The sequence below is a fragment of the Mesorhizobium sp. M1163 genome, from assembly GCF_040318415.1.
GTDB lineage: Bacteria > Pseudomonadota > Alphaproteobacteria > Rhizobiales > Rhizobiaceae > Mesorhizobium.
Genome location: NZ_JAMYMF010000002.1, coordinates 109,912 through 167,582, shown reverse-complemented (window position 1 = coordinate 167,582; position 57,671 = coordinate 109,912). Strand labels below are relative to the sequence as shown.

General features: G+C 61.6%; 46 protein-coding genes (2 of these 46 only partly in view). 28 read left to right on the top strand and 18 right to left on the bottom strand.

Features of this window, described 5'->3' with window-relative positions:
• Nucleotides 1-524, bottom strand: partial view of a GumC family protein gene (locus NKH43_RS02850; RefSeq protein ID WP_023720701.1) — the start only. 1,027 nt of this gene lie to the left of the window's left edge; 524 of the gene's 1,551 nt are visible here — the first part of the coding sequence; its start codon is at nucleotides 522-524; its stop codon lies beyond the left edge, outside the window.
• Nucleotides 525-849: 325 nt separating this feature from the next.
• Between NKH43_RS02850 and NKH43_RS02845 the strand changes: the two genes are divergently transcribed.
• Together NKH43_RS02845 and NKH43_RS02840 are read left to right on the top strand one after the other, a co-directional pair.
• A complete protein-coding gene (locus NKH43_RS02845; protein WP_023720700.1) occupies nucleotides 850-1,917 on the top strand; it encodes an acyltransferase family protein in 1,068 nt (355 codons plus the stop codon).
• Between the two features lie 218 nt (nucleotides 1,918-2,135).
• Nucleotides 2,136-3,383, top strand: coding sequence for a VpsF family polysaccharide biosynthesis protein (locus tag NKH43_RS02840; RefSeq protein WP_245278650.1), 1,248 nt, complete (start codon nucleotides 2,136-2,138; stop codon nucleotides 3,381-3,383).
• A gap of 19 nt (nucleotides 3,384-3,402) precedes the next feature.
• Here the strand turns inward: NKH43_RS02840 and NKH43_RS02835 are convergent, their stop codons facing one another.
• Entirely contained in the window at nucleotides 3,403-4,710 is a 1,308-nt protein-coding gene (locus NKH43_RS02835; protein WP_352484051.1) for a glucosamine inositolphosphorylceramide transferase family protein, read from the bottom strand.
• Between the two features lie 336 nt (nucleotides 4,711-5,046).
• On the opposite strand from NKH43_RS02835, the gene wecB reads away from it, so the two are divergent.
• From wecB to NKH43_RS02820, 3 genes are read left to right on the top strand one after another with little or no spacing between them, the layout of a single operon-like run.
• The gene (wecB, locus tag NKH43_RS02830) at nucleotides 5,047-6,201 is read left to right on the top strand and encodes a non-hydrolyzing UDP-N-acetylglucosamine 2-epimerase (protein WP_352484050.1); all 1,155 of its coding nucleotides are present in this window, start codon (nucleotides 5,047-5,049) and stop codon (nucleotides 6,199-6,201) included.
• Nucleotides 6,194-7,525: a UDP-N-acetyl-D-mannosamine dehydrogenase gene (wecC, locus tag NKH43_RS02825; protein WP_352856484.1), complete on the top strand. Its 1,332-nt coding sequence runs from the start codon at nucleotides 6,194-6,196 to the stop codon at nucleotides 7,523-7,525. Before wecB ends, wecC begins: the two co-directional genes overlap by 8 nt.
• On the top strand, nucleotides 7,522-8,325 hold the full coding sequence (locus NKH43_RS02820) for a WecB/TagA/CpsF family glycosyltransferase (RefSeq protein WP_023720694.1): 804 nt from the start codon (nucleotides 7,522-7,524) through the stop codon (nucleotides 8,323-8,325). Before wecC ends, NKH43_RS02820 begins: the two co-directional genes overlap by 4 nt.
• Before the next feature lie 191 nt (nucleotides 8,326-8,516).
• Here NKH43_RS02820 and NKH43_RS02815 read toward each other — a convergent pair whose 3' ends face one another.
• Entirely contained in the window at nucleotides 8,517-9,317 is an 801-nt protein-coding gene (locus NKH43_RS02815) for an isocitrate lyase/PEP mutase family protein (protein WP_352856482.1), read from the bottom strand.
• Between the two features lie 265 nt (nucleotides 9,318-9,582).
• Nucleotides 9,583-11,022: a lipopolysaccharide biosynthesis protein gene (locus tag NKH43_RS02810; protein ID WP_352856480.1), complete on the bottom strand. Its 1,440-nt coding sequence runs from the start codon at nucleotides 11,020-11,022 to the stop codon at nucleotides 9,583-9,585.
• A gap of 169 nt (nucleotides 11,023-11,191) precedes the next feature.
• Here NKH43_RS02810 and NKH43_RS02805 point away from each other — a divergent pair, with 169 nt between their 5' ends.
• Complete coding sequence (locus NKH43_RS02805; protein ID WP_352856478.1) at nucleotides 11,192-12,310, top strand: glycosyltransferase family 4 protein; 1,119 nt, start codon at nucleotides 11,192-11,194, stop codon at nucleotides 12,308-12,310.
• Here the strand turns inward: NKH43_RS02805 and asnB are convergent.
• Nucleotides 12,284-14,209 carry an asparagine synthase (glutamine-hydrolyzing) gene (gene asnB, locus NKH43_RS02800; protein ID WP_352856476.1) on the bottom strand — a complete coding sequence of 642 codons (1,926 nt, stop codon included), beginning with the start codon at nucleotides 14,207-14,209 and terminating at the stop codon, nucleotides 12,284-12,286. The genes NKH43_RS02805 and asnB overlap by 27 nt on opposite strands.
• Nucleotides 14,210-14,382: 173 nt before the next feature.
• Nucleotides 14,383-15,624: a glycoside hydrolase family 5 protein gene (locus NKH43_RS02795; protein WP_352856474.1), complete on the bottom strand. Its 1,242-nt coding sequence runs from the start codon at nucleotides 15,622-15,624 to the stop codon at nucleotides 14,383-14,385.
• Between the two features lie 116 nt (nucleotides 15,625-15,740).
• Between NKH43_RS02795 and NKH43_RS02790 the strand changes: the two genes are divergently transcribed.
• From NKH43_RS02790 to NKH43_RS02780, 3 genes are all read left to right on the top strand, one after another.
• The gene (locus NKH43_RS02790; RefSeq protein ID WP_352856472.1) at nucleotides 15,741-17,669 is read left to right on the top strand and encodes a heparinase II/III family protein; all 1,929 of its coding nucleotides are present in this window, start codon (nucleotides 15,741-15,743) and stop codon (nucleotides 17,667-17,669) included.
• Between the two features lie 199 nt (nucleotides 17,670-17,868).
• Entirely contained in the window at nucleotides 17,869-18,864 is a 996-nt protein-coding gene (locus NKH43_RS02785) for a sterol desaturase family protein (RefSeq protein ID WP_023720687.1), read from the top strand.
• Nucleotides 18,861-20,030 (top strand): GNAT family N-acetyltransferase, encoded by a 1,170-nt coding sequence (locus tag NKH43_RS02780; RefSeq protein WP_352856470.1) that lies wholly within the window; start codon nucleotides 18,861-18,863, stop codon nucleotides 20,028-20,030. Before NKH43_RS02785 ends, NKH43_RS02780 begins: the two co-directional genes overlap by 4 nt.
• A gap of 20 nt (nucleotides 20,031-20,050) precedes the next feature.
• Here the strand turns inward: NKH43_RS02780 and NKH43_RS02775 are convergent, their stop codons facing one another.
• The 5 genes from NKH43_RS02775 to NKH43_RS02755 all read right to left on the bottom strand — a co-directional run bounded on the left by NKH43_RS02775 (nucleotide 20,051) and on the right by NKH43_RS02755 (nucleotide 25,140).
• A complete protein-coding gene (locus tag NKH43_RS02775; RefSeq protein ID WP_352484042.1) occupies nucleotides 20,051-20,362 on the bottom strand; it encodes a UBP-type zinc finger domain-containing protein in 312 nt (103 codons plus the stop codon).
• Nucleotides 20,359-22,047 (bottom strand): FAD-dependent oxidoreductase, encoded by a 1,689-nt coding sequence (locus NKH43_RS02770; RefSeq protein WP_352484041.1) that lies wholly within the window; start codon nucleotides 22,045-22,047, stop codon nucleotides 20,359-20,361. The genes NKH43_RS02775 and NKH43_RS02770 overlap by 4 nt, the downstream gene beginning before the upstream one ends.
• Before the next feature lie 318 nt (nucleotides 22,048-22,365).
• Nucleotides 22,366-23,292: an NADP-dependent oxidoreductase gene (locus NKH43_RS02765; RefSeq protein WP_245278648.1), complete on the bottom strand. Its 927-nt coding sequence runs from the start codon at nucleotides 23,290-23,292 to the stop codon at nucleotides 22,366-22,368.
• 113 nt (nucleotides 23,293-23,405) lie between these two features.
• Nucleotides 23,406-23,843: a CBS domain-containing protein gene (locus NKH43_RS02760; RefSeq protein ID WP_023720681.1), complete on the bottom strand. Its 438-nt coding sequence runs from the start codon at nucleotides 23,841-23,843 to the stop codon at nucleotides 23,406-23,408.
• A gap of 499 nt (nucleotides 23,844-24,342) precedes the next feature.
• The gene (locus NKH43_RS02755) at nucleotides 24,343-25,140 is read right to left on the bottom strand and encodes an AraC family transcriptional regulator (protein WP_352856637.1); all 798 of its coding nucleotides are present in this window, start codon (nucleotides 25,138-25,140) and stop codon (nucleotides 24,343-24,345) included.
• Nucleotides 25,141-25,417: 277 nt separating this feature from the next.
• On the opposite strand from NKH43_RS02755, the gene NKH43_RS02750 reads away from it, so the two are divergent.
• The 6 genes from NKH43_RS02750 to NKH43_RS02725 all read left to right on the top strand — a co-directional run bounded on the left by NKH43_RS02750 (nucleotide 25,418) and on the right by NKH43_RS02725 (nucleotide 34,405).
• The gene (locus NKH43_RS02750; RefSeq protein ID WP_352856467.1) at nucleotides 25,418-26,884 is read left to right on the top strand and encodes an alpha-glucosidase/alpha-galactosidase; all 1,467 of its coding nucleotides are present in this window, start codon (nucleotides 25,418-25,420) and stop codon (nucleotides 26,882-26,884) included.
• A gap of 121 nt (nucleotides 26,885-27,005) precedes the next feature.
• A complete protein-coding gene (locus NKH43_RS02745) occupies nucleotides 27,006-29,090 on the top strand; it encodes an ABC transporter substrate-binding protein (protein ID WP_352856465.1) in 2,085 nt (694 codons plus the stop codon).
• 104 nt (nucleotides 29,091-29,194) lie between these two features.
• Nucleotides 29,195-30,202 (top strand): ABC transporter permease, encoded by a 1,008-nt coding sequence (locus NKH43_RS02740; RefSeq protein WP_031194486.1) that lies wholly within the window; start codon nucleotides 29,195-29,197, stop codon nucleotides 30,200-30,202.
• 1 nt (nucleotide 30,203) lies between these two features.
• Nucleotides 30,204-31,337, top strand: a complete 1,134-nt coding sequence (locus NKH43_RS02735) for an ABC transporter permease (RefSeq protein ID WP_352856463.1) — start codon at nucleotides 30,204-30,206, stop codon at nucleotides 31,335-31,337.
• A gap of 9 nt (nucleotides 31,338-31,346) precedes the next feature.
• On the top strand, nucleotides 31,347-33,014 hold the full coding sequence (locus NKH43_RS02730; RefSeq protein WP_352484066.1) for an ABC transporter ATP-binding protein: 1,668 nt from the start codon (nucleotides 31,347-31,349) through the stop codon (nucleotides 33,012-33,014).
• A 20-nt stretch (nucleotides 33,015-33,034) separates the two neighbouring features.
• Nucleotides 33,035-34,405, top strand: a complete 1,371-nt coding sequence (locus NKH43_RS02725) for an alpha-glucosidase/alpha-galactosidase (protein ID WP_352484038.1) — start codon at nucleotides 33,035-33,037, stop codon at nucleotides 34,403-34,405.
• A 26-nt stretch (nucleotides 34,406-34,431) separates the two neighbouring features.
• Here the strand turns inward: NKH43_RS02725 and NKH43_RS02720 are convergent, their stop codons facing one another.
• Nucleotides 34,432-35,634, bottom strand: coding sequence for an ROK family transcriptional regulator (locus tag NKH43_RS02720; protein ID WP_023720673.1), 1,203 nt, complete (start codon nucleotides 35,632-35,634; stop codon nucleotides 34,432-34,434).
• Nucleotides 35,635-35,892: 258 nt separating this feature from the next.
• Here NKH43_RS02720 and NKH43_RS02715 point away from each other — a divergent pair, with 258 nt between their 5' ends.
• The 7 genes from NKH43_RS02715 to NKH43_RS02685 all read left to right on the top strand — a co-directional run bounded on the left by NKH43_RS02715 (nucleotide 35,893) and on the right by NKH43_RS02685 (nucleotide 44,821).
• Complete coding sequence (locus tag NKH43_RS02715) at nucleotides 35,893-37,164, top strand: ABC transporter substrate-binding protein (RefSeq protein ID WP_352856460.1); 1,272 nt, start codon at nucleotides 35,893-35,895, stop codon at nucleotides 37,162-37,164.
• Nucleotides 37,165-37,234: 70 nt separating this feature from the next.
• Nucleotides 37,235-38,119: a carbohydrate ABC transporter permease gene (locus NKH43_RS02710; RefSeq protein ID WP_352856458.1), complete on the top strand. Its 885-nt coding sequence runs from the start codon at nucleotides 37,235-37,237 to the stop codon at nucleotides 38,117-38,119.
• Nucleotides 38,119-38,970: a carbohydrate ABC transporter permease gene (locus tag NKH43_RS02705; protein WP_352484037.1), complete on the top strand. Its 852-nt coding sequence runs from the start codon at nucleotides 38,119-38,121 to the stop codon at nucleotides 38,968-38,970. Before NKH43_RS02710 ends, NKH43_RS02705 begins: the two co-directional genes overlap by 1 nt.
• 61 nt (nucleotides 38,971-39,031) lie before the next feature.
• On the top strand, nucleotides 39,032-40,171 hold the full coding sequence (locus NKH43_RS02700) for an ABC transporter ATP-binding protein (protein ID WP_023720669.1): 1,140 nt from the start codon (nucleotides 39,032-39,034) through the stop codon (nucleotides 40,169-40,171).
• An 18-nt stretch (nucleotides 40,172-40,189) separates the two neighbouring features.
• Nucleotides 40,190-42,331, top strand: coding sequence for a beta-galactosidase (locus NKH43_RS02695; protein WP_352856456.1), 2,142 nt, complete (start codon nucleotides 40,190-40,192; stop codon nucleotides 42,329-42,331).
• Between the two features lie 224 nt (nucleotides 42,332-42,555).
• Complete coding sequence (locus NKH43_RS02690) at nucleotides 42,556-43,797, top strand: acyl-CoA dehydrogenase family protein (protein WP_352856635.1); 1,242 nt, start codon at nucleotides 42,556-42,558, stop codon at nucleotides 43,795-43,797.
• Nucleotides 43,769-44,821, top strand: a complete 1,053-nt coding sequence (locus NKH43_RS02685; protein WP_352856454.1) for a phosphotransferase family protein — start codon at nucleotides 43,769-43,771, stop codon at nucleotides 44,819-44,821. The genes NKH43_RS02690 and NKH43_RS02685 overlap by 29 nt, the downstream gene beginning before the upstream one ends.
• Before the next feature lie 44 nt (nucleotides 44,822-44,865).
• Here NKH43_RS02685 and ftsZ read toward each other — a convergent pair whose 3' ends face one another.
• Together ftsZ and NKH43_RS02675 are read right to left on the bottom strand one after the other, a co-directional pair.
• Entirely contained in the window at nucleotides 44,866-45,873 is a 1,008-nt protein-coding gene (gene ftsZ, locus NKH43_RS02680) for a cell division protein FtsZ (protein WP_023720665.1), read from the bottom strand.
• A gap of 210 nt (nucleotides 45,874-46,083) precedes the next feature.
• Nucleotides 46,084-47,202, bottom strand: coding sequence for an NAD(P)/FAD-dependent oxidoreductase (locus NKH43_RS02675; RefSeq protein WP_352856453.1), 1,119 nt, complete (start codon nucleotides 47,200-47,202; stop codon nucleotides 46,084-46,086).
• Between the two features lie 142 nt (nucleotides 47,203-47,344).
• Here NKH43_RS02675 and NKH43_RS02670 point away from each other — a divergent pair, with 142 nt between their 5' ends.
• Nucleotides 47,345-48,721 carry an aspartate aminotransferase family protein gene (locus NKH43_RS02670; protein WP_352856451.1) on the top strand — a complete coding sequence of 459 codons (1,377 nt, stop codon included), beginning with the start codon at nucleotides 47,345-47,347 and terminating at the stop codon, nucleotides 48,719-48,721.
• A 5-nt stretch (nucleotides 48,722-48,726) separates the two neighbouring features.
• Here NKH43_RS02670 and NKH43_RS02665 read toward each other — a convergent pair whose 3' ends face one another.
• The 4 genes from NKH43_RS02665 to NKH43_RS02650 all read right to left on the bottom strand — a co-directional run bounded on the left by NKH43_RS02665 (nucleotide 48,727) and on the right by NKH43_RS02650 (nucleotide 53,387).
• Nucleotides 48,727-49,827 (bottom strand): alcohol dehydrogenase family protein, encoded by a 1,101-nt coding sequence (locus tag NKH43_RS02665; protein WP_352856449.1) that lies wholly within the window; start codon nucleotides 49,825-49,827, stop codon nucleotides 48,727-48,729.
• 32 nt (nucleotides 49,828-49,859) lie between these two features.
• Nucleotides 49,860-51,239 carry an aspartate aminotransferase family protein gene (locus NKH43_RS02660; protein ID WP_352494465.1) on the bottom strand — a complete coding sequence of 460 codons (1,380 nt, stop codon included), beginning with the start codon at nucleotides 51,237-51,239 and terminating at the stop codon, nucleotides 49,860-49,862.
• Between the two features lie 35 nt (nucleotides 51,240-51,274).
• A complete protein-coding gene (locus NKH43_RS02655; RefSeq protein ID WP_352856447.1) occupies nucleotides 51,275-52,768 on the bottom strand; it encodes an NAD-dependent succinate-semialdehyde dehydrogenase in 1,494 nt (497 codons plus the stop codon).
• Nucleotides 52,769-52,895: 127 nt separating this feature from the next.
• Nucleotides 52,896-53,387, bottom strand: a complete 492-nt coding sequence (locus NKH43_RS02650; protein WP_352856445.1) for an Lrp/AsnC family transcriptional regulator — start codon at nucleotides 53,385-53,387, stop codon at nucleotides 52,896-52,898.
• A gap of 82 nt (nucleotides 53,388-53,469) precedes the next feature.
• Between NKH43_RS02650 and ehuR the strand changes: the two genes are divergently transcribed.
• The 5 genes from ehuR to ehuD all read left to right on the top strand — a co-directional run.
• Complete coding sequence (gene ehuR / locus NKH43_RS02645; RefSeq protein WP_352856443.1) at nucleotides 53,470-54,855, top strand: MocR-like ectoine utilization transcription factor EhuR; 1,386 nt, start codon at nucleotides 53,470-53,472, stop codon at nucleotides 54,853-54,855.
• Between the two features lie 122 nt (nucleotides 54,856-54,977).
• On the top strand, nucleotides 54,978-55,763 hold the full coding sequence (gene ehuA, locus NKH43_RS02640) for an ectoine/hydroxyectoine ABC transporter ATP-binding protein EhuA (RefSeq protein WP_352856441.1): 786 nt from the start codon (nucleotides 54,978-54,980) through the stop codon (nucleotides 55,761-55,763).
• Nucleotides 55,764-55,828: 65 nt separating this feature from the next.
• Entirely contained in the window at nucleotides 55,829-56,680 is an 852-nt protein-coding gene (gene ehuB / locus NKH43_RS02635; protein WP_023720655.1) for an ectoine/hydroxyectoine ABC transporter substrate-binding protein EhuB, read from the top strand.
• A gap of 186 nt (nucleotides 56,681-56,866) precedes the next feature.
• Nucleotides 56,867-57,526, top strand: coding sequence for an ectoine/hydroxyectoine ABC transporter permease subunit EhuC (gene ehuC / locus NKH43_RS02630; RefSeq protein ID WP_352856439.1), 660 nt, complete (start codon nucleotides 56,867-56,869; stop codon nucleotides 57,524-57,526).
• Nucleotides 57,527-57,542: 16 nt separating this feature from the next.
• Nucleotides 57,543-57,671 carry the beginning of an ectoine/hydroxyectoine ABC transporter permease subunit EhuD gene (gene ehuD, locus NKH43_RS02625; protein ID WP_352856437.1) on the top strand. Its footprint extends 531 nt past the window's final position, so the window shows 129 of its 660 coding nt (coding positions 1-129); it begins with the start codon at nucleotides 57,543-57,545; its stop codon lies beyond the right edge, outside the window.

Sequence of the window (57,671 nt, the reverse complement as noted above, 5' to 3'; positions counted from 1 at the left end):
GTGCTCCGGTCTGGATCGAAAAACTCTGGATCGTGAGTCAGATTCAGTTCGTCCACCACACGGGAAAGCACGTTGCCCGAGGTCAAGATGCGCTGCTTGCTGCGCGTGCTGAGCAACTGGCTATCGACCTGGCCCGGTTGCGAATAGAGGTCGTTTTCCACAACCTGCAAATTGGAGGGGTTGATGAGTACCTCTGTCGTGACGGTGTAACGCTGCTTGCTCAGCAATGCATAGGCGCCGCCGACAATGCCGCCGATTACCGCCAGCATGAACGCCAGGGCGAGACCGGCCCGCAGCCAGACGAACAGGCGTCGAAAATCGAGTTCGAGGAAATCGCCGATCTTGTCCAGGGTCACCGTCGCGACAGGCTCGGATGGTTGCGGCGTCACCGGTGCGGAGCTGCGCGCCGCGACTGGGTCGTGCTGTTGCAGCATCGCCCTGCGCCGCGCATTGGCGATACGCTCGAACGCACTGTTATTGGAAGCCGTCGCGGAGATGGGGGGTGTGCCGGAACCGGCAGACATGGTGACAACCCTTGTTAAATCGTTACGCTTGGCCTGCTCTACAGAAACATCGTTAATATCTTATTTTCCAAGCTGGCCCATTTTGCCGTTCATCCCCCCTTCCGTCCGGCGGACGTTGAAGGGATTCGTTGCCCAGAATTTGGCGCGCATTCTTGCCGTCGCCCGATTTGCGTCCGCAACCGGTGAGTGATTTTCATGAAATCGGTAACGCGCACTTAACGGCGCGGTTGTATTGAAAAGATGGCAATGCCTTTTGAATGACATCTGAAGCACTGACCGCGACCTGCAGGATGGCGTCAGTCGCCTGCAATTGCAGGAGAGGAACGTGACGAAATTCTATTCGGTCCAGTATCTTCGCGCCTGCGCCGCTTTGTTGGTTCTGTTCGCGCACGCTTTTTCCTACCAGATCGGCATAGATAATCCGATTATCGTGACTGCGGGCCGCCTTGGTGTCATTCTGTTCTTCGTCATTAGCGGATTCATAATGGTCTATATTACGGGGAGCGGTCCCTTCTCTGCTCCAACCTTCCTGAAACGCCGAGCGATCCGGATCATCCCCCTCTACTGGCTTTTCACAAGCGTCGCCGCACTTCTGGCAGCTCTTGCACCAAGTCTCTTCCAGAAGACCGTCTTTACGTGGCCCCATTATCTCCAGTCGCTGTTCTTCGTTGTCCACCAAGCGCCGGAACGAGATGGCGTCAGCCCAATTTTGTCACTCGGCTGGACGCTCAATTATGAGGCCTATTTCTATATCGCATTCGCGGTGCTCGCATTCCTATCGGTGACCGCGCGCGCATTTGTGTTGACGGTCTTTTTCATTGCGATGTGGCTGGCCGGGCTGTTGATAGCTCCCACCAACCCTGTTCTCCAGTTCTATCTGAACGCTTCGCCGGTGGCCTTCGTCGTCGGCATGTGGATAGGCCGGCGCTATCTGGACGGCGGCTTTGCTTCCGACACACGCCATGTCTGGCTACTCGGCCCTATGGCCGCTGCAGGCGTGTTGCTTGCATTCGTCGATGACGGCACGCCGCTGATGAGCCAGATCAGCTTCGCGGGGCAGGTAATGTGGGCCGCCAGCCTGCTTCACCTTGGCCTCATTCTGGAACCGAAACTGAAGCACTGGAGCCTGCTCGAAGAGCTCGGCAACGCCTCCTACGCGCTTTACCTGTCGCATATCTTCGTGATCGGCGCCGTAGCCTACCTGGCCAGGCGCACCATCGGCTACGACCATCCGGCAACAGTGTTGCTGGTCTCGGTGGTCAGCATCGTGACTGCCTGCATAGCCAGCCTGGTGATCCACCAGATGATCGAGAAGCCGATTCTTCTCATTCTGAACGGCAGAAGGAAGGTTAGAGCCACATCGCTTCCTTACGCTGCCACGGGGAACAAATAAGGAGACCGTGCAAACGTCCGGGCATCGAACTTAACGGTTGTGGCAAACGCATGGCCCGGCATATTTTGACAACACACACGCCGCATCCGTTCGGCAGTCTCTTGAATGGATCTCGTGGCCGGAATGCCGTTTGAATACCTTCACTTGGATGGGCCATGAGCTATCCTGCTGCCGCATCGGAACGATTGTTGTCCAGCCAGGCGCGCCGTCAAAACGCGTTGTCGCTGCTGTTTTTCCTATGCGCCGCATTCGCGTTCCTGCTGCGCTTTACGGTGTCGCCGCAGGTGATGAACATGGTCGTCGACTATACGGCCCAGGGAGGCTCGTTCTACGAGAAGCTGCATTTCGGCACTTACGCGATCTTCCTGCTGCTTGCTGTCGTTCTTTTCAGCCGACCGTTTCTGCTGCAGGGCGACGAAATTGGAATATTCAAGGCGTTGATGCGCTATTCGGTGCTGATGTTCGCGCTGGTGCCTTATCTGTTCATTACCGGCCGTGCGGGCTCCTCCGGGTTCATCATCGATACCTATCTGGTGGCCGGCGCCACAGGCCTGTTGATGCTGGCATTAAACGCGGAGTCGCGGCGGGCGCTGGGCGACGTAGTGCTTGGAATGGCCATCCTGAGCGCCGTGATCGGCACTATCGAAGCGGTGACTCAACATCGATTCCTGCCTTACGGCATCAACGAACTGCAGTTCAGGCCGATCGGCCTAGCGGCCCATCCGCTGTCACTAGGCGCGCTCTGCGCCACAGTCATCGGATTCGTACCGCTGACGCGCTGGCGCATATGGGTGCGGGTGGTGGCGATTTTCGTATTGGTCGTCGGTTGTGCTGCATCGGGCGCTCGCGCCGCGCTTCTGCTCGCTGCCGGAGAAATCCTCATTCTGCTGCTGTTCGTGCCTTGGCCGGGCCTGTCGCTCAAGTATGAGCGGCAGGCCAAATTTGTCGTGCTGATGTTCACTATGACAGGCGGCGCGGTGCTTGTTGCGATGCTGTTTGCTGGCGGTCTGCTGAACCGGTTCAGCAACACCATTTTCGACCAAAATTTTATGGCGCGGGTGACGATCTACCAGGTGTTCGGACTTGTCAGCTGGAAAGACATCCTGTTTGGCATGAACGGCGACGAACTCCTGGCGATCGTCAACGAGAAGCTGCATCTGCCGTTCATCGAGAGCGCGCCGGTGGTCATCGTCATGCTCTTCGGCCTGCCCATAGCCGTGCTCTTTACGGTGCTGATATTCTGGTTCGTTTTTCGGCTGCTGCGCGGGGCGCCGCTGCCCGCATGGATAGGCATCATCACCTTCCTGCTTGCTGCGCTGTCGAACAACGCGCTCTCATCAAAATCGCCTGAAATCGCGATTATTGTGGTGTTGCTGCTTGCCTATAGGAAGCAGCCCGATAGAGGCCAGCTCGAGAGCATGCCTTCGGCCGCTGCATCCCACCCAAACCCGGCCGGGTCTCGTTAAGCACGGACCTCGGATCCGGTCAGCCGGCGCTATCCACGACCTCGACATCGCCGGCGCGATTGAGCGTGTGGATACCCGCCCGCGCCCATGCCGGCCCCGGATCGATTGGGCGGGGCAGTTCAAAACGGACGTCGAAATCATTAAGCCGATCCAGCCGCATCAACCCCAGGCCACCGCCATAGGCTCTCGAGCCGTTTTGCACCGGCAGCAGCAAGGCGTCGCCCTGACGGATGAAAGCGCCGCCCGGCCGAGTGGCCGAGTGATCGACGGCGACGGGATTGAGCGCATGCGCTACCCAAGGCCCACGCAGCGCCGTGGCGGAATAGACGGTCATCGTGTCCGACGCGCTGCCGTGACCGAACCTCTCCGTCCCCAGCAACCAGAAGCGGCCGTCGGATTCTAGCAGCGTGGCGTCGTTGAAATCCCTGTCCGCGATCAGCACCGTATCGCGTACCCAGCGATCCGGAAACTGCACGGCACGGTAGAGCACCAGTTCGCGTGCCGTAGCGCTTTCAGGAATCATGAAAATTTCGCCGGAGTGGGCGAACACCTGCGGATATGACAGGTGATGCGCTTCCTCCAGCACCAACCTCGGCACGCCGAAAACGCCGTCGTCGCCAAGTTCAGCGACGGAAATCACGCCGCGGCCGGTGGCGTAGGGGAACTCCTCGACAAAAAGATAGTGGCGGCCGTCGCGTTCGAGAACGAACGGATCGGCGTAGAATCGCTGCCCGTCATCGGCAAGCACGGTGAACGGCTTGCCATCCAGCTGTCCGGTTTCGGCGACGCCTGGACCGTCGATCAGCCGGTAAGCAACCTGCCAATAGAAGGGGCGCCGGCCACGTCGCAGTTTTTGCACGGCACGGTCGACCAATCCCCTGCCGAAAAAGGGCAGATAGTGCCGGATAAATCCGCCTTTCTGCAGGGGTGGCGCCGGGCTCTCGGCAATCGGCGCAAGTTTGCCCGTGGAAAAGCGGGCGACACATTGGGCAATCAGGGAGATGGCGCCGGCGAGCAGGTCGTTGCTGCTGCGGGACAGCCAGAGCCGATCGCTGATCATCGGCCGCGCCCTGGCGATGGCAACGCCGTCGAAGCGGGCGGTGAGTTCGGGTAGCCGCCCGCTCGCCAGTATCTCGGTCATGCCCGCGGCAAAGCTGCTGCGGCCACAAAATTCGAGCGTCAGGACAGGCGTGCCCCGTCGTGCGGCGGTAGCGGTGAGATCGACTATAAGGTCGGCGGGGCCGGTATCGCCGGACGGCAACGGCTCGGAACGGCTTGCCAGTGAGGGGCCGAAGCGTCGGCCCTCGAGCGCCAGCACATTATCCATCCCGCGCGCGTTGGCTTCAGGCGTCGGCGCGCGGCAACTCGAGACAACGTGTCCAGCCGCGCTCAACCGCACCAGAAGCTCATTTTCCCAGCGCCGGGATGCGTCGGCGTGGCCGATGATTAAAATATTAGTCAATCCAATATATTCTTTTTCAAGACTACTACCATAGACTATTTGTCAGCCCGACCTTTCACAAGAGTTAACCCGGGAGAACGCGGCCTTGGTTGTTAATCATATATTAAGAATTGAGATCACGAAGGCGTTTTCCGGCGCTATTATGGCTGTTGCGGACAATAGTCGGCATGTTTCGAGTGCTGCAGGCGGCCAGGATCAGCAATGAACGTCCTTTCACGTCCAAAACTGCCGTCCAGGCGGAAACTGCTGATCGTGTTCGGCACGAGGCCGGAGGCGCTCAAATGCTTTCCGGTGGCGCGCGCCGCCCTTGCTCATCCAGGCTTCATCACCGAAATATGCATCACCGCCCAGCATCGCGAGATGGTCGACCAGGTTGTCGAACTGACCGGCCTGCCGGTGCATCACGATCTCAACATCATGCAACCCGGCCAGTCGCTGTTCGACGTGACCTCGCGCGTGCTCTTGGGCATGGCCGAGGTGCTGGACAAGGCGAAGCCCGATATCGTCATGGTACAGGGCGACACCACCACGGCGATGGCCGCGGCTCTGGCTGCCTTCTACAAGCGCATCCCGGTCGCTCATGTCGAAGCAGGATTGCGCAGCCACAACATCAACTCGCCGTTTCCTGAAGAACTGAATCGCAAGATTGCCGGCGACATCGCCACCTGGCATTTTGCGCCGACCGTTCAGGCGCGCGACAACCTCATCGCCGAAGGAAAAGCCGAAAGCACTATCTTCGTGACCGGTAACACCGTGATCGACACGCTGTTGCATTTTTCAAGCGCGATCGATGCCGACAGGTTGATGAACGCGAAGCTCGCCGCCCGTTTCCCCTTCCTCGACCCTACGAAGAAAATGATCCTCGTCACCGGCCATCGCCGCGAGAATTTCGACGGCGGCATCCAGCGCATCTGTACGGCGTTGAAAGGATTGGCGGCGCGCGGAGACGTGCAGATCGTCTACCCTGTCCATCCAAACCCCAATGTGCGCTCGGTGGTCAACGCAGAGCTGGAAGGCGTGCCGAACATCCATCTGGTCGAGCCGCAGGACTATCTGCCGTTCCTGTATCTGCAGAAGCAGAGCTATCTGGTGCTTACCGATAGCGGCGGCGTGCAGGAAGAAGCGCCTTCGCTCGGCAAGCCGGTGCTGGTGATGCGCGAGAATACCGAGCGACCCGAGGGGATCGTGGCCGGCACCGCCCGCCTCGTCGGCACCGATGTCGAGAAAATCCTGTTCAACGCCAATCGCCTGCTCGACGATCAGGCTGCCTATCGCGGCATGGCGGAACGACACAACCCATATGGCGATGGCCGGGCCAGTAACCGGATTGTTGAGGAACTGCTGCATCATGGCTGAAATCAAAACCGTTTCCGTAATCGGCATGGGCTATATCGGCCTGCCGACCTGCGCCATTTTCGCCAGCCGAGGGCTCGACGTCATTGGCGTCGATGTGAACGGAGCGGTCGTCGAGAAAGTCAATCGCGGCGAAATCCACATCGTCGAGCCGGACCTTGACGGCCTGATCCAGAAGGTCGTGGCGAACGGCAAGCTCAAGGCCTACAGCACGCCGCAGCCGGCGGATGCGTATATCATCGCCGTGCCGACCCCGATGACCCACGACCATAGGCCGGACGTGACCTACGTACTGGCGGCGGCACGAAGCATCGCCCCGGTGCTGAAGCGGGGAGACCTTGTGGTGTTGGAATCGACATCGCCGGTCGGCACGACACGCATCATGAACGGGCTGCTTGCCGAGTTGCGGCCTGACCTCAAATTTCCTGTCCTGCATGACGAAGACGCCGATGTGCTGGTCGCCTATTCGCCCGAGCGCGTGCTGCCGGGAAAGGTGCTGACCGAGCTGATCAATAACGATCGCTCGATCGGCGGATTGTCCCGCAAATCGTCGGAACGGACCGCGGCACTCTATTCAACCTTCGTCACCGGCGACCTGTTCATGACGACGGCCGAAAGCGCTGAGCTGGTGAAACTTACCGAGAACGCGTTCCGCGACGTCAACATCGCCTTCGCCAATGAGCTTGCCGCAGTGTGTCAGGACCTGTCGCTCAATGTCTGGGAAGTGATCGATCTCGCCAATCGGCACCCTCGCGTGAACATCCTCCAGCCGAGCCCGGGCGTTGGCGGTCACTGCATTGCGGTCGATCCATATTTTATCATCGACGCCGCACCCAACAGCACGCGGCTGATGGCTTCCGCACGCCGGATCAATTCCGAGCGGCCCATGTCGGTGGTCAGGGATATCGAGGCTTTGCTCGACCCCTCCCGCAAGCAAACGATCGCCTGTCTTGGCCTCAGCTTCAAAGCCAATATCGACGATTTGCGCGAGAGCCCGGCCGTCGAGGTGGTGAAGCTTCTGTCCGATAACCCCAATGTGAAGATCATTGCGGCTGAACCCAACACAAATGCGCTGCCGCATGAACTCGAGGGCAGGGGCATCGTGTTCACCGACGCACTTTCGGCCATCGACAAGTCCGATATCGTCGTCCTCCTGGTCGACCATCGGCAGTTCAATCTGGTCGACCCCGAAGCGCTCAAGGACAAGAAGCTCGTCGATACAAGGGGCCTATGGACCTGGCGCAAGGCACGCAAGCCCGACGCCCGTATCGAAGGCAAGAAACCAGAAGTCGCACAAGTGACGCTCGCAAGGGAGCAGGCTGCATGAACGCGCACGACCCGGCTTGGGCGCAGCATTCCCTGTTGGCATCACGGCGCCGGGAGTTTCTTGGCGCACCGATCCATGCGCTGACCATGGCCGAGACGCTGGCCATCGCCGACGAGGCGATGACCGTGCGGCGGCCGCTGCATCATGTGGTCGTGAATGTCGCCAAGCTGGTGACCATGCGCCAGAATGCCGAACTGCGCGAGGATGTTGCAGGGGCGGACGTGGTCAATGTCGACGGGATCGGCGTGCTTTGGGGCGCACGTCTGTGTGGCGTCGCGCTGCCCGAGCGGGTGGCGGGCGTCGACATCATGATCAATCTGCTGAGCCTCTGCGCGAAGCGTGGGTTCAGGCCCTATCTGCTGGGGGCCGAACAGCACGTTCTCGACGCGGTTGTAGCGAGACTTGCCAAGGACCATCCGAGCCTGGTCATAGCGGGGATGCGCAACGGCTATTTCAAGCCGGAGGATGAGGCCGGGATCGTCGCGGCGATCAACGCGTCGGGCGCCGACTGCCTGCTGGTGGCCATGCCGACACCGCGTAAGGAGCGCTTTCTCAAGCGCTACCGCGACGAACTCGCCGCAAGCTTCGTGATGGGCGTGGGCGGCAGTTTCGATGTCTATGGCGGCAAGGTTGCCCGTGCGCCGAGGCTGATACAAGCTGCCGGCCTGGAGTGGCTGTTCCGCGTGGTCCAGGAGCCGCGACGCTTGTGGCGCCGCTACTACGATACCAACACTGCCTATGCCGGGCTGCTGTGCCGGGAGTTCTGGGAGCGTCGCTGGCGCCGAAACGCCGGTTTATAGGTTCGCGTTCACCCATAAAACAGGCGTTGGCCGTGGGAGCGACGTTCGAACTCCCGAGACTAAGGCCGTGACTTGCAAAAAAACAGCGCTCACCGTCGGGTTATCTGAGTGTCACGATCGGAGATGCCCGGTCTCGGATTCATCGCCTCCGCCTTGCGGCATGTTGCAGGCGGGGGTTACCCCTTTCGGACTTATATCACAGACTTAGGATCGCGAAGGCTGTTCCAGGCCGGAGCGCTTTCCAACGCCGTATAGTTCCCCGTTGCGATCTCCTGGCCTATTTTCATCAGTGCTCCGCTAGCCGCGCGCGCAAGTGAGCCGCCCACGCTTATCCGCCGTACACCCACCTCGGCAATCTGCTCAAACGTGAGGCCGGAAACACCTTGGCCAAGGAGATGATTCACTGGTGCACTGACAGAGCTGCAAATCTGCTCGAGAGACGCCAGGTCCGGGACACCCGGCGCATACAGCACCTCAGCGCCAAGAGCTTCGAAGGCCTTTAGGCGGCGAATTGCCTCATCGAGACCATAGACGCCTTTACCCATCCCGTCGGCGCGGGCGGTGAGCACGATGTCGTATTTTCGGGCAGCTTCAACCGCCGCCGCTACACGTGCCACCGCCGTATTAAAATCGCGTATTGGCTGGCCGGGCTTTGGTTGTCGATCTTCGATCGAAAGTCCAGCCAATCCCGCTTCGGCGGCAAGCCGAACGGTTTCAGCCACGCCTTCAGGTGTGTCCTCATAGCAATCTTCCAAATCGGCAGTGACCGGCACGGTCGTCGAGGCTGCGATCTCGGCGGCGTATGCCAAGCTTTCGTCGCGGCCGACTTCCTTTTCTCCGTCCTTCTTCCCCTTCGAGAAGGCGTAGCCGGAAGATGTTGTCGCCAGCGCCCTAAAACCCAGACCAGCTACGTCCCATGGGTTTGGGATCACGAAGCAGCCGGATTCATGAAGAGCGCGAAATTGTTCGACCTTCGTGGATCGGGAAATCACACTGCCTCCTCAGACTTGGACGAAAAGCCGGGTTTAACTAAATGCCGATGATTGCGGCTTTTCAATCGTCCGCTTCTCGCCCTGACTGCGACGCTGCGGATTCGTGGGCATCTTTCCGCGGGCGCGACAGGCAGACCACTATGGCGCCTCGCTCTTGTGATCCGAACACCCGGAGACCGAATGTCCAATATGCAACGAGCCCGTCTCCGCAAGGTGCACCATGTTGCAACCCTCGGAAAGACCCGCTTACAGATCGCTTGCGAAATTACGCGATCCGCAACCGCGCCCGCAGCTGGGCGACGAATTGCGTCGCTGCCACAGGGTGGAATAGCGAGGTCAACCCGAAGAAAACCGCAGCTCCGGCGGTGCCGCCGGCGATAAGCGAAAAGATTACCGGCACGTCGCCGGCCACCATGCTGGCAAGCTTGGCGGCCACCCCTGTGCTGAGCGAGATGATTGCCGAAACGCCAATGTCGCGCCACGGCACCGGCACCGGCGTGAGCCGCTCGCTGATGATGATGCAGGTTATGGAGCCAACCACCGAGCCGCCCGCCAGCGCCAAAGCGGCGCCGATCTCCGCCATCGGAGGGATCAACAGCAGAGACAATGCGATTGTTGCCGCCGAGCCGAAGAGATTTGCGATGATCAGCAGCCACGGCCGCTTGTGCGCGTGCACCACGACGCCATAGACGAAGCTCGTGAGGTTGGCACACAGCACGCTGAAGGCGATGATCGGAAACAGCAGGCCGAAGCGGCCGTGATATTGCGAGGGCAGCATGAGCTCAGTGATATCGCTGCTGAGCGCGACCAGCATAGCTGCAATCGGCAGGCAAAGCCGCATCATCAAGGCCATCAACTGCGATAGCAACCGACCCGATGCGGCGGGCCCGTCCTCGTCGAACCGGCTGACCACCTCGGGAAAGGCGCCCATGTTGATGGCGTTGGCGACCATGTCGATCGGTTGACGGGCCAGCGCATAGGCTGCGGCGAAGATCGCCACAGCGCTGGCATCGTAATAGAACTTGAGGAACAGACGCTCCGCGCTGTTGAGCCCGAAGCCAACCAGCGCCATGATGATCAGCGGCACACCGAGCGCAAAGAAGTCTCTGTGGGTGAAGCGCGGCGGACCGGTCACGACGCGTCGGGATGCCATGATGCCCGCCACGATGCCGGCAATCAAGGCGCCGAGGCTCGAGCCGAGCGATACCGTCAGAAAGCTATCCTGGAAGATAAGGATGGCGCCGATCGGCAGCGCGAGTTGCAGCAGGGCACGCAGGGCTTCGAGCATCGAATAGACCGAGTGGCGCTGCTGCATCTGCAGCACCGTCAACGCGAAGCGGCTGATGGATCCGGCGACGAGATAGCCGCAGACCGCGATCGCGAACTCGACCCAGCGTTCCGGCACGACCACCGCCGACGCGCCTACCGATATGACCAGCGCCAGTGCCGTGGTGGCAAGCAACACCTGCCCGGCCAGCATCAGGCTGCCGCGGCTGACTTCGCCCTTGCCGCCAAGCCTAAGCAACGCGATGCGCAGCCAGTTGGTGACGGCAATGTCGGTCATTTCGCCGACGGTCACCACCAGAGTGAGCAGGCCATACTCGGTCTGGTCGATCAAACGCGTCACGACGACCAGCAGGAGCAACGCCGAGATTCGCGTCAGCAGGATCGCCGGAGCATAAATGAGCGTGGAACGGAGCAGCAAAGGCGTGTCCCTGGAAAATTCACCTTCGACTAGCCGCCGATTGGCGGAAAATCCAGCGCGATGACGGCGAAGGGTGAACAGATTCAGTTTGAACTAAAAGATTTGCCGTAAATCTTATCGGGAACGTTTGCTTTGCAGTTACCCGGTCTGTGTTATTTAGAGTACCATCATGTTGCAGCGCCTCATATCCGATCGAAAAATACATGTCCTGGTCGCGACGCCGTCGGGCGTTTCGGGCCAGGGCGGCATCGACCGCATCATGGGGGCGCTGAAGCAGGAGTTCGAACGGCAAGAAGTCACCGACATCGATGTGCGCTTCCTTGCCAGTCGTGGCTCGGGGCATGTCGGACTTTCGATCTACTATATGCTCGGCTTTTGCTTGCGGATGCTTAAAGCGCGTCTGGCTGGACGCGCCGATGTCGTTCATATCAACATCTCAGTCTCCGGCAGCACCTATCGCAAGATGGTGATCGCCGCCTGCGCACGGCTGCTGTCGATACGCTATGTCCTGCATTTGCACGGGGCGCAGTATCAGACATTCTGGAAAGACGATCACGGGTTCATAAGCCGCCGTATCAAAGCTCTGTTCGAGCATGCCGATCGGGTGATCGTTTTGGGCAGGCTTTGGCGCGATTTCGTCGCCAGCCGGGCGCCAGGCGCTGCCGGCAATATCGTGATCGTGCCCAATGCGACCGAAGTCCCGTCGCTGGCGCACGTCGGTGGCGGCGGCCACGTGCATATCCTGTTCCTGGGTCGTATCGGCGACCGCAAGGGCGTACCGCAATTGTTGGACGCGCTGCACCGCATGAACCCCGTCAAGAACTGGCGCGCCACGATTGCCGGCGATGGCGAAATCGATGCGGCACGGGCAAAATCGGCCGGGCTAGGGATCGCAGACCGGATCGCCTTTCCGGGTTGGGTGGGACCCGACGATGTCGCGTCGCTGATCTCTTTCGCGGATATTCTGGTTCTTCCCTCCTTCGCCGAAAACCTGCCTATGTCGGTGATCGAAGGCATGGCAGCCGGTTTGGCGGTGGTGGCAACCCCGGTTGGCGCGGTCGAAGACATAATTACCGACGGGCAATCCGGGCTGCTGGTGCCGCCAGGCGATGTTACTGCGTTGACCGACGCGCTGGGCCGCCTCGTGGAGAGCCCAGCACTGAGGGCGAGGCTTGGTGCCGGTGCCATGGCCGTGCATCGGGAACGGCTTGAACTCGCCCCGTTTGTCGGCGCAATCTGCGATGTCTGGCGGTCGGCGGCGTCAAGCCGTCAACCGGTCAAGCGCTGAGGCTGATGATCGCGGCGGCGCCTCAAGCCTGAATTCGCGGTGGAATAGCTCCAAATTCAACAGCGCCCATATCAGCTTTTCGTGGTCTGCGGCACCCGTGGTGTGTTCCGAGACGATTTGATCAAGCTGTTTCGGGCTCAAATAGCTGCGAATGACGGAGTTAGGCGAGCAAAGGTGATCGTGCACGTAGTTCCTCATCGACCCCCGAAACCATTCGGCGACGGGCACCTTGAATCCGATCTTGCGGCGGTTGAGAATTTCCTCCGGAAGTATGTTGGCCATGCTGCTGCGCAAGATCAGCTTGCCCTTCCGCCAACCCACCTTGTAGCGATCGGGCAATTTGCTGACGAACGCAACCAGATCGCGATCGAGGAACGGCATTCTTCCTTCGATTGAACCGGCCATCATCATCCGGTCGCCTCGTTCCAGGAGATTGTCGGGCAACCACGATGTCTGATCGAAAAATAGCGCGCGGCGAAGATGGGATGCTGTCGCGCTTGAGGAAAACGGTAAGTTGTTGCGTCCATTGCGGCAATTGGCCGGCGCACCGATGAGGCGACTGTGTTCCTGCTCTGTCATGGCTCCAAACCAGGAGATCATCCGGGTGGCAAAGTCCCTTTCACCCGCGCTTCGGGCAAATGTATCGAACTTGGCCGATGCGCCAGGCATGGCACGTATCAAAGGGGCGAGGAGGTTGTTGTGGAGCAAGGCTGGAACGAGCGACCGGTAGATTCCAGCCAGTGACTCTGCGCGATGTTTGGGATACCCGCCGAGAACCTCGTCTGCCCCTTCACCTGTGAGCACCATCTTGACGTCCTGTGAGGCTCGCTCCGACATCAGGTAAATCGGAATGTCCGAACTTTGTGAAACGGGCGCCCCCAGATGGCGAATCAACTTCGGCAGGTGGTCAATCAGGTCGTCCGCTTCTATGACCAGTTCGCAATGATCGGTCTTGAAATGATCGGCGACGCGTCGGGCGAATGGAAGTTCACTATAGGCCGGTTCGCTGAAACCGACCGAAAATGTGCGAATGGGCTTGTCGCTGTGCTGGGTCATCAGGGCCACGATTGCTGACGAGTCGAGGCCTCCGGAGAGAAAGGCGCCGAAAGGTGCATCGCTGCGCATTCTGATCTCGACGGAATGGTCGAGCAGTTCCAGAAATCGTCGCTTGGCGGTTTCGTGGTCGATGTCCTCGGTCAGGTCCGTTTGATCTGGAGGCGTATAATAGCGCGTTTCCGTCACAGTCCCTTGCGACCAAACGGCATAGCTTCCGGGGTTGAGCTTGCGGATTTGTTTAAAAAGCGTGCGCGGTCCAGGCACGTAACGCCAGCGCAGGTACTCGTGCACAGCGTCCAAATCGAGTTGCTGCGCATTTGGCTGCGATGACAACAACGCGTTGATCTCTGAGGCAAAGGACAGCAGTTTTTCGCTCTGCATGAGGTAAAGGGGCTTTTTGCCGAACGGATCACGGGCGAGGATCAATTCGTGCCTCTGAGCATCCCAGAGCGCAAAAGCGAACATGCCGCTCAACCGTTCGAACATGGACACGTGCCACTGATCATAAGCTCTGAGCAGCACCTCGGTATCGGAGCGCGTTCGAAAATGATGACCGAGGCCGATCAGTTCCTGGCGCAGCTCGATATAGTTGTATATTTCGCCGTTGAAAATTATTCTGAGATGGCCGTCCTCGATATGCATCGGCTGATTTGACTCTGGCGCTAAGTCAATAATCGCCAGGCGGCGATGGACCAATGCCAATTGTTCCTCGCCAGTATTCAAGTCCAAGAACTCGATGCCTTCGGCATCGGGACCGCGATGCCGCAATGCATTTGACATTCTGGCGGCCCGCTCTTGTGGATTCTCGGCCCTTCGGCCGATCCACCCGGCAATTCCACACATTGTTCCCCCTAGGCGCGCGTATTCCTCACTCCAGTACAACAAATGTATTAAACACTTCGTGGCTAACAGATCGAGCCGCGAGGGAAAAACTGCCACAGGCCGTTCTCGATCCAACCTGGCGTTGAGAGGATCGAAGTTGACGGCTGCTCATCCGCGACGAGAACTGACGGCAATTAGGGCAGGCCCAGTGCCTGCAGCATCTCCGGGTCGGGCACCGGGGGGCCATCGGGCCGGATGAGGCTCATCCCATAGCGATTGGAGAACTCCCAGACAGACCATGGGATCGCGAAGCGTTCGGCCTCTCGGCGCACCGCCTTGAGATAGCGCGAACGGTCGGCCTCGAAGGCGCCCATGCGGCCGTCCGCTGACATGAGGATAGCGCCGAATTCGCCCATGAAGAGCCGCCGGCTTGGAATGCCATGGCCTTCAGCCCAGTCGACGGCCTGACGAAAGCTCGTCTCGAGTTGGCTCTGCCCCCAGTTCTGCTCGAAATATTTCGCTACTGCTTCGCGCGCGGTGGCCATGTTCATCATCTGCTCGACCCTGCTCAAGCCGGCAGCTTCCATCCGCGCCCTAAGGGTTTCGGTCACCACTTCGGGTGTACTGCTGTCGGCAGGCCAGGGAAGTCCCGAAACAAAGCTGTTTGTGTCGTCGGGCCGCTGGTGGGTGAAGCTGTGCGGCTCATACATATGGAAGCTGTAATAGAGGTTTGGGTCATCAAAGCCGGGGCTGAGGTTGACCAGTCCGGCAATGCTGCCGCCGCAGGCGCCCGTCGCAACGATGGTGAGTTCGCTGCTGACCGCTCGAATGTCGTGGACGGTCCCCGCCATGATCCGCTGCCAGTCATCGCTGCCGCTTGGATCGCAAGGGTAATATGCTGGCTCGTTGTAAGGTTCGAGGGCGACTTTGTCGGTGCCTATCTTGACCAGCATGGCGGCGACCGCCACAACCATCTGGCGGTAGCCGGCGACGCCCTCGCTGTCGGCGCCGCCGTAGATCATCTCCATGCTGTAGTCCGGAACCTGAGTGACGCCATGCAGGTCGAAAACCACCTTGAGGCCGGTCGACGTGATCCGCTCGACGGCGGCGGCAAGTATGTCCAGCGCCTGCTGCCGCCTGGCGCCCTCGCTGGCAAGCAGAGGGCCGGGATCGACGCTCAGCCGGACGAAGTCGAAGCCCATCGATCGGATGTGGGCAAACACCTCCCCGGCCGGCCAATCGGTGAACGGCCTGCTTCCCGCAAGCCACTCCTTTTCGCTGCGATAGGGCGGCCAAACGTAGGTTCCGTCTTTCTCCACCGGCGACCAGTTGAGCCACTCATGCACGCCAACGCCGCGCTTGAGAGGGATGGGCGCTGCCTCGGCCGCCATAACCAAGGCGAGCACCCAGGCAACAACAAACACCGCTTTTCTCATCGCTCTCTCCGCATGGTCGCCGGAGATATTAACCGCAACGAACGGGAAAGAAGATTGCCGGCGCGCAGCTTTTCGACGGCATGGTATACAAGGACCGAAACGTTGACGGGGCGTGCATGAGAATCGGCTGGTACATCAACCGATTGCGCAGCATGGGACCGGCCGAGGTGTTGCACCGGCTGAGCGAGCAACGTCGAAGGATCGCGTCGCGCCGCCGTGATGATGGGTGGGAGCGCTATCCATCGCCGCAGTTGCACCCGGTGCTGCCGGGATTTCGCCACGCTGTGCTGGCAGCGACCGACGCTCAACGGCAAGCCATAGCGGCGGCCGCGCAAGAGACGCTTCAGGGCCGGTTTTCGGCACTCGGGCGGACATGGCCAAAGCGCGAGCCCGATGTTTTGTTTCCTGCTGAGCTTTGGCGTCTTGATCCGGTGACCGGCAGGCTTTGGCCTGGCTCCGAGGCTCATACTTTCGACATCGATTTTCGCCATGGCGGCCACCTTGGCGATATAAAATATGTCTGGGAAATCAACCGGCTGCAGCAATTGCCGCCACTGGCTGCACACCTGCTCCTCAGCGAGGACAATCGGTCCCGGAGGGGCATCGAGGTGGCAATCGGCAGTTGGCATTCCGCCAATCCGCCGTTCCGAGGCATTGGCTGGGCGTCCGGCATCGAGGTAGCGCTGCGAGCCATCAGCCTGATCGTCACCCTGGACCTCGTTGGCGACCGGCTTGACCCGGCGACCCTGCGGAAAGCCGGTGAGATACTCGCGGCAAGCGCCTATTGGCTGCCGCGGTTTCCATCGCGATATTCCTCCGCCAACAACCATCTCGTCGCAGAATTGGCTGGCGAATATCTGGTCGGCCTGGCGCTCGGGGCCGAATCCGAAATCGCCCACGGCGCCCTCCTGAATGAGACGCACAAGCAGATACTCGCCGACGGCGCCGGTGCCGAGCAAACGCCGACCTACGCAGCCTTCAGCGCCGAACTCATCTTGCTGTGCGCCGCCGCGGCACGCCAGGCGGGAACGCCGTTTCCCCCCGCTGTCGAAGCGCGTCTGGGTGCCTTCGCCAATTTCGTCGGCTGGCTGCCACTGAAAGCCGCCCGCTTCGGCGACGACGATGAGGGCCGCGTGCTGAAGCTGGGGGACGAGCCGAACTATATCCGATCCGTCGCGGCCGCCATCCAAGGCTTGCTGGGGACGCCGGGCAACGTGCCGGGGCCCGACGACTTTCGTTCGCTTTTCTTTGGTGCGCCGTCGGGCCCGGCACCGGCGGTGCATGGCTTGCAGACATTCGCGCGAGGTGGGCTCTCCGTCTGGCGCGGAGCAATGAATGGCCGCGATGTCGAACTGACGTTCGATCATGGACCGCTCGGCTATCTCTCGATAGCGGCGCACGGCCATGCCGACGCGCTGTCGCTCACCCTGTGCATCGACGGTGAGCCGGTGCTGGTCGATCCAGGCACCTGGCTCTACGGGTCGGGAGGCGCATGGCGCGACTGGTTCCGCTCCACGCCGGCGCACAACACGCTGAACATCGAGGGTAAAAACCAAAGCACCATCGCTGGGAATTTCAACTGGTCGCACAAGGCAGTTGCGACGCTGGTGGACAGCGAGCCTGGAACGCACTGGAGGCTGTGTGGCCGGCACGACGGGTATAGAAGCCGCTTCGGCGTCATGCATCAGCGCACTTTGGCGCGCCAGGCCGATGGCATCCTCATCACCGACCAACTGCTCGGCGGCAAGCATCAGTCCGAGACCGTCTTCCAACTGGCCGCCGGCCTCCATACCGACCGGCATGAAAACACGGTCACGGTGTTGCGCGGCGACGAGGCGCTATTGGCCATCCGCTTTCCTGATGCCGCGCTCGACATCCGCGCCGGCGGTGACATGCCGGGGCAGGGCGGTTGGGTTTCACTGCGTTTTGGTACCAGGCAGCAAGCCGAACGCCTCGCCTGGCACGGTGAAGTGGGCGAAGCCGGAATCCATATCCATCTTGCTCCAATTCACCCGCCGCAGCGGCAAAAACCGGCGCCAACGTAGAGTTGCCGGGCGAGTTCCAGCCGTATTCGACATTAATTACGTTTGGACATTTAGCGGTTTCGTTACTGTTGATCTGCTAGTCTCGCACCATCCAGCCTGCTTTGCCCGCTGCGCCCGCAACAGCCACTGGTTGCAGGCGGCGTAGCGGGTTTGGCGGGGATTTCGTGCTTTGCAATTCGCCCCAGGAGCCGCTGCAACGATGTTTTCCGAATTTGCCAGAGCGATTGTGGAAAAGCTTTCGAACGTCAATCTGACCACGCTCGGCCTGCTTCTCCTCACCGCACTGGGCAGCGCGGTGATCGCCTACTGGCGAACTGCCGAACATAAGTCCCTCAGGGACTTTTTCGACTTCGCCTTCCCGGCGGAAGTCATCCTGCACCCGTCGGCGCGAGCCGACGCCCTGTTCTGGATCACGAAACGGGCGATGATGCCTTTCCTGCTCATTCCTGCCGGCGTCACCTTCGTCGTCGCGGTGGGCTACGGCACACGCGAGGCAATCGGCTGGCTCCTTAACATCCACGCGCCGCTTCTCGGCGGCCCGGCGGGACCGATGACGATCGTCATCTTCACCGCAACCATGCTGGTCGCCTATGATATTTCCTACTACCTCTACCACGTCGCCCAGCACCGCTTTCCGTTCCTGTGGGAATTGCACAAGGTGCATCATTCGGCCGAGGTGATGGTGGGGATCACCAAGGACCGGGTTCATCCGCTGGACGATCTGATGAACCGTATGTGGGATGGCGTCATCCCGGGCATCTGCTTCGGCATCTGGAGCCTCATTGCACTCGATCCGGTAGAGATCGCTATCTTCGGCATCAACGTCTACGTCATCCGCAACATCCTGATGATGGACTTTGTTCGCCATACGCATCTCAAGATATCGTTCGGCTCGTTGAACAACATCATCCTGTGTCCGCACTGGCACCAGGTGCATCACAGCATCGACCCGCGTCACTACGATAAGAATTTCGGCCTGCTTTTTTCGTTCTGGGATCGTCTGTTCGGGACGCAATTTGTCCCGGAGCCGGATGAAGACCTGAAATTTGGCCTGGTCGATCGCGATGTGCGCGATTACCAGTCGCTCTTTGGGCTCTACATCCTGCCGCTCAAGAAGATGGCAAGGCATGTCATGCGACTGTTTCACAGACGGCCCAATGTGGTCGCGCAGCCACAGGACAGTTCTCCTTCATGAACACCGCTGTTTCCATCGACGTCCTAGGCGCGGAGCGCCTGGAAATCGTCCGTTCGGCGGATCGCCTGGCTGCGGTCGAAGCCGCTTGGATGGAGCTTTGGCATCGTACCGACGGGCTGATCTTTCAAAGCCATGCCTGGATTTTGGCATGGTGGAGTACCGTACAACGCCGTGACCAGCGCGCGTTGCGGATCGGCCTGGTCTGGAAGGGCGAGAGACTCGTTGCTGTCGTTCCGCTGGCGATCGGCAGGCGCAGGGGGCTGCGGTTTCTCGAATGGGCGGCCGGCAGCTATACCGACTATGGGGATATTCTCGTTGCTCCGGAATGCTCGTTGTCGGCGTTGCAGGAGCTATGGAGCCAACTCTGCGATGCAGGCGGCTTCGATCTTGCCTTGATCAGTCGTCTCTCGCCGGATGCGGCGGCCCGCAAAATTTTCACGCCGGGAGCTTCCTGCGGCATCAGGCTTCGTCCGTTTCACCGAACGGAAGTCAGCTATCGCGTTGCCGGACAATGGGAAAGCGGAGCGGCATGGTTCGCGGATCAGTCGAAAAAGACGCGCCAGAACTATCGGCGCGGCATCAAAGTGCTGGAAGAAACCGGAGAGGTGAGATTTCGCCTGCTTGCCCCCGACGAGCCGCTGCAACCGGTACTGGAGCGCCTCGCGGCCTTGAAGCGGAAATGGCTGACCGAGCGCATGCGTGAGTCCGACCTGTTCGAAGAGGGCGTGCCGGTACTCGCCGCGCTCGTCGACGCGCTGGCGCACGCCGGCGTGCTGCATATCTTCGTCCTGGAATGCAATGGCATAATGGTCGCGGTGTCGATCAACTTCGTCCAGCACGACGTGATGATGGCCTTCGTAACGACTTTCGATCCGGATTTCGGCCGGGCGTCGCCGGGTGTGATCCTGTTGATGGATTACGTACAGTGGTCGATCGATCACGGCTTGAGCGTGGTCGATTTCCTCTGTGGTGCAGAGTCGTTCAAACACAAATTCTCAACGCAGGCGGTTACGCTGGAATCCGTCATCGGAACGCGCACGGCACAGGGCGCGCTTGCATCCCTTGCCGATCGTGTCCTTCAGACCGTCAGGCACATGCGCGAGCGTTCATTGGCACCACCAGAGGGGCGCGATATCCCCGCCCAAGCCGAAGCAGCCTTGGACTAGCGGGACGCTGGCAAAAAAGCTCAAATGAAGCGCGGTATTGGACCGTTTTGCGGCGTGGTGCGGTCGCCGAGGTCGAGGAAGATATCGTCGATGTAGCACCATCCCCAGCCTTCCGGCGGATCGTAGCCTTCGATGACGGGATGGCCGGTTGCCCGAAAATGCTTGGTGGCATGACGGTTGGGCGAGTCGTCGCAGCAGCCGACATGGCCGCATGTGCGGCAGAGCCGCAGATGCACCCACTGCGAACCGCTCTTCAGGCATTCCTCGCAGCCGAGCGCGCTCGGCGTCACGTCGCGAATGTCCCCGGCATGCCTGCATTCGTCCGCCATCATGCGCTCCTGGCCAGTTGAGGCGCCACGGCGAGACTGCCGCCTTGCGCGAGATATGCATGCAGCGCCGCAACCACCTGGGCACCTTCACCGACGGCAGCGGCGACGCGCTTGATCGAGCCAGCGCGCACGTCGCCGATGGCGAACACGCCGCTGCGGTTCGTCTCCAGCGCACCCGCTTGGCCAATGTCCGGCCCAGTGCGCACGAAGCCCTTCGCGTCCAACGCCAAGCCGCATTGCGCCAGCCAATCGGTGTTCGGATCGGCGCCGATGAACAGGAAGAGATGGTGGATCGGACGTGCTGTCTCCGTGTCGCGGTTGCGCCAGCGTACATTGCCAAGATTGCCGTCGTCGCCTTCCAGCGCCGTGATCTGCGTCTCAGCCAGCACCTCGATGTTCGGCTGTGCCCTGACGCGCTCCACCAGATAGCGCGACATGCTCGCATCCAGGCTGCTGCCGCGCGCCAGCAGCCATACCTTCTTCACATGCGCCGCCAGATAAACAGCAGCCTGGCCAGCCGAATTGCCGGCGCCGACCAGGGCCACCTCTTGCCCGGCGCAAAGCCGGGCTTCGATCGGCGAAGCCCAATAGTGCACGGAGGTTCCCTCGAATTGCGCCAGGTTTGCCATATCAAGGCGGCGATAGCGCGCTCCGCTGGCGATCACCACCGACCGTGCCCGCACGGTCTCCCCGCCGCCGACGGCGAGCGTGTAATGGGCGCCCGGCGTGTCGCTTGCACTGCCCAGCCGCTTCGCCTCGTCCGGTATCACCATTTCGACGCCGAATTTCTGCGCCTGATTGTAAGCGCGCGCCATCAGCGCCATTCCCGAAATGCCGGTCGGGAAGCCGAGATAGTTCTCGATGCGCGAGGAGGCGCCCGCCTGTCCACCAAAGGCACGGCAATCGAGCACGATCGTCGACAGCCCTTCGGAAGCCGCATAGACGGCCGCCGCGAGGCCGGCTGGTCCGGCGCCGACAATGGCCACGTCGTACAGCTTGTCGGCGTCGATCGGCCTCACCAGGCCGATGCAGCGGGCGAGCTCGTTCTCTCCGGGATTGAGCAGCAGCTTGCCGTTCGGGCAGAGCACGATCGGCAAATGGTGGATATCGACATGGAAGCGTTCGATCAGCGTCTTGGCGCAGGGATCGGTAGCGGAATCGAGAACCCGATGCGGCTGACCGCTGCGGGCTAGGAAACCTTGCAGCCGCAATACGTCACCGCTGTCGACCGGTCCGACAATGATCGGTCCGGCTGTGCCGCTCTCGAGCAGGCCGACACGGCGCAGGATCAGCGCCCGCATGATGCGCTCGCCGAGGTTTGCTTCCTGTACCATCAGGTCCCGCAGCCTTTGCGAGGCGATGACGAGCGCCTCGACCGGCTCGACCGCCTCCACATCCACCAGTGAGGGCCGGGCTGAAAGCTGCGCCAGCTCGCCGACGAAATTGCCCGCACCGTGCGTGACGATCGTTTCGCGCCGGCCGAAGCTGCCGCCCTGGATTATATCCACTTTGCCGGACAGGACCACGATCAGACCGGGCGCCAGCTCACCGGCTTTGACGATCTGTTCGCCTGCAGCATAGGACACGGCTTCGCCGAAACGGCCCATGCGGTCCAGGTCAGGTTCAGCCAGCGCGGGAAACATCTGATCGCGACGGGCAATGGAGATCGGATTGGCAGATTGAGACATGGTTCGAGCCTATCGCCGCTGTCCGACAGATTGAAGCGGTTTTTTGCGGCTTGCGGGCCGTAGGAACCTAACCCGCCTGTCGGTAAACGCTGCGCCCCTTCGCTTCGCATTTCACTGACAGCGGGCCGTGCGCCGGTGCCGTCGCGAGGTGCCTCACATTCCGTTGCATCTCCCTGATTTGTTTGATTTGCGTATTCCGGCAAACCCGACGCATGCTGCTTCGGCCGGCGCCTGTCTAAGCCGGCCAGGCCCGGCGCGCCGTCCTGTGTCAAACTCTCGGCCGCCGGGCTTCTGAACAGGAGAAACGGCCTGCGTCCGCTAGGCGGCTACCTGAAGCACGATCTTGCCGCGCGTATGCTGCTTCTCGAGCCGTTCCTCGGCTTTGGCGACGTCCTCGAGAGGATAGATTGCCTGCACGAACGGCCTGACCTTCCCGGCGTCGATGAGGCGGCTGATTTCGGCAAGCTGTGCTGCGTTCGGCTTGGTCAGATAGGAGACGCCGCGAGCCCGATGCTGGCGGGCCTTTTCCGCCGACGGTTCGGAAAGCGTTGAGACGAGCGTGCCGCCGGGTTTGAGCACGTCCCACGAGCGGTCCTGTGTTTCACCTGCTACTAGGTCGAAGACGAGGTTGACGTCCTCGACAACCTCCTCGAAGCGCTGGTTCTTGTAGTCGACCGCCTGGTCGGCGCCAAGCGCGCGGACGAAATTGAAATCCTGCGCGGAAACGGTCGTCGCGACGAAGGCGCCCGCAACCTTTGCAAACTGCACCGCCAGATGACCGACGCCGCCGGCGCCACCATGGATGAGGACCCGCTGCCCGGATTTGAGGCCGCCGTGATCGAAAAGGCCTTGCCACGCGGTAAGGCCCGCAAGCGGCACGGCGGCGGCTTCGGCGTGGTTTAAGCGTTGCGGCTTCGCCGCCGCCTCCGTTGCCTTGACGACGACATATTCGGCGTTGCCGCCGCGGTCGTTGCCGAGCATGGCATATAGCGGATCGCCCTTCTTCAGCGTATGGGCCCGCGTGCCGCACAATTCCACCACGCCGGATACGTCACGGCCGAGCGTGACGGGCAGATCCGCGCCCGAAGAGCCCTCGCGAACCTTGTAGTCGACGGGATTGACGCTTGCCGCGTAGACCTTGAGCGTGACCTCGTCGTCATGCGGCTGAGGCAACGGAACCGCGTCCAGCGAAAGAGCCTCCGGTCCACCAAAATCGTGGATACGGACGGCCTTCATGGTAATCATGGCTTGCTCCTCGTCGGTTTGCGGTCCAGTTCGCCTCTGAACAGTTTCACCGGCAGGCTGGCGTCTATCCGGCCGGCGGTTCGGTCGTGGCAAGGCCGGTCGACGGTGCGCCGTCAGTGTATCGTTTGCGAATGCTCGCCGCCGGGTTGCGAGATGCCGCTTAGCGCTTCACCGGCTGTCGCCGTCTCGCTGTTGGTGGCGAGGTCGCCCAGCGAAACGATGCCGACCAGGCGCTTGTCGCGATTAAGCACCGGCAACCGGCGCACTTTCAGATCAGCCATGTTGCGCAGAACATCCTCCGCGTCTTCGTCGTCGAAGCAATACCTGACCTCGGTGCTCATCACTTCCCGTACCTTGGCGTCAGGTGTCTTGCCTTGGGCGACGCCGCGGATTGCGATGTCGCGATCGGTTATCATGCCGACGAGCCGGTCGTTCTCGCCCACCGGCATCGCGCCGGCGTCGAGGCGACCCATCATTTCTGCCGCATCACGTAGGGTTTGCTGCGGACTGGCGATCTCGACGTCCTTTGTCATGCAGTTGCCAACTTTCATTTTAACCTCCGTTGGTTGCAGGCCCTGCCGCCGAATTCCGTGATGGAAGGGTGAATGAGCGCCAGCGCAAAACGTTCCATGGCAAGACCCGTTTCGAGCGCTCCGCCAAATCACCCTTGCCTTCCTCCACTCCGACCGCCCTTCAGGCGGTCGGCCCGGGAAAAGTCGGTTCCGAAGGAATTTCGGAAGGCGTGCCAGGAGGAATCCCGATTGGCTCCTGGTCCGGCGTTGGAATTGGATCCGGCGAGGGTGGGGGTACGCCTGGAGGTTCTTCCGGCGGAGTCTCCGGCGGGGCAGGCGGCCGGGCCGGCTCGGGATTGGGATTGTCCGGCAGTGGATTCGGGTTGTTCGGATCGGGATTGTCCATCGATCACTCCCCTGACATCTGTGGCCTGATCTCCGCTCAGAGTGGGTTGTCGCAGCGGCGATCAGGCTCTCTTGTCCTAAACCAAGGGGAAGCAAAAGCGTTCCCGATTCCGACGCCAAGCGCGGTGCGAATCTATCGGGCGGTTCCCAGGCTGGCATACATTCCGTTGGTGCGGAATTGCGTCGGGTTGATGCCGTAGAGGCGGCGGAAGACCTTCGAAAAATAATTGGCATCCTCGAAGCCGCACATGATGGCGACTTCCTTGACCGGCAGGAAATCGGCCTTCGTCAGCAACTTCGCCGCGCGCTTCAGTCGCTGCTGCAGCACGAATTCGGCGGGCGGAAGACCTTCACTCTCGGCGAAGCAGCGCGAGAAATGCGCGCGGCTCAGGCCGCTGATCTCGGCGAGATCGGCAACGCGGAGCGGCCTGTCGAGATTGGCCTTGATGTGATCGATGACCGGTTGCATGGCGCTCTTGTCGTCGGTGACGGCATGCGAGCCGAAGACATCGTCGTAGAGCGCCATGGCGGCTTCATAGGCGACAGCCGAGGCGGCTCCGGGCGAGACCGCGCCTGTGATCAGGCGTACGCTGCAATCCGCGAGATGATCGATCGTCGAGGGCTTCAGCCGAAGCACCGGACCGACGGCGGCAAGGATCGATTTGTGAATGCGCAGTGCCTCCTCGCCGTTCATCGATATCCAGAAGAATTCCCAGCGTTCGCCCCTGGCCAGCCAGTAACGGTGGTTGTGCGGCACGAGAACCAGCAACGTATCGCCCCTTTGCAGACGGTAGTTCCGGTTCTCGTAGCGCAATCGGCCGATGCCGCTGATCGTGTGCTGGAGCACGGTAAACGGCGTCTGGCCGCGCCTGCGCCCATCCCAGTCGTAGACCTCGTTCTCGCGCACTTCATAGCCCGTGCTTGTCGGCATGGTGTGCAGGCGCTGGCGGCCGCGCGGCAGCGATACCGTCCTGCCCGCCGGCCCGGCGTCGATCAAGTTCCGCAGCACAAAATTACCCCTAAAAGCATAATCCTTCTCTGGTCGCGTGCTGAATTAGGCGCATAATCCCTCGAGAAAAGCAAAAGAAACCGCGGTCAAAGAGCGGACGGGAGGAAGCGCCTGAGTCCAGCCTGCACGCCATGGCAGGCGGGCCAGGCCTGTTTTCGCCGCCTTTGCCCTAACATTCGATCAGGTCGAGGTGAGACTGATGAGTTTCAAGATCGCTATCATCGGTGCGGGAAGCGTCGGCTTCACCAAGAAGCTCTTCACCGACATTTTGTGCGTTCCTGAATTCAGGGATGTCGAATTCGCGCTGACCGATCTCAGCGAGCGCAATCTCCAGATGATCAAGTCGATCCTCGACAGGGTCGTCGAATTCAACAGGCTGCCGACCAAGATTACAGCAACGACCGACCGCCGTGCTGCCCTCGAGGGTGCCCGCTACGTCATCAGCTGCGTTCGCGTCGGCGGTCTCGAAGCCTATGCCGACGACATCCGCATTCCGCTGAAGTATGGCATCGACCAATGCGTCGGCGACACGATTTGCGCCGGCGGCATCCTCTACGGCCAGCGCAACATTCCGGTGATCCTCGATTTCTGCAAGGATATCCTTGAAGTCGCCGAGCCTGGGGCGAAATTCCTGAACTACGCCAACCCGATGGCCATGAACACCTGGGCGGCGATCGAAGATGGCAAGGTCGATACCGTCGGCCTCTGCCACGGCGTCCAGCACGGCGCCGACCAGATCGCCGAAGTGCTCGGCGCCAAGTCGCGCACCGAACTCGATTACATCTGCTCCGGCATCAATCACCAGACCTGGTTCATCGACCTGCGTCTCAACGGCCGCAAGATCGGTAAGGACGAGCTGGTTGCCGCCTTCGAGGCGCATCCGGTCTATTCGCAACAGGAAAAGCTGCGCATCGACGTCCTGAAGCGATTCGGCGTCTATTCGACCGAAAGCAACGGCCATCTTTCCGAATACCTGCCCTGGTACCGCAAGCGGCCGGACGAAATCACCCGCTGGATCGACATGTCCGACTGGATCCACGGCGAGACCGGCGGCTACCTTCGTTATTCGACCGAAACGCGCAACTGGTTCGAAACCGAATTCCCGCAATTTCTGGAATCCGCCGCGAGGCCGATCGATCCTGCCAAGCGCTCCAACGAGCATGCCAGCCATATTCTCGAGGCGCTGGAGACGAACCGCGTTTATCGCGGCCATTTCAACGTCAAGAACAATGGCATCATCGCCAACCTGCCGCAGGATGCGATCGTCGAGTCGCCCGGCTTCGTCGATCGCTTCGGTATCAACATGGTGGCCGGCATCACGCTGCCGGAGGGCTGCGCCGCCACTTGCATTTCCTCGATCAACGTCCAGCGCATGTCGGTTCATGCGGCAATCTCCGGCGATATCGACCTGCTGAAGCTCGCGGTCCTGCACGACCCACTGGTCGGCGCGGTTTCGACCCCGGAAGAGGTTTGGCAAATGGTGGACGAGATGGTCGTCGCCCAGGCCCGCTGGCTGCCGCAATATGCCGATGCGGTGCCGGCCGCGAAGGAACGGCTTTCGAAATCCAGGGTCAAGACCCGAGAATGGGCCGGTGCGGCACGGCGCGACGTCCGTTCGATCGAGGAATTGCGTGCGGAAAAAACGGCTCTCAAGCAGGCCGTCTGAATTTCATCGGGACGGATTGCGGTAAAGTTTCGGAGGGATTTCGGCGCCGCACCGTCTGCATAGCGTTCGAGGAGAAATGGAGCGGCGTCAACGCGCTCCTGAACAACAGGGAGGAGAGACGATGAGGAATTTTCGAAACATTGGCATTCTCGCAGGGCTGGCGCTTGGCGTCTCGGCCTCGGCGCTGAGCGCATATGCATCCGAGCCGACCGTGCCGCCGGTGCCCGCGCAATTTCCCGCCGAGGGAAAGATCAAATATGTCGCGCGCGACTCCATCCTGGAGTTCAAGGCACTTCCAGAATACCACGAACCCGATTGGGTCACCGACAAATACGTCAAGCCAGGCAAGCTGCCGCCGGTCAAGGACCGGCTCCCGAAGGAGCCGCTGGTCTTCAAGACCGGCAACATGCCGGACGGCGTCGGCGTCTACGGTGACACGATGCGCCATGTCATCGGCGGCCGGCCGGAGGGCTGGAACTACGGCGCGGGGCAGACGCAAGGCTGGGGCGGCATCGACATCGGCCTCTCCGAATGCCTTACGCGAACGGCCCCGCTTTTCCAGGTCGAAGCCAAGGACACCGAGCCGCTGCCGAACCTCGCCAGGGGCTGGGGCTGGTCGAAGGACGGCCACACGCTGACGATGCATCTGGTCGAGGGCGCGAAATGGTCGGACGGCGTTCCGTTCAACGCCGACGATGTGATGTTCTACTGGGACGACGAGGTGATCGACCCCAATGTCTCGCCGCTGAACGGCGCCACGCAGGAGACCTTCGGCGTCGGCACGACGCTGAAGAAAATCGACGACTACACCGTCGAGTGGACCTTCAAGGACGCCTTTCCGAAGCAACACCTCTACGCCATGGCTTACGGCAAGTTCTGCCCCGGACCGTCGCACATCCTCAAGCCGCAGCATCCGAAATACTCGAAGAACACTTACGAGCAGTTCAAGAACGCGTTCCCGCCGGAATATATGAACATGCCCGTGATGGGTGCCTGGGTGCCGGTGGCATACCGCCCCGACGACATCATCGTCATGCGCCGTAATCCGTACTATTGGAAGGTCGACGAGAAGGGCAACCAACTGCCGTATCTCAATGAACTGCACTACAAATTATCGACCTGGGCCGACCGCGACGTTCAGGCGGTGTCGGGGGCGGCCGACATCTCCAATCTGGAGCAGCCGGAGAATTTCGTCGCCTCGCTGAAGCGGGCGGCGCAAAAGGACGCGCCGGCCCGGCTTGCCTTCGGTCCGCGGCTGATCGGCTATAATCTGCGGATGAACTTCTCCGCCAACGGCTGGGGCAATCCCGACGAGCGTGGGCAGGCGGTTCGCGAGCTGAACCGCAACGAGGATTTCCGCAAGGGCGTTACCATGGCGCTCGACCGCAAGGCGCTCGGCGACTCGCTGGTCAAGGGTCCGTTCACCGCCATCTATCCGGGCGGCTTCTCCTCGGGTACGAGCTTCTACGACCGGAAGTCGACGGTCTACTACCCCTTCGATCTCGAAGGCGCCAAGGCGGAACTCGCCAAGGCAGGCCTGAAGGACAGCGACGGCGACGGCTTCGTCAATTTTCCTGCCGGCACCGCCGGCGGAAAGAATGTCGAGATCGTGATGCTCGTCAACAATGACTACACCACCGACAAGAGCCTCGCGGAGGGCGTCGTCGGCCAGATGGAGAGGCTAGGTCTTCGCGTTGTCCTGAACGGGTTGAACGGCGTCCAGCGCGACGCGTCCATGTATTCTGGCCGTTTCGATTGGATGGTCAGGCGCAATGATGAGGAGCTCACCTCGGTCGTACAGAACACCGAGCAACTGGCGCCGATCGGCCCACGCACAAGCTGGAACCATCGCGCTCCGGAAAACGGCCAGGTCGATCTGATGCCGTTCGAGAAGGACCTCGTCGACATCGTCAACAAGTTCGTCTCGGCGCAGGACAACGACGAGCGCGCCAGCCTAATGAAGCAGTTCCAGAAGATCTCGACGCAACACGTCTATACCGTCGGGCTGACCGAATATCCCGGCGCGCTGATCATCAACAACCGCTTCTCCAATATCCCGCAGGGAACGCCGATCTTCATGTTCAACTGGGCCGAAGATTCGATCATTCGTGAAAGGGTCTGGGTCGCTGTCGACAAGCAGCAGAAATATGAACTGTTCCCCGAACAGCTTCCCGGAAAGCCCGGCGACAAGGGTCCGACGAACTGAGTTTCCTCCCCTGACTTGAAAATTCCCGGCCGCGCTGCTGGCGCGGCCGGGACAAAGCCAGCGGCAAGGGGATAACTGAAACCGAGCGAGGAGAGAAACGGCCGATGCTGCGATTTCTGCTTATGCGCATAGCATCCGCATTACCGGTTCTCGCCATTTTGAGCGTGGTTACCTTCGCGATCATCCAGGCCCCGCCGGGCAACTATGCCGACTACATCCGCTTGCAGCTCATCAACCAGGGTGGAGCCTCCTTTGCCGAGGCCGATGCGCAGGCGAAGGCTTATAGCGTGGAGCATGGCCTCGATAAGCCGGTTCCGCTCCAATACCTGAACTGGATCGCCGGCATCGTCACCCGCGGCGACTTCGGCTACAGCCTGTATTACAACAAGCCCGTCGCCGACGTGGTGGGCGAGCGGCTGCCGCGCACGCTGCTCCTTGCGCTTGTCTGCCATCTCTTGGCTTCGGTGCTGGGCATCGGCTTTGGCATCTGGGCGGCGACCAGACAGTACAGCTGGATCGACAGTACGCTGTCAGCGATTTCCTTCCTCGGCATGACGGTGCCGCGCTTCCTGATGGCCCTGATCATCGTCTACCTGCTGGTCTTCCAGTTCAATGTGTCCGAGATCGGCAGCTTCTTTTCGCCGCAATTTGGCGGGGCCCCGTGGTCCTGGGCGAAGTTCGTCGATCTCGTCCGGCATGTCTGGCCGGTTGTCGCCATCGCCACCTTTGGCGGGCTCGCCTACAACATGCGGGTGATGCGCGGCAATTTGCTCGACACGCTGAACGCGCAATATGTCGAAACCGCTCGCGCCAAGGGTCTCAGCGGTGGTGCGGTCGTGATGCGCCATGCGGTGCCCAATGCGCTGCATCCGCTGGTCATGTATCAGGGCGTGGTGCTGCCCTATATGCTGACCGGCGAGATCGAGACTGCGATCATCTTTGCCCTGCCGACCGTCGGCCCGGCGATCGTCGGTTCGATGGCGGTTGGCGACGTCTATGTCACGGCGACCTTCATGATGGTGCTGTCGGCGACGCTGATCGTCGGCAACATCATCGCCGACATGCTGCTCGTCATGCTCGATCCGCGTGTGCGCCAATATGCAGGGTCCTGAGATGCTTGTGTTCGAGCCCTCGCTGCCGCCACTTGCCGAGGAGCCGGCCAAGATCAAGCCGCGCGGCAATGAGAGCTACATCGCACTCGTCTGGCGCCGCCTGAAACGGTCCTGGACCGGCATGGCCGGGCTCATCCTGGTCGCGTTTCTGGTGCTGCTGGCGGTGTTTGCCGACTTCTTCGCACCGATGGATCCCAAGGTGACCGATGTCGGCTTCGCCCCGCCGCAGATGATGAGCTTCCATGACAAGGACGGCAACTTCGTCTTCCAGCCACGCGTCTATGCCCTGGCGGATTCGGAAGACCTCGAGCCGGTTACCTTCCAACCCGTCGTCGGGCCGGACTACGACCATCCGCGGCTGCTCGGCTTCTTCGTCAAGGGAGCGGAGTACAGACTGCTCGGCCTGCTTCCCGCGAACCGGCACTTCTTCGGCTCGACCGACGGCCAGCCGGTGCACTTCCTTGGCACCGACAAATTCGGCCGCGATGTGCTGGCTCGTGCGATTTACGGTTCGCGCATCTCGTTGATGATCGCATTGACCGTGGTTTTCATCGTCACCGTGATCGGCACGACGGTCGGCATGGTGTCGGGTTATTTCGGCGGCACATTCGATGTCTGGGTCCAGCGCTTCGTCGAACTGGTGCTCGCATTTCCGCAATTGCCGCTTTATCTGGCGCTAACGTCGCTGGTTCCGGTGACGGCGCCGACAAATGTCTTCCTGGCCTTCGTGATCGTCGTCATGTCGGCGCTTGGCTGGGCGCAGATGTCGCGCGAGGTGCGCGGCAAGACCCTGGCGCTGGCGCGAATCGACTACGTCCGTGCGGCGATGGCGGTCGGCGCCACGGATGGCCGCATCATCATGCAGCACATTTTCCCAAACGTGATGAGCCACGTGATCGTTGCCGTCACATTGGCGATCCCCAGTGTCGTCCTGCTCGAATCCTTCCTCGGTTTTCTCGGCTTCGCGGTGAAGCCGCCACTGATCTCCTGGGGGCTGATGCTGCAAGACACCGCCACCTATTCGGTCATTGGCACCTATCCCTGGATCCTCTCGCCGGTCGGCTTCGTGCTTGTCACCGTCTTCGCGTTCAACGCGCTTGGCGACGGACTGCGCGATGCAGTCGATCCTTATTGACGTGACATGATGCAACACGCGCTCGTCAAATCTTTCGCACCGCCTGTCCGGCTCGACCATGATGGACGTTCGGAAAACCCGGTCATCGATGCCCGCAACATCGCCGTCGATTTCAAGGTCGAGCACGGCATGGTGGAAGCGGTCAAGGACATCTCCTTCCAGCTCTATCGCGGCGAGACGATCGCCATTGTCGGCGAGTCCGGATCGGGCAAGTCGGTGACGGCGCGCACCGTCATGGGACTGTTGTCGAAGCGTGCGGTCGTGTCGCCGAAATCGACCGTCGAATACAATGGGGCGAACATCCTGAAATTTTCCGAGCGTGCCCGGCGCAAACTGCGCGGCGACCGCATCTCGATGATCTTCCAGGAGCCGATGAGTTCGCTCAACCCGATCTACACGATCGGCAGCCAGATCGTCGAGGCGATACGGGTGCATCGCAAGATGAGCCGCAGGCAGGCCGAGGCAAGGGCGCTCGAGCTGCTGCAGCAGGTGCAAATTCCTGAGCCCCAGGCGCGGCTGAAGCAGTATCCGCACCAGCTTTCCGGCGGTCAGCGCCAGCGTGTGATGATCGCCATGGCGCTGGCCAACGATCCGGACGTGCTGATCGCCGATGAGCCGACGACGGCGCTCGACGTGACGGTTCAGGCGCAAATCCTCAATCTCATCCGCAACCTGCAGAAGAAACTGCGCATGGCGGTGATCCTGATCACACACGACCTGACCGTGGTGCGGCAGTTCTCCGACTATGTCTACGTCATGCAGCATGGGGAGATGCGCGAGCACAATGTGACGGAGAAGCTGTTCGCCAATCCGCAGCATCCCTACACAGGCCACCTGCTTGCCTCCGAGCCGCGCGGCCAGGCAAATCCGTTGCCGGAAGGCGCCGACGTCATTCTTGAGGCCAAGGGTGTGCGCGTCTCCTTCATGCTGCGGCACGGCACGTTCATGAAGCCGGATCTGCGCGAACTTGTCGCCGTCGACAGCCTCAGCCTGACCCTGCGGCGGCACGAGACGCTGGGCCTCGTCGGCGAATCCGGATCGGGCAAGACCACGTTCGGCGAGGCGTTGCTCAGGCTCAACACCACGGACAGCGGCGAGATCTATTTCGATGGCCAGCCGATCCATGGCTGTTCGCGGGCGCAGATGCGGCCGCTGCGGTCGCGCATGCAGGTCGTCTTCCAGGACCCGTTCTCGGCGCTCAACCCGCGCATGACGATCGGCCAGATCATCGAGGAAGGGCTTGTCGTCAACCGCATCGGCGCCACGAGGAACGATCGGATCGAGCGGGTGCGCGAGGCACTGATCAGCGCCGGCATGCCGGGCGATATCCTGTCGCGCTTCCCGCACGAGTTTTCCGGCGGCCAGCGCCAGCGTATTGCGATTGCCCGCGCCGTCGCGCTCGAACCGGAATTCATCGTACTCGACGAGCCGACATCGGCGCTGGATCTCTCGGTCCAGGCGCAGATCATCGAACTGCTGCGCAAGCTGCAGCGCGAACGGGGCCTGAGCTACATCTTCATCTCGCACGATCTCAAAGTCGTGCGGGCGCTGTGCCATCGCGTCATCGTCATGCAGCACGGCCGGATCGTCGAAGAGGGGCCTGTCGACGAAGTCCTGTCCCATCCCAAAACCGCTTACACCGAACGGCTGGTCAAAGCCGCTTTCGAGGTAGCCTGATTGTTATGCCGGAGGTTATTGTGGCAAGAAATCCCAAGGTCGCTTTCATCGGAGCTGGCTCGACGGTGTTCATGAGGAACATCGTTGGTGACATATTGCAGCGTCCGGCTTTATCCGGCGCGACGATCGCACTGATGGACATCAATCCGCAAAGACTTGAAGAAAGTGCAATCGTCGTTGGCAAGTTGATCTCGACGCTTGGCGTAAAGGCCAAAGCCGAAACCTATTCGGACCAGCGCAAGGCGCTGGCGGGCGCCGATTTCGTCGTCGTCGCCTTCCAGATCGGCGGCTACGAGCCCTGCACGGTCACCGACTTCGAAGTTCCGAAGAAATACGGGCTGCGCCAGACCATCGCCGATACGCTCGGCGTCGGCGGCATCATGCGAGGCTTGAGAACCGTGCCGCATCTGTGGAAGATCTGCGAAGACATGCTCGCGGTCTGCCCGCAGGCTATCATGCTGCAATATGTCAACCCGATGGCGATCAACACCTGGGCGATCGCGGAGAAATACCCCGACATCAAGCAGGTCGGCCTCTGCCATTCGGTGCAAGGCACGGCAATGGAGCTGGCGCATGATCTCGACATTCCCTACGAGGAGATTCGCTATCGCTCGGCCGGCATCAATCACATGGCCTTCTACCTGAAGTTCGAGCATCGCCAGCCGGACGGCACCTATCGCAACCTCTATCCGGATCTGCTGCGCGCCTATAGCGAAGGGCGGGCGCCGAAGCCGGGGTGGAACCCGCGCTGCCCGAACAAGGTGCGCTACGAGATGCTGAAGCGTCTCGGTTACTTCGTCACTGAAAGCTCCGAACATTTCGCGGAATACACGCCCTATTTCATCAAGGACGGGCGCGAAGATCTGATCGAGAAATTCGGTATCCCGCTCGACGAGTATCCGAAGCGCTGCATCGAGCAGATCGAACGCTGGAAGGGGCAAGCGGAAGCCTATCGCTCGGCTGACAAGATCGAAGTGGAGCAGTCGAAGGAATATGCGTCCTCGATCATGAATTCGGTCTGGACCGGCGAGCCGTCGGTGATCTACGGCAATGTCCGCAACAATGGCTGCATCACGTCATTGCCATATAATTGCGCGGCCGAGGTGCCGTGCCTCGTCGACGCCTCCGGCATTCAACCCACCTTCATCGGCGACCTGCCGGTGCAGCTTACTGCGCTAATCCGCACCAATATCAACGTCCAGGAGCTGACGGTCCAGGCGCTGATGACCGAGAACCGCGAGCACATCTATCACGCGGCGATGATGGACCCGCACACGGCGGCTGAGCTCGACCTCGACCAGATATGGTCGCTGGTCGATGATTTGCTGGTTGCGCATGGCGATTGGCTGCCGGCCTGGGCGCGCGGAGCGCGCAGCGTTCGGGCGGCCTGAGGCGCAGGGCTGTCTATTTCACTCGCCTATGCCGACCATAAAGCCCGCTTTGAAAGCGGCGCGGCGTTGCCGGCCGATGTCTCGAAATCGAAGAGCTTCTGCGTCACCAGTGCAGCCGCCCCTCTTGCCCAGGAATTGTCCTCCCAGTCCAGCAGCATTGGCGGTGCTTGTCGAAAGGTGTTTTGCCCGAGCATCACCCGCATCGGGCCAAACAGCGCGTCGCCAAACGATACCGCTTCACCGCCGACAACAATGACCTCCGGGTCGGTGATGTTGACAAGATTGGCGAGATGCCGGCCGATGCCACGTCCGGCTTCTTCGAGAATGGCGACGGCTCGCGGTTCGCGGTCTGCCAAGGCTTCCATAAGGGTCGCTTTGCAATCCGCTTCGTCGTGCCCGGTGGCTTCGCGCCATGTGCGCAGGATCGCCGGCTCGGCGTAATAGGCCATCAGGCAGCCGCGTTTTCCGCACTCGCAAAGGCGGCCGTTCTCCTCATAGGAGGTGTGACCGAATTTGCCGGCAGCACCGTTCGCACCGCGATAGAGTTTGCCTTCGAAGACGAGCGCACAGCCGATCCCGACGCCGATCGCCAGCACCGCCATATTGCGGTGCTGGCGTCCGAGGCCGAAGAGTTGCTGGGCAATGGCGTAGGCATTGGTGTCGTCCTCAAGCCACACGGGGACGTCCACCCGTTCGGCCAGCATCGGGCCAAGGGGAACGTTGTCCCAGTTATAGCGATTGCTGCGGATACACACGGCCTTCTGGTTGTCTATAACGCCAGGCATTGAAACGCCGATCCCGGCAAGCTTGGCGCCGGGCCGATCGACAATCGCAATCAGCTCCGGCACCGCCTTGGCCAACGCCTTTGTAATACGGTCGGGATCGCTGTCCGAGAGCTTGACGCGCATGGAACCCAGCGGATTGGTCGCAAGATCGGTGACCACGCATTCGACCGACCCGACCATCAGCTTGAAACCTATGGCGAGGCCGTTTGCGTAGTTGATATCCACCGGGATAGGGCGGCGCCCGGCCGAGCCCACGACTGTCTTGCCCTCGATCAGCAGGCCATCCTCGATGAGGTCCGCCACGACGAAGGTGACGGCCGCCGGACTGAGGCCGGTAACGGACGCTATGTCGGCCCGGCTGCGCGGACCCTCCTGCCGCAAGAGATTGAGGATCAGTCTCCGGTTCATCGCCCGGGTCGTGCTCGGGTCACCCTTGAGCTTCACGGATTTATTCCTTAATTTTGTAAATTAATTATTGCCTCTCGATCAAACATATGCGTAAGTTTGCCCAGCTGTTCAACACCCGAACCGGGGTTAACGAAAATAATCCGGTTCATACCGGCAGCCACCGCGCTCTGAAGGAGCGGGCAAGCATGTTGTCTTGCCCGGGAGATGCGTTGTCGGGTTCGCACAGCGCCGGTGAGGGGGACGACCGCGTCGGCCGCGATGCCGGGCAGAATTAACAACAAGGGAGGAGTGACAATGACGTTCAAGTGGATCGAAAAGCCGTCGACGCGGCGCAATTTCCTTAAGGGAGCCGGTGGCGTTTCCGCCGCGGTGCTCACGGGCTTTCCAATGCCGGCACTCAGCCAGTCGAGCGAAGTCACCATCATTTCAGATGAAAACAATGCCGATGCCCTGCAGATTTTGCGGCGCATCGCGGCCGATTTCGAGAAGCAGTCAGGCACCAAAGTTGTGATCAACAACATGGATCACGAAGCCCACAAGACCGCGATCCGCAACTACCTTGTGGCCGGCGCGCCGGATGTCTGCTTCTGGTTCTCCGGAAACCGCATGCGTGCCTTCGTCAACCGCGGCCTGTTCGACGACATTTCGGATATGTTCGAGAAGGAAAAATACAAGGACGCGCTGGGTGCTACGACCGGTGCCGTCACGGTCGACGGCAGGCAGTATGGACTGCCGACCGGCGGCACGATGTGGGGCATGTTCTATCGCAAGGACGTCTTTGCCGAGCACGGACTTACGGTACCGGCGACCTGGGACGAATTCCTCGCTTACGGCCAGAAATCCAAGGCCGCCGGCCTAATCCCCGTCAGCATCGGCACCAAGGAACTCTGGCCGGCGGCCGGATGGTTCGATCAGATGAACCTGCGCATCAATGGTCTCGACAAGCACTTCGCCTTGATGAACGGCAAGATGGCCTATACCGACCCGGCGCTGAAGCCTGTTTTCGACCACTGGGAGGAGCTGATCAGGCAGGGTTTCTTCACGCCGGATCAAACCTCGTTCGGCTGGCAGGAGGCCGGCGCCTTCCTCGCCCAGAAGAAGGCCGGCATGATGAACCTCGGTGCCTTCGTGAAGGCTACTTTCCCTGAGCAGGATCTCGAGCAGCTGACATTTGCGCCTTTCCCGAAGATTGACGCCGCCCTCGACCGCTACGAAGAATTCTCGGTCAATTCGGTCCACATCCCGGCCAACGCCAAGAACAAGGCGGGTGCCCGCGAGTTCCTCGCCTTCTTTTACCAGCCGGAAAATTTCGGCCCCTATCTGGAACCTGGCGGCAACGTTCCGCCGCGCAACGACCTTCCAGCCAGCAAGGACCCGCTGGTCAACGCGGCTGTGGAAAGCCTCAAGACGGTGGCCGGCACGTCGCAATATTACGACCGCGACACCGATCCCGACATGGCCCAGGCGGGTCTGGTCGGTTTCCAGGAATTCATGGCCAAGCCGGAGCGCCGGGATGCCATTCTTCAGCGACTCGAGGGAACCCGTCGCCGGATCTTCAAGATCTAGCGCCTCCCAGCCGAGGGGAGCGGGGTCTTGCCCGCTCCCCGATGCGTTCCGGTGAATGAGGTCTCCCAAAATGACGAAGCTTTGGCGCCGCCATCGCTGGTGGCTGACACCGACACTTCTGATCCTGCCCGCTGCTGTGCTGTTTTCCGTCGTCATTCTGGCCTCTGCGGTCGAGAGCCTATGGATCAGCCTGCACGAATGGGACGGCTTCAGCCCGATGGTCTGGATCGGCCTTGGCAACTACCGCGAATTGTTCGCCGACCCGCAGTTCTATGTTTCGCTGAAGAACAATCTGATCTGGCTGCTGATGTTCATGCTGGCGCCGCCGCTCGGCCTCGCCATCGCGCTGCTCGTCAGCCAGAAAATCCGCGGCATGCGCCTGCTCAAGTCGCTGTTCTTCATTCCGCTGGTGCTGGCTTCGGTTGCCGTCGGCGTTGTCTTCACCTGGGTCTATACGCCGGAATTCGGACTTCTCGCCCTGATCTTCCGCACCTTCGGCGCGACCGCCCCGGCAGTGCTGTCGGATGAAAACTTCGTCACCTTCGCCGTCGTGATCGCAGCGTTGTGGCCGCAGATCGCCTTCTGCATGGTGCTCTATCTCGCCGGCCTCAACAATCTCAGCGAGGACCTGATCGGCGCCGGGCGGGTCGACGGCGCCAGGGGCTGGAACATGCTGCGCCACATCGTGTTGCCGCAACTGACACAGGTCACCTTTATCGCCATCGCTGTCACCGTCGTCGGCGCACTGCGTTCCTTCGACATGGTCTCGGTGATGACCAGCGGCGGCCCCTTCGGTTCGTCCGAGGTGCTTGCCTATCAGATGTTCGAGCAGTCCATCTTTTCCTACCGCTTCGGCTATGGCGCGGCCATTGCCTCGGTGCTGTTCGTGATCATGGCGGTCTTCATCGCCTGGTACCTGACGCGGATGATCCGCGCCGATGAAAGGGGCGGCTGATGTTTCCCCGCCCGATTCCCGAAACTGCTATTTGGCAGCGTCGCCTCTATGTCGTGCTGGTGGTCGGCATCCTGATTGTCTGGCTGGCGCCGCTCTTTGCCATCATTCTTACCTCGTTCCGCTCTACGCAGGATGTCATGGGCGGCAATCTGTGGGGCTGGCCGACCCAATTCGGCCTGGTCGACAACTACACGGCAGTCTTCACCCAGACGCCGATGGCCCGCTACTTCCTCAACAGCCTGACGATCACCATCCCCTCGGTGATCGGCGTTCTCATCTTGAGCACGCTCGCCGGGTTCGTGCTCGCCCGTTACCGATTTCGCGGCAACATGCTCGTCTTCGCCCTGTTCGTCGGCGGAAACTTCCTGCCGCACCAGATCATGATGATCCCGGTCCGCGATCTCATGGTGCGGCTCAACCTCTACGACACGATGTCGGCCCTGATCATCTTCCACATCGCCTTCCAGACCGGGTTTGCAACACTGTTCATGCGCAACTTCATCGCCGCCTTGCCGGGAGAACTGTTTCAGGCAGCCAGGGCCGAGGGCGCGACACCGTTTCAGACATTGGTACACGTCGTCGTCCCACTGGTACGGCCGGCTCTCGCGGCGCTTGCCATCCTGCTCTTCACCTTCATCTGGAACGATTATTTCTGGGCGGTCGTGCTCACCATCAGCGATACCGTAAAACCGGTCACCGCCGGCCTTGCCAATCTGCGCGGCGAATGGGTCTCGGCCTGGAACTTGATCTCGGCTGGAACCATCGTCGTGGCTTTGCCACCAGTCGCCATGTTCTTTCTTATGCAGAAGCACTTCATCACCGGCCTCACCATGGGAGCGGTCAAGGGATGAACGACCATGGCTTCAAGGCGTCGCCCATCCGATTCGAAACCGATTTTGCAAGCAGGGCTCCATGACCAGTCTTGAACTCCGGCAGATACAAAAGAATTATGGCACCTATCATGCACTGCGCGGCATTGATCTCAGCGTCGAACAGGGCGAGTTCATTGTCACCGTCGGGCCGTCCGGTTGTGGCAAGTCAACGCTGTTGAAGATCATTGCCGGGCTTGAAACCGTTTCGACCGGTGAAATTCTCATCAACAACCGTGATGTCACCACCACCGAGCCGGGTGAGCGCGGCATTGCCATGGTTTTTCAGTCTTATGCGCTTTACCCGCATATGACCGTCGCCGAGAACATGGGTTTCGGCCTGCGCATGGCGCATCGCCCCAAGGCCGAGATCGATGCCGCCGTGCTGCGAGCCGCCAAGATCCTTCGCATTACCGACCAGCTCGACAAGCGGCCGAAACAGCTTTCCGGCGGCCAGCGTCAGCGTGTGGCGATTGGCCGTGCCATAACCCGCTCGCCCGACGTGTTCCTGTTCGACGAACCGCTATCCAACCTTGACGCAGCGCTGCGCACGCAGATGCGCGTCGAGCTTTCCGATCTGCACGCCAGGCTCGGCGCCACCATGGTCTATGTCACGCACGACCAGACCGAGGCGATGACAATGGCGAGCCGTATCGTCGTGCTCAATCGCGGCTCGGTCGAGCAGGTGGGCGCTCCGCTCGAACTCTACCGCAATCCGGCCAATCTCTTCGTCGCGGGCTTCCTCGGCGCACCCCGAATGAATTTTTTCGAAGTGACCGTCGCCGCTGTCTCCGGCGGCGCCGCCACGCTGTCGACCGCCGGTCTTTCTCCTTTGGCTGTCGAACTGACGGAAGCGGCATCCGTACAGGTCGGCGATAGGGTGACAATGGGGATTCGGCCGGAGAGCATCAGCCTGGCCGCGGAAGGGACAGCGAGTTTTGCAGGACGGGTGCGGCTGGTCGAGCATCTCGGCCGCGAGACCATCCTCTATGCCGACGCCGGCCCGCTGCAATGCGTCAGTTCTGAAAGCGGCAGCGGCAACGTCACCGTCCAGATCGGCCATGCGAGCGCTGTCTCTGCCGACGCGACCGTCGGCTTAAAGGTCGAGCCGCGTGACGTCTATCTCTTTTCCTCTGTCGATGAGCGGACCATCAGTGCCCGTAAACCCACCATCACCGACTGACCTGCAGGAGTATCCTTCGTGAACAAGACTTCAAACGGCCGCGCCCTGTCGGTCTGGCGGACGATCCAGACCGACCGCTTTCTGGTCGGCGCGCCGCATTACCCCGAGCATGTGGACGAGAGTTACTGGGACAATGACGCCAGGCGCATGGCCGAGGCCGGCTTCAACGTCGCCCGCCTCGGCGAATTCGCCTGGCACATTTTCGAACCGCGTGAAGGCACCTTCGATTTCGACCTGTTCGACCGGGCAATCGAGGGCCTCGCGCGTCGCGGCGTCAACACGATCCTGTGCACGCCGACCGCCACCCCGCCGCGCTGGCTGACCGCAAAGCATCCGGAAATCCTGCGGCTTGATGGAAATGGCCGGTCGATGGGCCACGGCTCGCGCCAGTATGCCGACACCAGCAGCCCGGTGTTTCGCGACTATAGCCGCAAGATTACCAGGGCGATGGCGGACCACTACCGCGACAATGCAAATGTCATAGGCTGGCAGACCGACAACGAACTCAACACCAGCATGCCGGAATCCTATTCGCCGTCGGCATTGAAGGAATTCCAGGCTTATCTCCAGGAAACCTACAAGACGATAGACAGGCTGAACTTCGCCTGGGGTGGCGATTTCTGGGCGACGGCTTACGGCGATTTCAGGGAAATTGTCTTCCCGCTGGATTTTTCCCCGTCCTTTCCCGGTCCCGGTCACCTCCAGGACTACCACCGTTTTCTCGCGTTTTCGACAGCACGGTTCCAGCACGACCAGGTCGAGATCCTGAGAGCCACGAATGCCGGTTGGTTCATCTTCCACAATCTCGGCGGATTGCGCGATATCGATTTTCGAGGCCAGTTCTCCACCGATCTCGACTTTGTCGGCTACGATATCTACCCGTTCCTCTATGACGAGTTCTTTCGCCTCGGCAGCCACGCCAAGATCCAGGCACTGCATCTCGACATCTGCAGGGGATTTTCCGGCAACTACATAGTGCCGGAACAACAGTCGGGTTTTGGCGCCCAGCCGGGCTTCTGCACGCTGACGCCGGAGCCGGGCGAAATGCGACGCATGGCGATGTCGTCGGTTGCGCGTGGCGCCGATGGCATCATGTTCTTCCGCTGGCGTCCCGCGCATTTCGGCGCCGAGATATACTGGATGGGCATCATCGATCACGATGATGTCGCTCGCCGCCGCTATGACGAAGCGAGGCAGTTCGCCACCGAGATGATGGCGCTTAAAGACAAGATCCTAGGCACCCATGTGCGGATGGATGTCGGCATCGCCGGCTCGGACTTCGACAATCAGGAAGCCCACAAAACCTTCCCGATCGGCTTGCCAAGCCCGCAGGACGACGCAACCTTGCTGCATCAGTATTGCTATGACCGCGGCATCGCCTGCGGCTTCATCCACCCGGAAGACGATCTGTCGAAGCTCAAGGTGTTCTACGTGCCGCATTGGGTGATCTGGAAGGACAGCTGGACCGAGCGGCTGCAAGTCTTTGCCGAAAATGGCGGTACCGTCATCGTTGGCGCGCGCACGGGAACCCGCGACGAAAACAACCACGTCATCCGCGAGACAGCGCCGGGCCGGTCGCTGTCGAAGCTGACCGGTGTTCGCGTCGAGGATTTCGGGCGGCTGGCGGCACCTGGGGCCAATGGCCTGTTCAACACCATGTCGCGCTCCGGCGGGCTCGTCATTCCCCCCGACAGACCGGCCGAATCCAGCCGCCGCATCCGTCGTTATACCTTCGGCAACCACGAGTTCGATGCCGGTTATTTCTATGAGAACCTCGCAGTCGAACCGGAAGTCGAAATTATCGGGGTTTGGTCGAACCGCTACGCGGTGGGAGCGCCTGCAATCACTTCCCGCGCCGTCGGCAAGGGCCGTGTGCTCTATGTCGGCACCTACCTGACTCCGGAACTGACGGCTCAGCTCGCAACCCGCACTTTCGCCGACGCGAACGTGGAGCCTCTGGTTCCGGATCTGCCGGACGGCGTCGAGGTGACGATGCGCGAGAATGATGAACGCCAGCTTCTGTTCATGCAAAACATCAAGGACACGCCGGTTGCGGTAACCGGCGTTCCCGCCGGCAGCAACCTGCTCGACGGCAAAAGGCCTGTCTCCGGAGTGCTGACCCTGGACGGCTATGGCTGTGCTATCATCGAATTGATCTGAGCGTTGTCGCGGACGTTAGCCATACGAAACCTGAGTACTCTTTTGATCCTGGAATTCGACCGGCATCGGCAGCACGCCGGCATCGATCCACATCGAACCGGCGCTTAGACATGCGCAAGGAACGGCCGGCGCACTGCTGTTGCTCCCATTCAACGACGGCAGTTACACTACGGGCGCGACCATCGGAGCCGATGGCGGCATTTCGTTTCATCCTTGTGAGCGCCATGAATTTCGACATTTCCGTCCGCACCGAGGCCTTCCGCAGCTGGATCGCCGACTTTGTCGAGCGCGAGATCCTGCCGCTCGAGGCAGACAAGGCTTCCTATGACGGCCATGGCAATATTGCGCTGCCGCTGCTCGAAACGCTGCGGGGCAAGGCGAAAGCAGCCGGCCTGTGGTGCCTGCAGCTGAAACCCGAGACCGGCGGGGCCGGCCTCTCAAAGGTGGATATGGCCGTCTGCTATGAAGAGATGAACCGCTCGATCTTCGGTCCGGTCGTATTCAATTCCGCGGCCCCCGACGATGGCAACATGATGGTGCTGGAACGGCTGGGAACGCCGGAGCAGAAACAAAGATGGCTGAAGCCGATCGTCGAGGGCAAGGTGCGCTCGGCTTTTGCAATGACGGAACCGCATCCGGGGGGCGGCTCCGACCCGTCGATGATCCTGACCAGAGCCGAACGGCGCGGCGACAGATATGTCGTCAGCGGCCGCAAATGGTTTATCACCGGGGCGCAAGAGGCGAGCCATTTCATCCTTGTCGCACGCACCTCGGACGATCCGCGTCACGGCCTTTCGGCCTTGCTGTTCCACAAGGACCAGCCGGGCTGGCGGATCCTGCGGCGCATCGAGATCATGGGACCGGAAGAACATGGCGGCCATTGCGAGCTGGAATTCGACGGGCTTGAAATCCCGGTCGAGGACGTGCTTGCCGGCGAAGGCAGCGGCCTCAGGGTTACCCAGGTCCGGCTCGGTCCAGCGCGGCTCACCCATTGCATGCGCTGGCTCGGCCTTTCCAAGCGCTGCGTCGAAATCGCGCGCGCTTATACCGCCGAGCGTAGCGGCTTCGGGCAGCTTTTGGCCGACCGCGAGAGTATCCAGCTGTTGCTCGGCGACCTTGCCATGCGCATCGAGATCGGTCGCTTGCTGGTGATGAAGGCGGCCTGGGAGCTCGATCGCGGTGGCTTTGCCCGCAAGGAGGTTTCCATGGCCAAGATCCAGGTCGCCAATGTGCTGCATGACGCCGCCGACGTGGCGATCCAGATCAACGGCGCCCGCGGCTATTCGAAGGACACTGTGCTCGAATGGATCTACCGCTATGCCCGCCAGGCTCGCCTGGTCGACGGCGCCGACGAGGTTCACAAGATGGTGCTCAATCGCTTCCTCAACGAGGAAGGTACAGGCTTCTGGCGCTGGCATGTCGAAGCGGGCACGCAAGATGACACAGGTCGCAGCGGGAACGGCTGAGCCGGCAATGAGGACGGATTTCGATCCAACGCGCCTGGAGGATTTTCTGAGAGCGCATTTTGGCGATGGCCAGATGTCGCTTGAGCGGATCGTCGGCGGCCAATCCAATCCGACCTATTTCGTCGACTATGGCGGCCGCCGCATGGTGCTGCGCAAGAAACCTCCGGGACCGATCCTGCGCGGCGCTCATGCCGTCGATCGCGAATATCGGGTGATCGAAGCGCTAGCGGCGACAGAGGTGCCAGTGCCACGGCCGGTGCTCTTTCACGACGGCGACGAGCCGCTCGGCACGCCGTTCTATCTGATGCAGCGGCTTGACGGCCGGGTGTTCCACGATGGCTCGTTGCCGGGACTGGCGCCGGACGAGCGGCGCGGCATCTATTTCGGCATGGCCGAGGCGCTGGCAAAGCTGCACGCAGTCCGGCCGGAAGAAGTCGGGCTCGGCGATTATGGCCGTCCCGGGAACTATTTTGAGCGACAGATCGCGCGCTGGACCAGACAGTTGCGGGAATCGCCGAGCGAGCGCATCACCGCGCTCGAAGCCGTCGCCGAATGGCTGCCGCGACATCTTCCGCCAGATCACGGCCACGTCTCGATCGCGCATGGCGACTTCCGTTTCGGCAATCTCATCTTCCATCCCGAGCGGCCCGAAGTGATCGGCATACTCGACTGGGAGTTATCGGCGCTTGGCAATCCGCTTGCCGATCTCGGCTTCTGCTCGATGCCCCGGCATTCCTCGCCTGACGAATATGGCGGCATCCTCGGCCTCGATCAGGCCGCGCTCGGGATTCCGACACAACGCGAATTCCTCGATCATTACTTCGCCCACGCCGTGCCGACGGCGCCGCTGCAACGGTTCCATCTGGTGTTTGCCATGTTCCGCTTTGCGGTGATCTTCGTCGGCATCGCCGACCGCGTGCTGGCCGGCAGCGCGGTTGCGGCCGATGCGGCGGATGTGGCACCGCTGGCCGGCCATTTCGCTGCACGCGCCATGGAAGTCATCGACGGCGCGCGGCCCTGGTGAGGAGAGGCTGGCAATTGGCTGAGCGAGCCGCACGCGATACGCGTTCAGTTCATTCGAACTTCCGGTTCCGCCAGCAGTGGAATCTCCAGGCCACGCCGCAAGCCGGTGGCGACGACCGACACCCTGAATTTTCCGGCGAGTGCCTTGTCGAAGATGGCGCCGACGATGATGTCGGCATCGTTGTCGACCTCCTCGCGGATGCGGGTAGCCGCTTCATCGACCTCGAACAGCGTCATGTCCATGCCGCCCGATATCGAGACAAGGACGCCCTTGGCGCCCATCATCGAAGCTTCGTCGAGCAGCGGGTTGGCGATTGCCGCTTCCGCCGCCTTCTTGGCACGGCCTTCTCCGGCGGCCTCGCCGGTTCCCATCATGGCGCGGCCCATGTCGCGCATCACCGACTTCACATCGGCGAAGTCGAGATTGATCAGCCCTTCCTTGACGATCAGATCGGTGATGCAGCCGACACCTGCATAGAGAACCCGGTCGGCCATGGCGAATGCGTCGGCGAACGTGGTTCTGGCGTCGGCGATCCTGAACAGGTTCTGGTTGGGGATGACGATGACGGTATCGGCGCTTTCGCGCAGGCGCTCGATGCCGTCATCGGCAGCGTGCATGCGGCGCCTGCCTTCGAAGACGAATGGCTTGGTGACGACGGCGACGGTCAGTATTCCAGCTGCCCGCGCTGCCTGCGCTATAACAGGCGCGGCACCTGTTCCGGTTCCACCTCCCATGCCGGCGGTCACGAAGCACATATGCGTTCCAGCAAGGTGATCCATGATCTCGTCGATGGATTCCACGGCCGCGGCACGGCCGACCTCGGGCAGGGACCCGGCGCCCAGACCTTCGGTGATATGAGCGCCCAACTGGATCAGCCTCGTTGCCTTCGACATGGCAAGGGCCTGGGCATCGGTGTTGGCGACGATGAATTCCGCGCCCTGCAGGCCTTCGGCGATCATGTTGTTGACGGCGTTGCCGCCGCCGCCGCCGACCCCGACGACGGTGATCTTGGGCCTCATCTCCGAGATTACCGGCCTCGTCGCGGTGTTCATTGCCGTTCTCCCTGGATACGCCGAGTGGTCGCTGGAAGCTTGTCCCGGGCGCACTGCGAAAACTTTGAACCGGGCAGTGCGAATCAGAACAGCCCAGAATGCAGGGAATCAGAGCGCGGAGCGGGCTGCAAGTGCGCGATGTGCCTCTTAGGCGACTTGCGCCTGAAAGTTCACGCATTGCGCCTCAGATCGTGGCGCGGGCGCCGCACGCTACAACTTCGGCGCGAGGCGCTGCGCGACATGATCGGCAATCGCCAGGCAGGAGGTCAGGCCGGGGCTTTCGATGCCGAACAGGTTGAGCAGGCTGTCCACGCCATGCACCGCCACGTCCTGGATGACGAAGTCGGCATTGGCCTCACCGGGACCGGACAGTTTTGGCCGGATGCCGCTATAGGCGGGCTGCAGGCTGCCATCGGCCAGGTCCGGCCAGTATTTGCGGATCTCGCTGTAGAAGCGCTCGCCACGAGCTGGATCGACGCGATAGTCGAGTTGATCAGTCCATTCGACGTCCGGCCCGAAGCGGGTGACGCCGTCGAGATCGAGCGTCAGATGAACACCGAGTCCGCCTGGTTCGGGTACTGGATAGATCAGCCGCGAGAAGGGCGCCCGGCCGGCCACCGAAAAATAATTGCCTTTGGCGTAATGGAGCTTTGGCACGAACTGCTGATCTAGCCCTTCAAGCGAGCGGGCAAGCGCTACGGCGCTAAGCCCGGTCGCATTTACGAAGCGTGTGGTAGCGATCTCGAAGCGCTCGCCGCCGGTAGCGTCCACCGTGTCGAGCACGACGCGGCCCGCTTCGATGCGGCCGGCGGCGACGCGGGTGTTGAGGCTGAGTGCCGCCCCGTGCTCCTCGGCATCAGCCAGCAAGGCAAGCATCAGGGCATGGCTGTCGACGATCCCGGTGGCCGGCGACAGCAGCGCCGCCGTGCACTTGAGGCTGGGCTCCAGCGCATGTGCCTCGGCTTCGCTCAAGGGCGCCAAGTCGCCGGCGCCGCAAGCGCGCGCATTGGCCCGGATCGAGGCGAGCACCGGCTCCTGTTCGGCATTTGTGGCGACGATGAGCTTGCCGCAGCGCAAATGCGGGATCGCACGCTCGTCGCAGTAGCGATAGAGCTTTTCCCGGCCCGCCACGCAGAACCGGGCTTTCAGCGATCCAACTGGATAGTGGAGGCCGGCGTGGATGACCTCGGAATTGCGCGAACTTGTTCCGGTGCCGATGGCGCTCTCGGCTTCCAGCACCAGCGTGTCGATGCCGCGCTTCGCCATCTCTCGCGCGATCGCCAGGCCAACGACGCCGGCGCCGACGACAATGCAGTCGATTTGGTCCACGATCAGGTCAAGCCGAAGTTCTGCATGCGTCCATCCATCCGCTGGCCCTGTCGAAAGCGCTTGACACTATATCGTTCGAGAAAGATGCATCAAACCGCATAATGCACGGGGCCTGCCGATGCGGACCCACACAGGAGCCATCATGGACGCACGACCGAACTCCCCCGAAGCCCGCGACATAAGCTTTCACATGCATGGCTACACCAACGCCCGCAAGCATCAGGAGGCAGGGCCGCTCGTCATCGAGAAGGGCGACGGCATCTATGTCGAGGACCTCGCCGGCAACCGCTATATCGAGGCGATGGCCGGGCTTTGGAGCGTCGCGGTCGGTTTTTCGGAGAGGCGGCTGGTCGATGCGGCGGTACGGCAAATGTCGAAGCTGCCTTACTATCACGACTTCGGCTCCAAATCGCATTCACCGCTGATCGATCTTGCCGAGAGACTGGTGCAGATGGCGCCGGTGCCGATGAGCAAGGCGTATTTCACCAATTCCGGCTCCGAGGCCAACGATACGGCCATGAAGATGATCTGGTACCGGTCGAATGCGCTCGGCCAGCCGGCGCGCAAGAAGATCGTCAGCCGCAAGAAGGGCTATCACGGCGTCACCATTGCCTCGGCGAGCCTGACCGGACTGCCCAACAACCACATCTCGTTCGATCTGCCGATCGCCAATGTGCTGCATACCTCGACACCGCACCATTGGCGCGAGGCGCTGCCGGGTGAAAACGAAGAGCAGTTTTCGAGCGGGCTCGCCGACGAGCTGGAAAAGCTGATCCTGGCCGAAGGACCGGAAACCATCGCCGCCTTCTTCGGCGAACCGATCATGGGTGCTGGCGGCGTCATTGTTCCGCCTTCCGGCTACTGGGAAAAGATCCAGGCGGTGCTGTCGAGATACGACATCCTGCTGGTCGCCGACGAGGTGATCTGCGGCTTCGGCAGGACAGGTGAGATGTTCGGCTCGCAGACCTTCGGCATCAGGCCCGACATCATGGTGCTGTCGAAACAGATCTCTTCGTCCTATCTGCCGATCTCGGCCTTGCTGATCAACGACAAGGTGTTCCAGCCGATTGCCGACGAAAGCAATCGTATCGGCACCTTCGGCCACGGCTTCACCGGCGGCGGCCATCCTGTTGCGGCAGCGGTCGCGCTCGAGAACCTGAAGCTGATCGAGGAGCGCGACCTTGTCGGCAATGCGCGTGCGGTCGGCGCGCATATGCAGAAGCGGCTGCGCACGCTCGCTTCGCACCCGCTTGTCGGCGAGGTGCGCGGCATCGGCCTGATCGCGGCGGTCGAACTGGTCGGCGACAAGGCGAACAAGGCGCCGTGGGGGAAGACCGGTGAACTGGGCGGGCTCGTCAACGGCTTCATGCAGCAGAACGGCGTCATCTCGCGCAATATGGGCGATGCGCTTGCTTTCTGCCCGCCGCTGATCATCACCGAGCCGCAGGTCGACCAGGTGATCGACGCGTTTGAAAGATCGCTCGAGGCTGCCGTCAAGCAGGTCCGATCGCCAAGCTGATCGCGCTATTTAGCGATGCCGACCGCATCCGGCACGACGACCAGCTTGCCAACGAAACCCTTGGCGATGAAATCGGCTTGGGCGCGATGGAAATCGGACAGCTTGTAGACGCCGCCGACCAGCGGCCGGATCTTCTTCTCCTCGATGTAGCGCACGATGCGGCGGAAATCCGCCCGTGTGCCCTGGCTCGAGCCATGCAGTTGCAGCTGTTTCAGATACATGGTGCGCAGATCTAGCTGCACGACGGGGCCGGCAATTGCACCAGCCGTGGTATAGCGGCCTTCCGGCCTCAAGATGCGCAGGAGGTCGTTGAAGATCGTGCCGCCGACCAGATCGGCGACGACGTCGATCGGCTGGCCCCCGGTCGCCGCGCGAACGGCGGCCGGCAGATCGGCAACGCCACGGGTGATCACCGCCTCGGCGCCGATGTCACGCACGGCCTGTTCCTTGCCCTTGCCGGCAATTGCATAGGGAATGGCGCCGCGCGCCCGCGCCAGCTGCACGATGCCGGAGCCGACGCCGCCCGAGGCGCCGGTGACCAGCACACGCTCGCCGGCTTTCAACGCGGCGCGTTCCAGCATCTGCTCGCCGGTGAGATAGGCGCAGCAGAAAGTGGCGAGCTCGACATCGCTAAGATCGGTGTCGACGACATGGGCGTTCTCGGCAGGCACTGTCTGGTATTCGGCATAGCCGCCGTCGCGGCCATGGCCCATATAGTCGATGTCGGCCAATGAATCGTCGTCGCGATTGTAGATAGAGAAATCGACCATCACCCGCTCGCCGATGCGGGCCCGCGACACGCCGTCGCCGACGGCAACGATGTTGCCGACCGTGTCGGTGCCCTGGATGCGCGGGAAGGTCAGCGTATTGCCCTGTCGACGCCAGGTCGACACAGCGGCGGCATCCTCCTCAGTGCCATACGCGCCCTGTCGCACCCAGACATCGGTGTTGTTCATACCGCAAGCGGTGACCTTGACCAGCACCTCACCCGGGGCGGGCGAGGGTACTTTGACGTCGGTGCGGTAGACGAGCTTTTCCGGTCCGCCGTGCCCGATCAACTGCACGGCGGCCATGGTGGCGGGGATGGTCTTGGTCATGGCATTCATGTCGGTTCTTCAGATGTTGGCATGTCGGTTCTTCAGATGTTGGCAAACACGCTCTTCACCGCATCGGCCGTCTTGGAGACGACGATGTCTGCCTCTTCCCGCGTCAGGCAGAGCGGCGGCGCAAAACCGAGAATGTCGCCCTGCGGCATGGCGCGGCCGATGACGCCGCTTGCCGCAAGCGCGGTCGCGATCTGCGGACCGATCTTCTGCGAGGCATCGAAGAACACGCGATCGTTCTTGTCGGCGACGAACTCGATTGCCGCCAGCATGCCGTCGCCGCGCACCTCGCCGACGTTTTTGTGGCCACCGACGGCTTTCGTCAGCTCGGCGCGGAAATAGGCGCCGGTCTCGCCGGCGTTCCGTACCAGGTCCATCTCGTCGATCAGTTCCAGGTTGGCGACGCCGGCGGCGACGCAGATCGGATGCGCCGAATAGGTCCAGCCATGGCCGAGCGAGCCGAGCTTGTCGGAACCCTGCACCAGCACCTGCCAGACCTTGTCGGAGACGATGACTCCGGAGAGCGGCGCATAGGCCGAGGTCAGGCCTTTGGCGATGGTAATCAGGTCGGGCTTGATGCCGTAATGGTCGGAGCCGAACATGGTGCCCAGCCGGCCGAAGCCGGTGACGACCTCGTCGGCAACCAGCAGCACGTCGTACTTCTTCAGCACCGCCTGGATCTTCTCCCAGTAGCCGGCCGGCGGCGGCACGATGCCGCCGGTGCCGAGGATCGGCTCGCCGATGAAGGCGGCGACCGTTTCCGGCCCTTCGGCCAGGATCATCTCCTCGAGCTTGTCGGCGCAGTATTGCGAAAACTGCTCCTCGCTCAGCGAGCGGTCGGCGCGGCGGAAATAGTAGGGCGCCTCGGTGTGCAGGACCGGCGCACGCGGCAGGTCGAAGGCGTTGTGGAAAAGGTCGAGGCCGGTCAGCGATCCGGTCATGATGCCGGAGCCGTGATAACCGCGCCAGCGCGAGATGATCTTCTTCTTCTCGGGCCGGCCGAGCACGTTGTTGTAGTACCAGATCAGCTTGATGTTGGTTTCGTTGGCGTCGGAACCGGAGAGCCCGAAATAGACCCTCGACATGCCTTGCGGCGCGCGGTCGATGATCATCTTGGAAAGCGTGATCGATGCCTCGGTGCCGTGGCCGACATAGGCATGGTAATAGGCGAGGTTCTTGGCCTGTGCGGCGATGGCGTCGGCGATCTTCTGGCGGCCATAGCCGACATTGACGCAGTAGAGCCCGGCGAAGGCGTCGATGCTCTTCTTACCGGTATTGTCCCAGATGGTGACGCCTTCGCCACCGGCAATCACACGCGTCGGGCTCTCGCCACGCGCATGGGTGCCCATATGGGTCGAGGGATGGAAGAAGTGATCGCGATCCCAGGCGGCGAGTTCGTTTGACTGGTCGAGCATTTTTTTACTCCTGAGAAAAATGTGTCGGGCGCGGCTCACGCAACGTCGAGGCAGAGATATTTGAGATCGGTAAAGGCTTCGAGCCCGTGACGCGAGCCCTCGCGGCCGATGCCGGACTGCTTGACGCCGCCGAAGGGGATCGGCGCGCCGGTGATCTTGACGCGGTTGATGGCGACCATGCCATAGTCGAGCGCGCGACCCATGCGCAATTGCCTGCCGCCATTCTCAGTCACGACATAGGCAACCAGGCCGTATTCGGTGGCGTTGGCGCGGGCGATGACCTCGTCCTCGCTGTCGAAAGGCGTCACTGCCGCAACCGGACCGAAGGTCTCCTCGCGCATGATCAAAGCGTCGTCTCCAACGTCGGCAAGCACGGTCGGCTGGTAAAACAGCGGCCCGGCCGGATGGCGCTTGCCGCCGGTCAGGCAGCGCGCGCCTTTGGCGAGCGCATCGGCCACCTGCTCCTCGACCTTCTTGGCGGCGCGTTCATGCATCAAGGGTCCGATTTCGGTGTCGTCAGCCAGGCCATTGCCGGCCCGCAATGCCTGGACGCGTTTGGCGAAAGCAGCGCAGAACCGATCGTATAGCGGACGCTGGACATAGATGCGGTTGGCGGCGAGGCAGTCCTGGCCGGAGGTGGCGAATTTGGCGTCGACCGCGATGGCCACAGCCTTGTCGAAATCGGCGTCGGCGAAGACGATCAGCGGCGCATGACCGCCGAGCTCCATCACCAGACGCTTCATCGTCGGCGCACTCTGCGCGGCGATCAACCTGCCGACCTCGGTCGAGCCGGTGAAGCTCATGGCGCGAACGCGCGGGTCTTCGCACATCCGCCCAACGATGGTCGAAGCCTTGCCGGTGAGGACGTTGAACACGCCAGCCGGCAGGCCGGCACGTTCGCCAAGCTCGGCCAGCGCCAGTGCGGACAGCGGCGTTTCCGAGGAAGGGTGCGCGGCGATGGTACAGCCGGCGGCAAGAGCGGCAGCCGCCTTGCGGGTCAGCATGGCCGCTGGAAAATTCCACGGCGTGACCACGCCGACGACGCCGAGCGGCTCGCGCCGCACCATCATCTCCGCGCCCGGCAGATGACTGGTGACGCTTTCGGCGTTGAGGCGTTTGGTCTCCTCGGCATACCATTCGACAAAAGAGGCGGCGTAGTCTATCTCGCCGAGCGATTCCTTCAGCGGCTTGCCTTGTTCTAGCGTCATCAGCAGCGCCAGGTCATTTTTGGCGGCGATGATCAGATCGAACCATTTTCGCAGTATTTTGGACCGTTCCTGCGGCAGCAATGCGCGCCAGGCAGGAAAGGCGCGCGATGCCGCATCGATCGCCAATGTGGTCTGCCGGGCATCGAGCGCGGCAACGAAGGCGACGGTGGATCCGGTGGCCGGATCGCTCACCTCGAAACTCTCCGCGGTCTCGCTTGCCGTCCAGTGGCCATCGACATAGGCGAGTTCGCGCAGCAGCCGTCGGTCGGCGAGGCGATCAAGCGCTTCATGGCGCTGCGAGCGGGCAAAATGTGCGGACATCATCGGGCTCCCGGTTCGGGTGATGCCGCAAGACTATCTCTGCCGCGCAAACAGAGAGGCTGTTTCGGTGCCTGCACGTAGAGAGATTGTCTCTATTGCATCGCCCGGGCAGACGATCTCTCCTGTATCAGGAAGATGCGGGCAGCAGATCGGCCACTGGCAGCACACTCTCCTCCTTCACCGTCTTGGTGACGATGTAGGTGAAATAGCGGTCTATGCCGATCTCGCGTTCGAGCAGAGTGTCAACCAGCCGCTGATAGGCGTCGATGTCGCGGGCCATCACCTTCAGCAGGTAATCGACGCCGCCACCGACAGACCAGCAGGCGACGATCTCGGGGATGTCGCGGACGACGCGCTCGAAACGGTCGAAATCGGCCTGGCGGTGGCTGGCCAGCGTCACCTCCATCAGCACGGTGGCGACCGGCGCGATGGCACGCATGGCGATCCTGGCGTGATAGCCGGAGACGATGCCGGCCTTTTCCAGCTTGCGCAGCCGCATCCAGCACGGCGTCGGCGACAGGCCGACCTTCTCGGCCAGCGCCAGCTTGGTGATGCGCCCGTCGCGCTGGATGGCGTCGAGGATTTTCAGGTCGATCGGATCGAGTTTCGCTGCAGCCATGATCGTCCACTTCCAGTGCCGGACACCATGATGGCGCATTATTTCGATTGTCAATTGCACTGATTTCGATCTCTAATAAGTCATGACATTATGGCGACCAGATCCCGCTCTTATCCGGCGGCCGGCCTACCAATCGCTCGCCGACCAGTTCGCGCGGGCCATCCATGACGGGCGCCTGGCCAATGGCGCTCGGTTGCCGACACACCGGCAGTTGGCCGACGATCTCCAACTTTCCGTGCAGACGGTCAGCCGCGCCTATGAGGAGCTGATCCGCCGCGGGCTGGTGTCCGGCGAGGTCGGCCGCGGCAGCTTCGTGCAGACGCAGCGCCGCGAGCCGGAGCCGCCCTATTTGCCGGAGCGGCTGGGTGAGGTCATCGACCTCTCTATCCTGAAGCCGGTCTGCGAACCGATGCATCTGGAGCGGCTGAAGCAGGCGCTGGGCTGGCTGGCCGAAAACCTGCCGTCGAGCTCGGCGCTGTCGTTCAGGCCGAACATGGTGTTCCCGCGCCACCGCGCGGTGGGTGTCGAGTGGCTACGCTTCTGCGGCCTCGACGCGTCGCCGCAGAACATCAGCCTGACCAACGGCGCCACCGCAGGGATGACAGTGGCGCTGATGAGCGTGGCGCCGCCCGGTTCGACCGTCGCCACCGAGGCGATCGGCCATCACACACTGATCCCGCTGGCGCGTTATCTCGGTTTCAACCTCGAGGGTTTGCCGATCGACGACAATGGGCTGATCCCGGAAGCGCTGGACGAGGCCTGCCGGCTGTCGGACATCCGCGCGGTGTTCGTGCAGCCCTCGGTGATCAACCCTACGGCGACGCTGATGGACGCCGCCCGGCGCGAACAGATTGCCGCCGTTGCGCGCAGGCATGACATCGCCATTATCGAAAACGACGTCCTCGGCCCGCTGGTCGAGGACCGGCCGCCGCCGGTCGCGGCGTTTGCACCCGAGCGCACGCTCTACGTCACCTCCTTCACCAAGATCGTGGTGCCGGGCCTGCGCATCGGCTATCTCGCGGCACCCGATCGTTATGTCGCCGCGGTTGCCAACCGCCACCTCGTCTCGAACTGGATGGCGACGCCGCTGGTGGCCGAGATCGCCACCAAATGGGTGACCGACGGCACCGCGATGGAACTCGTTCGATGGCAGCGGATGGCTTTGCGGCGGCGTCTGGACATCGCCGCCGAGGCGCTCGCCGGAGTGGACTATCGGGCTCATCGCGACGGGCTGCATGTCTGGCTGCAACTGCCCGATGATCGCGGCGAGGAAGGCTTTGTTTCCCAGGCCCGCCTGCAGGGCGTGGCGATCGCGCCCGGCACGTCGTTTCGCATTTCGCAGATGCCTTGGCATCCAGCCGTGCGGATTTCGCTGGGCTCGACCACGGAGGGGGAACTGCGTGCCGGTCTCGGCGTTGTCACCAAGCTTCTGCTCGGCGATCCCGAGCATCTCCTGCTTGCGATCTAAGCAACAATTGGCGGGGAATTGTGCGGAGTCCGAAATATTGTCATGATATTATTTTCTTGATTGACATGATTTGCCGCGATCCGCATCGTTAAAGGCACAGCTTCTCCAGCACGGGAAATTCATTGTCGGCGCCCATCATCAAGATCGACGGCATTTCGAAAAGCTTCGGCACCTTCAAGGTGCTGGATGGCCTCTCGATGCAAGTCGTGCCCGGCGAGAAGCTGGCGCTGATCGGCCCGTCGGGTTCGGGCAAGACGACGATCCTGCGCATCCTGATGACGCTCGAGCGCATTGACAGCGGCCACATCCAGGTCGACGGCGAGCAGTTGTACCATATGGAGCGCAACGGCCGGCTGCTGACGGCGGATGAACGGCATTTGGCAAAGATGCGCCAGAAGATCGGCATGGTCTTCCAACTGTTCAATCTGTTTCCGCACAAATGCGTCATCGACAATGTGACGCTGGCACCGATGCTGACCAAAGCCATGCCGCGGGCCGCCGCCGAAAAGCGGGCGATGGAGCTGCTCGACATGGTCGGCATGGTCGACAAGGCCAAGGCGATGCCGGCGCAGCTGTCCGGCGGCCAGAAGCAGCGCGTCGCGATTGCCCGGGCGCTGGCGCTGTCGCCGAAGATCATGCTGTTCGACGAGGTCACCTCGGCGCTCGACCCGGAACTCGTCGACGAGGTGCTCAACGTCATGCGCAAGCTCGCCGCCGAGACCGATATGACCATGCTGCTGGTCACCCACGAGATGGGTTTCGCCCATGACTTCGCCGACCGGGTGCTGTTCTTCGATCGCGGCAGAATAGTCGAGGAAGGCAAGCCCGACGAGATTTTCCGCCATCCCAAACAGGAGCGCACGCAAGGTTTCCTGAAGAAGATCATTGCGGCCGGACATCGGGTCTGACTGCCATGCGAGGCAGCGTCGCCTCAAGCAAGCCAAGAAGACAGACAAACAAGGAGTTGGGAACAATGAAGAAATTTGCCATTTTGGCCGGCGTCGCCGGTATTGCGCTGACGGCGGTGCTGGCCGCCTCGACGGCCGGCTCGGCCGATGACAGCAAGCTCGAAGAGCTCAAGGCGCAAGGCTTTGCCCGCGTCGCCATCGCCAACGAGCCGCCCTATACGGCGGTCGCTGCCGACGGCAAGGTTTCGGGTGCGGCGCCTGACGTTGCCCGGGAAATCTTCAAACGCCTTGGCGTCAACGATATCGTCGCCTCGATCTCGGAATATGGCGCCATGATCCCTGGCCTGCAGGCCGGCCGTTTCGACGTCGTCACCGCCGGCCTGTTCATGAAGCCGGAACGTTGTGCTGCGGTCGTGTATTCGGAGCCGGTGCTGTGCGACGCCGAGGCGATGCTGGTGAAGAAGGGCAATCCGAAGGGCTTCAAGAGCTACGAGGATGTCGCCAAGGACACGAGCGCGACGATCGGCGCGCCGGGTGGCGGCACTGAGGAAAAGCTGGCGCTCACCGCAGGTGTACCGCGTGAGCGCGTCATTGTCGTACCGGACGGCCAGAGCGGCGTGAAGATGCTGCAGGACGGCCGCATCGATGCCTATTCGCTGCCCGTGCTGTCAATCAACGACCTGGTCAAGAAAGCCAATGATCCGAACCTCGAAGTCATCGCGCCGGTGGTCGGTGCGCCGGTCTATTGCGATGGCGCGGCCTTCAAGAAGGGCGACGAAGCGCTACGTGATGCCTATGATGTCGAGCTGGCGAAGCTGAAGAAGTCCGGCGAGTTCGCCAAGATCATCGAACCCTACGGCTTCTCGGCGGCGGCGGCGATGTCGACGACGCGCGACAAGCTCTGCTCGGCGAAGTAGGCGCGTTTTCCTTCTCCCCGTTCACGGGGAGAAGGTGGCCCGAAGGGCCGGATGAGGGGCGACGCCAGCTTTTGACAGATTGGCTCTGCCCCTCATCTGCCTGCCGGCATCTTCTCCCCGTGAACGGGGAGAAGGACGCTGAAGTGATCGCCTCGCCAAATATTCAATGCGGAGCCCTTTCGACCAATGACCCAGTGGTCCGGCTATTTCGGCCTGATATTGCAAGGAGCGCTTGTCACCGTCGAGCTGACGCTGATGGGATCGGTGCTGGCCTTGGTCATGGCCTTTCTTGCCGGGCTGGGGCGGCTGTCGCGGTTTTTTGTGCTGCGCGCGTTGGCCACCGCCTATATCGAGTTCTTCCGCGGCACCTCGATTTTCGTGCAGCTGTTCTGGGCCTATTTCGTGCTGCCTTTCGCCGGCATCTCGCTGACGCCGCTGCAGGCCGGCGTGCTGGCGCTGGGCCTGAATGTCGGGGCCTATGCGGCGGAAGTGGTGCGCGGCGCCATCAAGTCGATCGGCCGCGAACAATACGAGGCCTGCACCGCGCTCAACCTCGGCCGCTGGCAAGCCATGCGCCATATCATCCTGCCACAGGCCTTGCTGGTGATGCTGCCGACCTTCGGCAACAACGCCATTGAATTGCTCAAGGCCACCGCCGTCGTCTCGCTGATCTCGCTTGCCGACCTGACCTTCCAGGCGCAGGTGGTGCGCTCGCAAACCGGCAACACGCTGGTGCCGTTCAGCACCATTCTCGTCATCTATTTCGTGCTGGCGCTGCTCATCTCATGGGGCGTGCGGTCGCTGGAACGCCGCATGGCACGCGGGCTGGACGGGGTGCGCGTCTGATGGATCGGGCTCCGTAATGGAATGGGATTGGGATTTTGTCCGGCAGATCCTGCCGACACTGATCCAGGGGGTGAAGATCACCATCCTGGCGACGCTGCTCGGCTCGGTGCTGGCGGCCATTGTTGGGCTGGGCATTGCGCTGGCG

Excerpts from the sequence above, each read along its gene's own strand:
- NKH43_RS02790 (WP_352856472.1), top strand. The coding sequence starts at position 15,741 with ATGAGAATCGGCTGGTACATCAACCGATTGCGCAGCATGGGACCGGCC.
- NKH43_RS02760 (WP_023720681.1), bottom strand. The coding sequence starts at position 23,843 with ATGAAAGTTGGCAACTGCATGACAAAGGACGTCGAGATCGCCAGTCCG.
- NKH43_RS02655 (WP_352856447.1), bottom strand. The coding sequence starts at position 52,768 with ATGTCCGCACATTTTGCCCGCTCGCAGCGCCATGAAGCGCTTGATCGC.
- NKH43_RS02705 (WP_352484037.1), top strand. The coding sequence starts at position 38,119 with ATGTTTCCCCGCCCGATTCCCGAAACTGCTATTTGGCAGCGTCGCCTC.
- NKH43_RS02665 (WP_352856449.1), bottom strand. The coding sequence starts at position 49,827 with ATGAATGCCATGACCAAGACCATCCCCGCCACCATGGCCGCCGTGCAG.
- NKH43_RS02795 (WP_352856474.1), bottom strand. The coding sequence starts at position 15,624 with ATGAGAAAAGCGGTGTTTGTTGTTGCCTGGGTGCTCGCCTTGGTTATG.
- NKH43_RS02730 (WP_352484066.1), top strand. The coding sequence starts at position 31,347 with ATGCAACACGCGCTCGTCAAATCTTTCGCACCGCCTGTCCGGCTCGAC.
- NKH43_RS02660 (WP_352494465.1), bottom strand. The coding sequence starts at position 51,239 with ATGCTCGACCAGTCAAACGAACTCGCCGCCTGGGATCGCGATCACTTC.
- NKH43_RS02805 (WP_352856478.1), top strand. The coding sequence starts at position 11,192 with ATGTTGCAGCGCCTCATATCCGATCGAAAAATACATGTCCTGGTCGCG.
- NKH43_RS02740 (WP_031194486.1), top strand. The coding sequence starts at position 29,195 with ATGCTGCGATTTCTGCTTATGCGCATAGCATCCGCATTACCGGTTCTC.
- NKH43_RS02685 (WP_352856454.1), top strand. The coding sequence starts at position 43,769 with ATGACACAGGTCGCAGCGGGAACGGCTGAGCCGGCAATGAGGACGGAT.
- NKH43_RS02775 (WP_352484042.1), bottom strand. The coding sequence starts at position 20,362 with ATGATGGCGGACGAATGCAGGCATGCCGGGGACATTCGCGACGTGACG.
- asnB (WP_352856476.1), bottom strand. The coding sequence starts at position 14,209 with ATGTGTGGAATTGCCGGGTGGATCGGCCGAAGGGCCGAGAATCCACAA.
- ehuC (WP_352856439.1), top strand. The coding sequence starts at position 56,867 with ATGACCCAGTGGTCCGGCTATTTCGGCCTGATATTGCAAGGAGCGCTT.
- NKH43_RS02690 (WP_352856635.1), top strand. The coding sequence starts at position 42,556 with ATGAATTTCGACATTTCCGTCCGCACCGAGGCCTTCCGCAGCTGGATC.
- NKH43_RS02750 (WP_352856467.1), top strand. The coding sequence starts at position 25,418 with ATGAGTTTCAAGATCGCTATCATCGGTGCGGGAAGCGTCGGCTTCACC.
- NKH43_RS02780 (WP_352856470.1), top strand. The coding sequence starts at position 18,861 with ATGAACACCGCTGTTTCCATCGACGTCCTAGGCGCGGAGCGCCTGGAA.
- NKH43_RS02670 (WP_352856451.1), top strand. The coding sequence starts at position 47,345 with ATGGACGCACGACCGAACTCCCCCGAAGCCCGCGACATAAGCTTTCAC.
- NKH43_RS02735 (WP_352856463.1), top strand. The coding sequence starts at position 30,204 with ATGCTTGTGTTCGAGCCCTCGCTGCCGCCACTTGCCGAGGAGCCGGCC.
- NKH43_RS02710 (WP_352856458.1), top strand. The coding sequence starts at position 37,235 with ATGACGAAGCTTTGGCGCCGCCATCGCTGGTGGCTGACACCGACACTT.
- NKH43_RS02755 (WP_352856637.1), bottom strand. The coding sequence starts at position 25,140 with ATGCCGACAAGCACGGGCTATGAAGTGCGCGAGAACGAGGTCTACGAC.
- NKH43_RS02715 (WP_352856460.1), top strand. The coding sequence starts at position 35,893 with ATGACGTTCAAGTGGATCGAAAAGCCGTCGACGCGGCGCAATTTCCTT.
- NKH43_RS02765 (WP_245278648.1), bottom strand. The coding sequence starts at position 23,292 with ATGATTACCATGAAGGCCGTCCGTATCCACGATTTTGGTGGACCGGAG.
- NKH43_RS02835 (WP_352484051.1), bottom strand. The coding sequence starts at position 4,710 with ATGGATAATGTGCTGGCGCTCGAGGGCCGACGCTTCGGCCCCTCACTG.
- wecC (WP_352856484.1), top strand. The coding sequence starts at position 6,194 with ATGGCTGAAATCAAAACCGTTTCCGTAATCGGCATGGGCTATATCGGC.
- ehuB (WP_023720655.1), top strand. The coding sequence starts at position 55,829 with ATGAAGAAATTTGCCATTTTGGCCGGCGTCGCCGGTATTGCGCTGACG.
- NKH43_RS02700 (WP_023720669.1), top strand. The coding sequence starts at position 39,032 with ATGACCAGTCTTGAACTCCGGCAGATACAAAAGAATTATGGCACCTAT.
- NKH43_RS02770 (WP_352484041.1), bottom strand. The coding sequence starts at position 22,047 with ATGTCTCAATCTGCCAATCCGATCTCCATTGCCCGTCGCGATCAGATG.
- NKH43_RS02745 (WP_352856465.1), top strand. The coding sequence starts at position 27,006 with ATGAGGAATTTTCGAAACATTGGCATTCTCGCAGGGCTGGCGCTTGGC.
- NKH43_RS02650 (WP_352856445.1), bottom strand. The coding sequence starts at position 53,387 with ATGGCTGCAGCGAAACTCGATCCGATCGACCTGAAAATCCTCGACGCC.
- wecB (WP_352484050.1), top strand. The coding sequence starts at position 5,047 with ATGAACGTCCTTTCACGTCCAAAACTGCCGTCCAGGCGGAAACTGCTG.
- NKH43_RS02820 (WP_023720694.1), top strand. The coding sequence starts at position 7,522 with ATGAACGCGCACGACCCGGCTTGGGCGCAGCATTCCCTGTTGGCATCA.
- ehuR (WP_352856443.1), top strand. The coding sequence starts at position 53,470 with ATGACATTATGGCGACCAGATCCCGCTCTTATCCGGCGGCCGGCCTAC.
- ftsZ (WP_023720665.1), bottom strand. The coding sequence starts at position 45,873 with ATGAACACCGCGACGAGGCCGGTAATCTCGGAGATGAGGCCCAAGATC.
- NKH43_RS02785 (WP_023720687.1), top strand. The coding sequence starts at position 17,869 with ATGTTTTCCGAATTTGCCAGAGCGATTGTGGAAAAGCTTTCGAACGTC.